At 69.6% G+C, this 54,879-nt stretch carries 56 protein-coding genes (2 of these 56 cut by a window edge); 29 read left to right on the top strand and 27 right to left on the bottom strand.

The features are described from left to right. Both HLB44_RS10365 and HLB44_RS10360 read right to left on the bottom strand, forming a co-directional pair. On the bottom strand, positions 1 to 532 hold the 5' portion of the coding sequence (locus HLB44_RS10365; protein ID WP_173122503.1) for an HpcH/HpaI aldolase/citrate lyase family protein. The gene continues 473 nt to the left of window position 1, outside the view; 532 of the gene's 1,005 nt are visible here — the first part of the coding sequence; it begins with the start codon at positions 530 to 532; its stop codon lies beyond the left edge, outside the window. An 87-nt stretch (positions 533 to 619) separates the two neighbouring features. Beyond that, positions 620 to 1,606, bottom strand: coding sequence for a malate dehydrogenase (locus tag HLB44_RS10360; RefSeq protein WP_173122502.1), 987 nt, complete (start codon positions 1,604 to 1,606; stop codon positions 620 to 622). A gap of 216 nt (positions 1,607 to 1,822) precedes the next feature. On the opposite strand from HLB44_RS10360, the gene HLB44_RS10355 reads away from it, so the two are divergent. The 7 genes from HLB44_RS10355 to gltA all read left to right on the top strand — a co-directional run bounded on the left by HLB44_RS10355 (position 1,823) and on the right by gltA (position 7,645). Further along, positions 1,823 to 2,596 (top strand): GntR family transcriptional regulator, encoded by a 774-nt coding sequence (locus tag HLB44_RS10355; protein ID WP_173122501.1) that lies wholly within the window; start codon positions 1,823 to 1,825, stop codon positions 2,594 to 2,596. Between the two features lie 95 nt (positions 2,597 to 2,691). Next, positions 2,692 to 3,117 carry a succinate dehydrogenase, cytochrome b556 subunit gene (gene sdhC / locus HLB44_RS10350; protein WP_173122500.1) on the top strand — a complete coding sequence of 142 codons (426 nt, stop codon included), beginning with the start codon at positions 2,692 to 2,694 and terminating at the stop codon, positions 3,115 to 3,117. Positions 3,118 to 3,130: 13 nt separating this feature from the next. Beyond that, positions 3,131 to 3,493 carry a succinate dehydrogenase, hydrophobic membrane anchor protein gene (sdhD, locus tag HLB44_RS10345; protein WP_173122499.1) on the top strand — a complete coding sequence of 121 codons (363 nt, stop codon included), beginning with the start codon at positions 3,131 to 3,133 and terminating at the stop codon, positions 3,491 to 3,493. Positions 3,494 to 3,496: 3 nt separating this feature from the next. Beyond that, entirely contained in the window at positions 3,497 to 5,299 is a 1,803-nt protein-coding gene (sdhA, locus tag HLB44_RS10340; RefSeq protein WP_173122498.1) for a succinate dehydrogenase flavoprotein subunit, read from the top strand. A gap of 21 nt (positions 5,300 to 5,320) precedes the next feature. After that, positions 5,321 to 6,025 carry a succinate dehydrogenase iron-sulfur subunit gene (locus tag HLB44_RS10335; protein ID WP_173122497.1) on the top strand — a complete coding sequence of 235 codons (705 nt, stop codon included), beginning with the start codon at positions 5,321 to 5,323 and terminating at the stop codon, positions 6,023 to 6,025. 6 nt (positions 6,026 to 6,031) lie between these two features. Beyond that, a complete protein-coding gene (locus tag HLB44_RS10330) occupies positions 6,032 to 6,310 on the top strand; it encodes an FAD assembly factor SdhE (RefSeq protein WP_173122496.1) in 279 nt (92 codons plus the stop codon). Between the two features lie 24 nt (positions 6,311 to 6,334). Then, positions 6,335 to 7,645, top strand: coding sequence for a citrate synthase (gene gltA / locus HLB44_RS10325; RefSeq protein WP_173122495.1), 1,311 nt, complete (start codon positions 6,335 to 6,337; stop codon positions 7,643 to 7,645). 76 nt (positions 7,646 to 7,721) lie between these two features. On the opposite strand, the gene HLB44_RS10320 is transcribed toward gltA, so the two are convergent. The 3 genes from HLB44_RS10320 to HLB44_RS10310 form a co-directional block, all read right to left on the bottom strand. Then, on the bottom strand, positions 7,722 to 7,922 hold the full coding sequence (locus HLB44_RS10320; protein ID WP_173122494.1) for a hypothetical protein: 201 nt from the start codon (positions 7,920 to 7,922) through the stop codon (positions 7,722 to 7,724). A gap of 129 nt (positions 7,923 to 8,051) precedes the next feature. Then, entirely contained in the window at positions 8,052 to 8,417 is a 366-nt protein-coding gene (locus HLB44_RS10315; RefSeq protein ID WP_173122493.1) for a PilZ domain-containing protein, read from the bottom strand. Positions 8,418 to 8,445: 28 nt separating this feature from the next. Then, positions 8,446 to 9,090, bottom strand: a complete 645-nt coding sequence (locus HLB44_RS10310) for a GntR family transcriptional regulator (protein ID WP_173122492.1) — start codon at positions 9,088 to 9,090, stop codon at positions 8,446 to 8,448. A gap of 93 nt (positions 9,091 to 9,183) precedes the next feature. Here HLB44_RS10310 and scpA point away from each other — a divergent pair, with 93 nt between their 5' ends. From scpA to HLB44_RS10280, 6 genes are read left to right on the top strand one after another with little or no spacing between them, the layout of a single operon-like run. Then, the gene (gene scpA / locus HLB44_RS10305; RefSeq protein WP_173122491.1) at positions 9,184 to 11,340 is read left to right on the top strand and encodes a methylmalonyl-CoA mutase; all 2,157 of its coding nucleotides are present in this window, start codon (positions 9,184 to 9,186) and stop codon (positions 11,338 to 11,340) included. Between the two features lie 15 nt (positions 11,341 to 11,355). After that, positions 11,356 to 12,369, top strand: coding sequence for a methylmalonyl Co-A mutase-associated GTPase MeaB (meaB, locus tag HLB44_RS10300; RefSeq protein ID WP_173122490.1), 1,014 nt, complete (start codon positions 11,356 to 11,358; stop codon positions 12,367 to 12,369). Between the two features lie 23 nt (positions 12,370 to 12,392). Beyond that, entirely contained in the window at positions 12,393 to 13,925 is a 1,533-nt protein-coding gene (locus HLB44_RS10295) for an acyl-CoA carboxylase subunit beta (protein WP_173122489.1), read from the top strand. A 13-nt stretch (positions 13,926 to 13,938) separates the two neighbouring features. Beyond that, on the top strand, positions 13,939 to 15,996 hold the full coding sequence (locus HLB44_RS10290) for an acetyl-CoA carboxylase biotin carboxylase subunit (protein ID WP_173122488.1): 2,058 nt from the start codon (positions 13,939 to 13,941) through the stop codon (positions 15,994 to 15,996). A gap of 54 nt (positions 15,997 to 16,050) precedes the next feature. Next, entirely contained in the window at positions 16,051 to 17,034 is a 984-nt protein-coding gene (gene bioB, locus HLB44_RS10285) for a biotin synthase BioB (protein ID WP_343051305.1), read from the top strand. Continuing rightward, positions 17,031 to 17,495, top strand: a complete 465-nt coding sequence (locus HLB44_RS10280; RefSeq protein WP_173122486.1) for a VOC family protein — start codon at positions 17,031 to 17,033, stop codon at positions 17,493 to 17,495. The genes bioB and HLB44_RS10280 overlap by 4 nt, the downstream gene beginning before the upstream one ends. Positions 17,496 to 17,528: 33 nt before the next feature. Here the strand turns inward: HLB44_RS10280 and HLB44_RS10275 are convergent, their stop codons facing one another. Both HLB44_RS10275 and ppc read right to left on the bottom strand, forming a co-directional pair. Next, positions 17,529 to 17,846: a cytoplasmic protein gene (locus tag HLB44_RS10275; protein WP_173122485.1), complete on the bottom strand. Its 318-nt coding sequence runs from the start codon at positions 17,844 to 17,846 to the stop codon at positions 17,529 to 17,531. A gap of 107 nt (positions 17,847 to 17,953) precedes the next feature. Then, positions 17,954 to 20,800, bottom strand: a complete 2,847-nt coding sequence (gene ppc, locus HLB44_RS10270) for a phosphoenolpyruvate carboxylase (protein WP_173122484.1) — start codon at positions 20,798 to 20,800, stop codon at positions 17,954 to 17,956. An 85-nt stretch (positions 20,801 to 20,885) separates the two neighbouring features. On the opposite strand from ppc, the gene hemC reads away from it, so the two are divergent. The 5 genes from hemC to HLB44_RS10245 all read left to right on the top strand — a co-directional run bounded on the left by hemC (position 20,886) and on the right by HLB44_RS10245 (position 25,895). Then, on the top strand, positions 20,886 to 21,818 hold the full coding sequence (gene hemC / locus HLB44_RS10265) for a hydroxymethylbilane synthase (RefSeq protein WP_173122483.1): 933 nt from the start codon (positions 20,886 to 20,888) through the stop codon (positions 21,816 to 21,818). Further along, the gene (locus HLB44_RS10260) at positions 21,815 to 22,618 is read left to right on the top strand and encodes a uroporphyrinogen-III synthase (RefSeq protein ID WP_246312185.1); all 804 of its coding nucleotides are present in this window, start codon (positions 21,815 to 21,817) and stop codon (positions 22,616 to 22,618) included. Before hemC ends, HLB44_RS10260 begins: the two co-directional genes overlap by 4 nt. Then, on the top strand, positions 22,615 to 23,760 hold the full coding sequence (locus HLB44_RS10255; RefSeq protein WP_343051281.1) for a uroporphyrinogen-III C-methyltransferase: 1,146 nt from the start codon (positions 22,615 to 22,617) through the stop codon (positions 23,758 to 23,760). Before HLB44_RS10260 ends, HLB44_RS10255 begins: the two co-directional genes overlap by 4 nt. Positions 23,761 to 23,781: 21 nt before the next feature. After that, on the top strand, positions 23,782 to 25,023 hold the full coding sequence (locus tag HLB44_RS10250) for a heme biosynthesis HemY N-terminal domain-containing protein (protein ID WP_173122482.1): 1,242 nt from the start codon (positions 23,782 to 23,784) through the stop codon (positions 25,021 to 25,023). 149 nt (positions 25,024 to 25,172) lie between these two features. Beyond that, positions 25,173 to 25,895 carry a sensor histidine kinase gene (locus HLB44_RS10245; protein ID WP_173122481.1) on the top strand — a complete coding sequence of 241 codons (723 nt, stop codon included), beginning with the start codon at positions 25,173 to 25,175 and terminating at the stop codon, positions 25,893 to 25,895. A 4-nt stretch (positions 25,896 to 25,899) separates the two neighbouring features. Here HLB44_RS10245 and HLB44_RS10240 read toward each other — a convergent pair whose 3' ends face one another. From HLB44_RS10240 to HLB44_RS10205, 8 genes are all read right to left on the bottom strand, one after another. Then, on the bottom strand, positions 25,900 to 28,623 hold the full coding sequence (locus HLB44_RS10240; protein ID WP_217283609.1) for a sensor domain-containing phosphodiesterase: 2,724 nt from the start codon (positions 28,621 to 28,623) through the stop codon (positions 25,900 to 25,902). A 137-nt stretch (positions 28,624 to 28,760) separates the two neighbouring features. Next, positions 28,761 to 29,846: a 1,2-phenylacetyl-CoA epoxidase subunit PaaE gene (gene paaE, locus HLB44_RS10235; protein ID WP_173122480.1), complete on the bottom strand. Its 1,086-nt coding sequence runs from the start codon at positions 29,844 to 29,846 to the stop codon at positions 28,761 to 28,763. Further along, positions 29,843 to 30,355 carry a 1,2-phenylacetyl-CoA epoxidase subunit PaaD gene (gene paaD / locus HLB44_RS10230; RefSeq protein WP_425500798.1) on the bottom strand — a complete coding sequence of 171 codons (513 nt, stop codon included), beginning with the start codon at positions 30,353 to 30,355 and terminating at the stop codon, positions 29,843 to 29,845. Before paaD ends, paaE begins: the two co-directional genes overlap by 4 nt. Further along, the gene (gene paaC / locus HLB44_RS10225) at positions 30,352 to 31,128 is read right to left on the bottom strand and encodes a 1,2-phenylacetyl-CoA epoxidase subunit PaaC (RefSeq protein WP_173122478.1); all 777 of its coding nucleotides are present in this window, start codon (positions 31,126 to 31,128) and stop codon (positions 30,352 to 30,354) included. Before paaC ends, paaD begins: the two co-directional genes overlap by 4 nt. 8 nt (positions 31,129 to 31,136) lie before the next feature. Then, positions 31,137 to 31,436: a 1,2-phenylacetyl-CoA epoxidase subunit PaaB gene (paaB, locus tag HLB44_RS10220; RefSeq protein WP_173122477.1), complete on the bottom strand. Its 300-nt coding sequence runs from the start codon at positions 31,434 to 31,436 to the stop codon at positions 31,137 to 31,139. Beyond that, a complete protein-coding gene (gene paaA / locus HLB44_RS10215; protein ID WP_173122476.1) occupies positions 31,433 to 32,371 on the bottom strand; it encodes a 1,2-phenylacetyl-CoA epoxidase subunit PaaA in 939 nt (312 codons plus the stop codon). Before paaA ends, paaB begins: the two co-directional genes overlap by 4 nt. An 11-nt stretch (positions 32,372 to 32,382) precedes the next feature. Then, positions 32,383 to 32,820: a hydroxyphenylacetyl-CoA thioesterase PaaI gene (gene paaI / locus HLB44_RS10210; protein WP_173122475.1), complete on the bottom strand. Its 438-nt coding sequence runs from the start codon at positions 32,818 to 32,820 to the stop codon at positions 32,383 to 32,385. 294 nt (positions 32,821 to 33,114) lie between these two features. Continuing rightward, positions 33,115 to 33,657, bottom strand: a complete 543-nt coding sequence (locus HLB44_RS10205; RefSeq protein WP_173122474.1) for a hypothetical protein — start codon at positions 33,655 to 33,657, stop codon at positions 33,115 to 33,117. A 226-nt stretch (positions 33,658 to 33,883) separates the two neighbouring features. Between HLB44_RS10205 and HLB44_RS10200 the strand changes: the two genes are divergently transcribed. After that, positions 33,884 to 34,180: a hypothetical protein gene (locus HLB44_RS10200; RefSeq protein ID WP_173122473.1), complete on the top strand. Its 297-nt coding sequence runs from the start codon at positions 33,884 to 33,886 to the stop codon at positions 34,178 to 34,180. 19 nt (positions 34,181 to 34,199) lie between these two features. Here the strand turns inward: HLB44_RS10200 and HLB44_RS10195 are convergent, their stop codons facing one another. Further along, entirely contained in the window at positions 34,200 to 34,454 is a 255-nt protein-coding gene (locus HLB44_RS10195; RefSeq protein WP_173122472.1) for a hypothetical protein, read from the bottom strand. Positions 34,455 to 34,557: 103 nt separating this feature from the next. On the opposite strand from HLB44_RS10195, the gene HLB44_RS10190 reads away from it, so the two are divergent. Continuing rightward, positions 34,558 to 34,992 (top strand): HD domain-containing protein, encoded by a 435-nt coding sequence (locus HLB44_RS10190; RefSeq protein WP_173122471.1) that lies wholly within the window; start codon positions 34,558 to 34,560, stop codon positions 34,990 to 34,992. A gap of 308 nt (positions 34,993 to 35,300) precedes the next feature. Beyond that, complete coding sequence (locus tag HLB44_RS10185; RefSeq protein ID WP_173122470.1) at positions 35,301 to 36,200, top strand: alpha/beta fold hydrolase; 900 nt, start codon at positions 35,301 to 35,303, stop codon at positions 36,198 to 36,200. Positions 36,201 to 36,209: 9 nt separating this feature from the next. On the opposite strand, the gene HLB44_RS10180 is transcribed toward HLB44_RS10185, so the two are convergent. The 3 genes from HLB44_RS10180 to HLB44_RS10170 all read right to left on the bottom strand — a co-directional run bounded on the left by HLB44_RS10180 (position 36,210) and on the right by HLB44_RS10170 (position 37,847). Next, on the bottom strand, positions 36,210 to 36,587 hold the full coding sequence (locus HLB44_RS10180; protein WP_173122469.1) for a DoxX-like family protein: 378 nt from the start codon (positions 36,585 to 36,587) through the stop codon (positions 36,210 to 36,212). Between the two features lie 34 nt (positions 36,588 to 36,621). Beyond that, positions 36,622 to 37,032, bottom strand: coding sequence for an MmcQ/YjbR family DNA-binding protein (locus HLB44_RS10175; protein WP_173122468.1), 411 nt, complete (start codon positions 37,030 to 37,032; stop codon positions 36,622 to 36,624). A gap of 113 nt (positions 37,033 to 37,145) precedes the next feature. Continuing rightward, positions 37,146 to 37,847 (bottom strand): AraC family transcriptional regulator, encoded by a 702-nt coding sequence (locus tag HLB44_RS10170; protein ID WP_173122467.1) that lies wholly within the window; start codon positions 37,845 to 37,847, stop codon positions 37,146 to 37,148. Positions 37,848 to 37,929: 82 nt separating this feature from the next. On the opposite strand from HLB44_RS10170, the gene HLB44_RS37145 reads away from it, so the two are divergent. From HLB44_RS37145 to HLB44_RS10145, 5 genes are read left to right on the top strand one after another with little or no spacing between them, the layout of a single operon-like run. Beyond that, on the top strand, positions 37,930 to 38,886 hold the full coding sequence (locus HLB44_RS37145) for a proline racemase family protein (protein WP_173122466.1): 957 nt from the start codon (positions 37,930 to 37,932) through the stop codon (positions 38,884 to 38,886). Then, a complete protein-coding gene (locus HLB44_RS10160) occupies positions 38,883 to 39,998 on the top strand; it encodes an FAD-dependent oxidoreductase (RefSeq protein WP_173122465.1) in 1,116 nt (371 codons plus the stop codon). The genes HLB44_RS37145 and HLB44_RS10160 overlap by 4 nt, the downstream gene beginning before the upstream one ends. Then, positions 39,995 to 40,252 carry a (2Fe-2S)-binding protein gene (locus tag HLB44_RS10155; RefSeq protein ID WP_343051279.1) on the top strand — a complete coding sequence of 86 codons (258 nt, stop codon included), beginning with the start codon at positions 39,995 to 39,997 and terminating at the stop codon, positions 40,250 to 40,252. The genes HLB44_RS10160 and HLB44_RS10155 overlap by 4 nt, the downstream gene beginning before the upstream one ends. Continuing rightward, positions 40,249 to 41,508 (top strand): FAD-dependent oxidoreductase, encoded by a 1,260-nt coding sequence (locus tag HLB44_RS10150; protein ID WP_173122464.1) that lies wholly within the window; start codon positions 40,249 to 40,251, stop codon positions 41,506 to 41,508. The genes HLB44_RS10155 and HLB44_RS10150 overlap by 4 nt, the downstream gene beginning before the upstream one ends. After that, entirely contained in the window at positions 41,505 to 42,413 is a 909-nt protein-coding gene (locus HLB44_RS10145) for a dihydrodipicolinate synthase family protein (RefSeq protein ID WP_173122463.1), read from the top strand. The genes HLB44_RS10150 and HLB44_RS10145 overlap by 4 nt, the downstream gene beginning before the upstream one ends. 16 nt (positions 42,414 to 42,429) lie before the next feature. On the opposite strand, the gene HLB44_RS10140 is transcribed toward HLB44_RS10145, so the two are convergent. The 3 genes from HLB44_RS10140 to HLB44_RS10130 form a co-directional block, all read right to left on the bottom strand. Continuing rightward, positions 42,430 to 42,930: a hypothetical protein gene (locus HLB44_RS10140; RefSeq protein WP_173122462.1), complete on the bottom strand. Its 501-nt coding sequence runs from the start codon at positions 42,928 to 42,930 to the stop codon at positions 42,430 to 42,432. A gap of 96 nt (positions 42,931 to 43,026) precedes the next feature. Continuing rightward, positions 43,027 to 43,404 carry a response regulator gene (locus HLB44_RS10135; protein ID WP_173122461.1) on the bottom strand — a complete coding sequence of 126 codons (378 nt, stop codon included), beginning with the start codon at positions 43,402 to 43,404 and terminating at the stop codon, positions 43,027 to 43,029. A gap of 36 nt (positions 43,405 to 43,440) precedes the next feature. Next, positions 43,441 to 47,040 carry a hybrid sensor histidine kinase/response regulator gene (locus HLB44_RS10130; protein ID WP_173122460.1) on the bottom strand — a complete coding sequence of 1,200 codons (3,600 nt, stop codon included), beginning with the start codon at positions 47,038 to 47,040 and terminating at the stop codon, positions 43,441 to 43,443. Positions 47,041 to 47,164: 124 nt separating this feature from the next. Here HLB44_RS10130 and HLB44_RS10125 point away from each other — a divergent pair, with 124 nt between their 5' ends. From HLB44_RS10125 to HLB44_RS10115, 3 genes are read left to right on the top strand one after another with little or no spacing between them, the layout of a single operon-like run. Further along, on the top strand, positions 47,165 to 49,423 hold the full coding sequence (locus HLB44_RS10125; RefSeq protein WP_173122459.1) for a helicase-related protein: 2,259 nt from the start codon (positions 47,165 to 47,167) through the stop codon (positions 49,421 to 49,423). Between the two features lie 37 nt (positions 49,424 to 49,460). Then, positions 49,461 to 49,910 carry a hypothetical protein gene (locus HLB44_RS10120; protein ID WP_173122458.1) on the top strand — a complete coding sequence of 150 codons (450 nt, stop codon included), beginning with the start codon at positions 49,461 to 49,463 and terminating at the stop codon, positions 49,908 to 49,910. Positions 49,911 to 49,953: 43 nt separating this feature from the next. Next, positions 49,954 to 50,466, top strand: coding sequence for a gamma-glutamylcyclotransferase family protein (locus tag HLB44_RS10115; protein ID WP_217283607.1), 513 nt, complete (start codon positions 49,954 to 49,956; stop codon positions 50,464 to 50,466). Positions 50,467 to 50,502: 36 nt separating this feature from the next. Here HLB44_RS10115 and HLB44_RS10110 read toward each other — a convergent pair whose 3' ends face one another. The 5 genes from HLB44_RS10110 to HLB44_RS36755 form a co-directional block, all read right to left on the bottom strand. Then, on the bottom strand, positions 50,503 to 50,886 hold the full coding sequence (locus tag HLB44_RS10110; protein ID WP_173122457.1) for a hypothetical protein: 384 nt from the start codon (positions 50,884 to 50,886) through the stop codon (positions 50,503 to 50,505). A 72-nt stretch (positions 50,887 to 50,958) separates the two neighbouring features. Further along, on the bottom strand, positions 50,959 to 52,308 hold the full coding sequence (locus tag HLB44_RS10105; protein ID WP_173122456.1) for an NAD(P)H-dependent oxidoreductase: 1,350 nt from the start codon (positions 52,306 to 52,308) through the stop codon (positions 50,959 to 50,961). Further along, positions 52,305 to 53,189 carry a phytanoyl-CoA dioxygenase family protein gene (locus tag HLB44_RS10100; RefSeq protein ID WP_173122455.1) on the bottom strand — a complete coding sequence of 295 codons (885 nt, stop codon included), beginning with the start codon at positions 53,187 to 53,189 and terminating at the stop codon, positions 52,305 to 52,307. The genes HLB44_RS10105 and HLB44_RS10100 overlap by 4 nt, the downstream gene beginning before the upstream one ends. Before the next feature lie 31 nt (positions 53,190 to 53,220). Further along, positions 53,221 to 54,513, bottom strand: coding sequence for a lytic murein transglycosylase (locus tag HLB44_RS10095; protein ID WP_173122454.1), 1,293 nt, complete (start codon positions 54,511 to 54,513; stop codon positions 53,221 to 53,223). A gap of 38 nt (positions 54,514 to 54,551) precedes the next feature. Then, positions 54,552 to 54,879, bottom strand: partial view of a preprotein translocase subunit YajC gene (locus HLB44_RS36755; RefSeq protein ID WP_425500797.1) — the 3' portion only. It continues 257 nt past the right edge of the window; 328 of the gene's 585 nt are visible here — the last part of the coding sequence; its start codon lies beyond the right edge, outside the window — the gene reads right to left on this strand; its stop codon occupies positions 54,552 to 54,554.

The following is a 54,879-nucleotide window of genomic DNA, read 5'->3' as shown; positions in this document are numbered from 1 at the left end:
CCATCAATCCAAAAGACAGCGATTCGATGCGCGGCAGCGCGGCAATGGCCATCACGTCGCGCAACCCGCCGTGGGTCTCGATCAGCATGTGCAGCGGCAGGCGTGCGCCGCGGCCGCTGCGCGCGATCACCTGCTCGACGGCGGCGATCGCCCGCTGCGCGTCGGCCAGGTGGCGTGGCTTCGGGATCATCAGGTAGGCGAGCCGGTCGCCGGCGCGGCCGATCAGCGTCTCGAGATCGGCTTCGAAGGCCGGGTGCTCGACCGGATGCGCGCGTGCGCCGACACGGCCGAAGTTGTTCGCGTTCGACAGCACGATGTCGGCGACCATCTGCGCATGCTCGCGCTCGGCGCCGACCGGTGCGCCGTCCTCGCAATCGAGCGTCACGTCGAACACCGGCCCGAGCTCGGCTTGCAGCGCCAGGCTCTTGTGCATGCGCGCTTCGACGCCGCAGTAGTGGTCGCAGACGGGGAGGTCGGGGGCGACGTCGCCGTCGTCGAACAGCACGTCGCGGGGCAGCACGGATTCGGTCATGGTCGGGTCGTGGGGAAAGAAGAAGGGCCGGTGGCAGCGATGCCGACCGGCCCTTCGGAGCTTACGCCGGGCCGCGGCCCGGGAGCATCACAGCAGGTGCTTGACGCCGTCCTGCTCGCCTTGCAACTCTGCGAGGGTCTTGTTGATGCACTGCTGCGAGAACTCGTCGATGGCCAGGCCTTCGACCAGCTTGTACTCGCCGCCTTCGCAGGTGACCGGGTAGCCGAACATGATGTCCTTCGGGATGCCGTATTCGCCGTTGCTCGGCACGCCCATCGTGACCCATTCGCCGTTGGTGCCCAGCGCCCAGTCGCGCATGTGGTCGATCGCCGCGTTGGCCGCCGAGGCAGCCGACGACAGGCCGCGCGCCTCGATGATCGCCGCGCCGCGCTTGCCGACGGTGGGCAGGAACACGTCGCGGTTCCAGGCGTCGTCGTTGATCATGTCCTTGACGCTGGCGCCATCGATCGTCGCGAAGCGGTAGTCGGCGTACATCGTCGGCGAGTGGTTGCCCCAGACGGCCAGCTTCTTGATCGACGACACCGGCTTGCCGGTCTTCGCGGCGATCTGGCTCAGCGCACGGTTGTGGTCCAGGCGCAGCATGGCGGTGAAGTTCTTGCGCGGCAGATCCGGCGCCGACTTCATCGCGATGTAGGCATTGGTGTTGGCCGGGTTGCCGACGACCAGCACGCGCACGTTGCGCGAAGCCACGGCGTTCAGCGCCTTGCCCTGTGCGGTGAAGATCTGGGCATTGGCGGCTAGCAGGTCGGCGCGTTCCATGCCGGGGCCGCGCGGGCGGGCGCCGACGAGCAGCGCGTAGTCGGTGTCCTTGAAGGCGGTGTTCGCATCGCCGTGCGCTTCCATGCCGGCCAGCAGCGGGAAGGCGCAGTCGTCCAGTTCCATCATCACGCCCTTGAGCGCCTTCTGCGCCTTCTCGTCCGGGATCTCCAGCAGCTGCAGGATCACCGGCTGGTCCTTGCCCAGCATTTCTCCGGAGGCGATGCGGAACAACAGGGCATAACCGATCTGGCCGGCGGCGCCGGTGACGGCCACGCGGACGGGCTTCTTGCTCATGGGGAACTCCAGGCGGATGGTGAAGAAAAAGCGGCGACCGGACGACGTGCGGACGGGGCGCTCGGCCTCAGGTGGCGCGCGCGGACCGGAACGAGGTCGGGAGTGTAGGCCAGTCTAGGGGTTGATACCGAGGCTGTCAAAGGTCTTATGTCTTCTATAAGACAACTGTCAGCATTTGGTGGACGACCCCCGTGACGCTGTGTTGCAATCCGGGCCATGCCCGCGCCGACCGTTCCCACGCTGCCGAGCGCCGCCGATGCGGCGGCGGACGCCGCGCCGGCCTTCAGCCCGCTGTACCAGCAGATCAAGGGGCTGATCATGCGCGAGCTGCAGGCCGGGCTGTGGAAGCCGGGCGAGGCGATCCCGAGCGAGCTCGACCTCGCCGCGCGCTTCAAGGTCAGCCAGGGCACGGTGCGCAAGGCGATCGACGAGCTGGCCGCCGACAACCTGCTGGTGCGCCGGCAAGGCAAGGGCACCTTCGTCGCCACGCATGCCGAGCAGCAGGTGCAGTACCGCTTCCTGCGCCTGACCGCCGATGATGGCGTGACACCCGACATGGAGCGCCGGCTGATCGATTGCAGCCGCCTGCGCGCGCCGGCACCGGTGGCACGCGCGCTCGACTGCAAGAGCGGCGATGCGGTGGTGCTGCTGCGGCGGCTCCTGCTGGCCAATGCCAAGCCGGTGGTCTTCGACGAGATCTGGCTGCCCGGCACGCTGTTCAAGGGCCTGACCGCCGAGCGCCTGGCCGACTACAAGGGTCCGATGTACGGCATGTTCGAAACCGAGTTCGGCGTGCGCATGATCCGCGCCGAAGAAAAGATCCGCGCCGTCGCCGCCGATGCGGCGACCGCCGACGTGCTGGCGGTGGGCGAGGGCACGCCGCTGTTGAGCGTCGAGCGGCTGTCGTTCACCTACGGCGACAAGCCCGTCGAACTGCGCCGCGGCCTCTACAACACCGATCACCACTTCTATCGCAACGCGCTGAGCTGAAGCCTGTGGTTCATACGCATCCAAGCTTCCGGTAAGCCTTGTGCGTTGCAATAAACTCTAAGGGTTTCACCCGGATTACGAAAAGAGACAGCCCCATGCCAGAGATCTCGAGAACAAGGCCCGGCGCGAACATGCGCTTGATCGAAGCGCTGCAGTACCGGCTACCGATTGCCGGCGTGGTGTCGATCCTGCACCGCGGCAGCGGCATGCTGATGTTCTTCCTGCTGCCCTTCGTGATCTGGCTCTTCGACAAGAGCGTCACGTCCGAGATTTCGTACGACACCTTCGCCAGCGCCTTCGTCGCCGGCATCGGCGTGGTCCCCGGCGTCGTCATCAAGCTGATCGTGCTGGCGCTGATCTGGGCCTACCTGTTCCACGCCATCGCCGGCGTCCGCCACCTGTGGATGGATGCGACGCACAGCGTCAGCAAGCAGCAGGGCCGGTCGTCGGCCGTGGTCACGGTGGGCTTAAGCACGGTGCTCACCGTGCTGCTCGGCGCCAAGCTCTTCGGCCTGTACTGAGGAGCGCAGCGACATGGCAAGCAATTACGGTTCGAAGCGCCTCGTCGTTGGCGCGCACTACGGATTCCGCGACTGGCTGAGCCAGCGCGTCACCGCGGCGCTGATGGCGCTGTACACGCTGGTGCTGCTGGTGCAGGTGCTGCTGCCCGGGCCGCTGGGCTATGACCGCTGGTCCGGCATCTTCGCGCAGCAGTGGATGAAGTTCCTGACCTTCATCGTCATCATCTCGCTCGCGTACCACGCGTGGGTCGGCATGCGCGACGTGTGGATGGACTACATCCAGTCCGTCGGCGTCAAGCTGGTGGCGCAGGTGGCCACGATCGCCTGGCTGGTCGGCTGCACCGGCTGGGCCGTGCAGGTGCTCTGGAGACTATAAAAAATGGCTGCTGCCGTCGCAAAACGAAAATTCGATGTCGTGATCGTCGGGGCCGGTGGCTCCGGCATGCGCGCCTCGCTTCAACTGGCCCGCGCGGGCCTCAACGTCGCGGTGCTGACCAAGGTCTTCCCGACGCGCTCGCACACCGTTGCCGCGCAGGGCGGCATCGGCGCCTCGCTCGGCAACATGAGCGAGGACAACTGGCACTTCCACTTCTACGACACCGTCAAGGGCTCCGACTGGCTCGGCGACCAGGACGCGATCGAGTTCATGTGCCGCGAGGCGCCGAAGGTCGTCTACGAGCTCGAGCACTTCGGCATGCCCTTCGACCGAAACCCGGACGGCACGATCTACCAGCGTCCGTTCGGCGGCCACACCGCGAACTATGGCGAGAAGCCGGTGCAGCGCGCCTGCGCTGCCGCCGACCGCACCGGCCACGCGATGCTGCACACGCTGTACCAGCAGAACGTCAAGGCGCGCACGCAGTTCTTCGTCGAGTGGATGGCGCTGGACCTCATTCGCGACGCGTCTGGTGACGTGCTCGGCGTCACCGCGCTCGAGATGGAAACGGGCGACGTGCACATCCTCGAAGGCAAGGTCACGCTGTTCGCCACCGGTGGCGCCGGCCGCATCTATGCCGCGTCGACGAATGCCTTCATCAATACCGGTGACGGCCTCGGCATGGCCGCGCGCGCGGGCATTCCGCTCGAGGACATGGAGTTCTGGCAATTCCACCCGACAGGAGTCGCCGGTGCCGGCGTGCTGCTGACCGAAGGCTGCCGCGGCGAGGGCGCGATCCTGCGCAACATCAACGGCGAGCGCTTCATGGAGCGCTACGCGCCGACCTTGAAGGACCTGGCGCCACGCGACTTCGTCTCGCGCTGCATGGACCAGGAGATCAAGGAAGGGCGCGGTTGCGGTCCGAACAAGGACTACATCCAGCTCGACATGACCCACCTCGGCGCCGAGACGATCATGAAGCGCCTGCCCAGCGTGCTCGAGATCGGCCACAACTTCGCCAACGTCGACATCACGAAGGAACCGATCCCGGTGGTGCCGACGATCCACTACCAGATGGGCGGCATCCCGACCAACATCCACGGCCAGGTCGTCGTGCCCAAGGGCGGTGACTACAAGAGCATCGTCAACGGCTTCTATGCCGTCGGCGAGTGCTCGTGCGTCAGCGTGCACGGCGCCAACCGGCTAGGCACCAATTCGCTGCTCGACCTGCTGGTGTTCGGCAAGGCCGCCGGCGACCACATCGTCGACCACCTGGCCAAGTCGCCGAAGGCCCACAAGGACCTGCCGAAGGACGCGGCCGACTACTCGCTCGCCCGCATCGCCCGGCTCGACAACTCCAGCGGCGGCGAATATGCGCAGGACGTCGCCAACGACCTGCGCAACGCGATGCAGACGCATGCCGGCGTGTTCCGCACGCAGGCCGCGATGGACGAGGGCACCAAGATGGTCGCGGCGATCCGCGAACGCGTTGCCGGCATCACGCTGAAGGACAAGAGCAAGGTCTTCAACACCGCGCGCATCGAGGCGCTGGAAGTCGAGAACCTGATCGAGTCGGCACAGGCGACGATCGAATCGGCGGCCGCCCGCCGTGAATGCCGCGGTGCGCACACGGTCAAGGACTACGAGCGCGGCGCCGACGATGCGCAGTTCCCGCTCGGCCGCAACGACGCCGAGTGGATGAAGCACACGCTGTGGTACTCCGAAGGCAACCGTCTCGACTACAAGCCGGTGCAATTGAAGCCGCTGACGGTGGACAGCGTGCCGCCCAAGGTCCGGACGTTCTGATCACGCGATAGAGACAAGACAATGGCAAAACGCACTTTCAAGATCTATCGCTACGACCCGGACAAGGACGCCAAGCCCTACATGCAGACCATCGAGGTCGAGCTCGACGGTTCCGAGCGCATGCTGCTGGACGCGCTGATCAAGCTGAAGTCGCTGGACCCGGCGATCAGCTACCGGCGCTCGTGCCGCGAAGGCGTCTGCGGCTCCGACGCGATGAACATCAACGGCAAGAACGGCCTCGCCTGCCTGACGAACATGCGCGATCTGAAGGATCCGATCGTGCTCAAGCCGCTGCCCGGCCTGCCGGTGATCCGCGACCTGATCGTCGACATGACGCAGTTCTTCAAGCAGTACAACTCGATCAAGCCGTACCTCGTCAACGACGAAGTGCCGCCCGAGAAGGAGCGGCTGCAGTCGCCCGAAGAGCGCGACGAGCTGAACGGCCTCTACGAGTGCATCCTCTGCGCGAGCTGTTCGACCAGCTGCCCGAGTTTCTGGTGGAACCCGGACAAGTTCGTCGGCCCGGCTGGCCTGCTGCAGGCCTATCGATTCATTGCCGACAGCCGTGACCAGGGAACAGCCGAACGGCTCGACAACCTCGAGGACCCGTACCGCCTGTTCCGCTGCCACACGATCATGAACTGCGTCGACGTCTGCCCGAAGGGCCTGAATCCGACGAAGGCCATCGGCAAGATCAAAGAGCTGATGGTCCGCCGGGCGGTCTGACGGTCCATGGAACCCGCGCTGCACCCCACCGAGTTGAGCCGCCTGAAGTGGCGCTGCCGGCGCGGGCTGCTGGAGAACGACCTCTTCGTCGAGCGCTTCTTCCAGCGCCATGAAGCGACGCTGACCGTGCGCCACGCCACCGGGCTGCAGGCCCTGATGGACCTGGCCGACAACGATTTGCTGGATCTGCTGTTGGCACGCCGAGAACCGGAGGGCGAATTGAATTGCCCCGAGGTGACCGAGGTGCTCGCCATGCTGCGTGCCCGGACACCCGCGGCCGCCTAGAGTTTGCTCAGAAAGGGAATGCCCATGACTCCGTCCGACGTGAAAGCCACGCTGTCCTTCTCCGATGGCAGCCCCAGCATGGAACTGCCGCTCTACCGGGGCTCGATCGGCCCGGACGTGATCGACATCCGCAAGCTCTACGGCCAGACCGGCAAGTTCACCTACGACCCCGGTTTCCTGTCGACCGCCTCGTGCAACTCGACGATCACCTACATCGACGGCGACAAGGGCGAGCTGCTGTACCGCGGCTACCCGATCGAGCAGCTGGCGACGCAGTGCGACTTCCTCGAGACCTGCTACCTGCTGCTCAAGGGCGACCTGCCCAACCCGCAGCAGAAGGGCGACTTCGTCAAGCTGGTGACCAACCACACGATGGTCAACGAGCAGATGCAGTTCTTCCTGCGCGGTTTCCGCCGTGATGCGCACCCGATGGCGGTGATGACCGGCCTGGTCGGCGCGCTGTCGGCCTTCTATCACGACAGCACCGACATCAACAACGCACAGCATCGTGACATCGCCGCGATCCGCCTGATCGCCAAGATGCCGACGCTGGTGGCGATGGCCTACAAGTACGGCATCGGCCAGCCGTTCATCTACCCGAAGAACTCGCTGTCGTATTCGGCGAACTTCATGCGCATGATGTTCGCGACGCCGTGCGAGGAGTACGAGACCAACGACGTGCTGGTGCGCGCGATCGACCGCATCTTCATCCTGCACGCCGACCATGAGCAGAACGCCTCGACCTCGACGGTGCGGCTGTGCGGCTCGTCGGGCACCAACCCGTTCGCGGCGATCGCCGCCGGCGTGGCCTGCCTGTGGGGCCCGGCGCACGGCGGCGCCAACGAAGCGGCGCTGAGCATGCTGGTCGACATCCAGCGCAACGGCGGCGTCGAGAAGATCGGCGAGTTCATTCGCCAGGTCAAGGACAAGAACTCGCAGGTCAAGCTGATGGGCTTCGGCCACCGCGTCTACAAGAATTACGACCCGCGCGCCAAGCTGATGCGCGAGACCTGCCACGAGGTGCTCGAAGCGCTGGGCCTGGAGAACGACCCGCTGTTCAAGCTGGCGATGGCGTTGGAGAAGATCGCGCTGGAAGACGAATACTTCGTCGCCCGCAAGCTCTATCCGAACGTCGACTTCTATTCGGGCATCGTGCAGCGCGCGATCGGCATTCCGGTGTCGCTGTTCACCGCGATCTTTGCGCTCGCGCGCACGGTCGGCTGGATTGCGCAGCTCAACGAGATGATCGGCGACCCCGAGTACAAGATCGGCCGCCCGCGCCAGCTCTACGTCGGCGCCAGCCAGCGCAACGTCAAGCCGATCGGCGAACGCTGAAGCTTCACGCCGGCAGCCAAGTGCCGGCACCAGCAGCAACGGCCGCCCTCGGGCGGCCGTTTTGCTGCTGCGCGTCTCATTCCTCGTCGTTCGCGGGGGTGATGGTGTCGAGGAACGCCGGTTCGGTGTCGGCGAATGCGCGGCGCTCGGCTTCGGCGGCTTCGGCCGCGCTGCTGCGGCGCGCGGCCTCCAGGGCCAGCGCCGCGGCCTCGGCCGGGCGGGGCTGCGCCGCAGCGCCATCGAACGTGAGATGAACCGGATCGGGCTTCTTCGACATGGCAGGCTCCTGCGCACCGGGCTGGTCCCCGCCGGCAGCTCGGCAGTGCGCTTGAAGGCCTCTTCGGCCGTTCTTCACCGGCCTTGAGCGGCGTCCGCGTGACGTCGTTCACGCTTCGCCGTGGCCCCCTCATTCGCGGATGAAGTTCTCCAGCGCCCGCTGCGTTTCGCCCGGCGTGTCGAGGAACTGCATGCCGATCTTGAAGCCATCGCCGAGGTTCGACAGCACGCTGTGCACGACGCGCGCCTTCGACTGCACGCGCTTGCGGGCACCTGCCTTGTCGGGCAGCTCGAAGCCGACCATGCATTGAGTGCCGCCGGGCAGACCCTCCGGCAGCATCAGGCAGACACCGGTCTCAGACACGTCGACGGTCTTGCCGATGCGCCCCGGCTGGCCCGGCAGCAGCACGAGCGCGGGTGAGCGCAATGATCGCCGCACGGCTTCGCGTCGATCGGCGCCGCCGCCGGCTCGCTTGCTCGCATCATCCAAAGGCATGCGAGCGAGCTTAGCGGCTTTTGCCGCTTCAGCGCGGCACCGCGGCGGCCAGGCCGTTGTCGAAATGCTGCCGCATCAGGCGCTCGGCCGCAGCCGGGTCGTGGTCTTCGATCGCCTGCATCAGCTCGCGGTGCTCGGCCAGCGATTCGGCGATGCGGCCCTGGCGGAACAGCGAGTGGTGGCGATTGAGCTTCATCACCTTGCGCAGGTCCTGCACCGTCTGCTGCAGCCAGCGGTTGCCCGACAGCTCGAGCAGCGCGAGGTGGAACTGCTCGTTGGTCGTGAAGAAGGCATCGCGCTGGCGCACCTGCTTCTCGAGCTTGTCGTGCAGCGCGCGCAGGCGCTTGATCTGCTCGTCGCTGCCGCTGCGGGCGAGGGTGGCCGCGGCGTCGCTCTCCAGCAGCCCGAGCAGGTGGTAGATCTGTGTCACGTCGTCGACCGACATCTCCGTGACGTAGGCGCCCCGGCGCACCTTCATCGTCACCAGGCCTTCGGCGGCCAGCACCTTCAGCGCCTCGCGCAGCGGCGTGCGGCTGATGCCGTAGTCGGCGGCGAGCCTTTGTTCGTCGATCCAGCTGCCGGGCTCCAGCTCGCGCGCGAAAATCTGCTGGCGCAGCCGCTCGGCGACGTCCTGGTACAGCGCACGCGGGGTCAGGGGAGCATTGGCGAGCATGGCGGCGGGTTTCTATGATTCATAATTATGCATCATGTATCATGCGCGGCAACAGCGGTACCCCTTGCCGCGCATCGCCTTGCGGAGTCCGGTATGTCCAACGCCCCTGAATTCAATCCTGCGACGCTCGCCCAGTGGGACAAGGCGGCCGCCAAGTCCGCACCCGGGGGCGATGTCGGCGCGCTGAACTGGGTGACGCCCGAAGGCCTCGTCGTCAAGCCGCTGTACACCGCGGCCGACACCGCGAATCTGCAGCATGCCGACACGCTGCCCGGCTTCGAGCCCTTCGTGCGCGGCCCGCAGGCAACGATGTATGCGGTGCGGCCGTGGACCATCCGCCAATACGCCGGCTTCTCGACCGCCGAGGAGTCGAACGCCTTCTACCGCCAGGCGCTGGCCGCCGGCGCACAGGGCGTCAGCGTGGCCTTCGACCTGGCCACGCACCGCGGCTACGACAGCGACCATCCACGCGTCACCGGCGACGTCGGCAAGGCCGGCGTGGCGATCGATTCGGTCGAGGACATGAAGATCCTGTTCGACGGCATCCCGCTCGACAAGGTGTCGGTGTCGATGACGATGAACGGCGCGGTGCTGCCGGTGCTGGCCGGCTACGTCGTGGCGGCCGAGGAGCAGGGCGTGCCGCAGGCGCAGCTGTCGGGGACCATCCAGAACGACATCCTCAAGGAGTTCATGGTCCGCAACACCTACATCTTTCCGCCCGAGCCCTCGATGCGCATCATTGCCGACATCATCGAGTACACGGCGCAGAGGATGCCGAAGTTCAACTCGATCTCGATCTCCGGCTACCACATGCAGGAAGCCGGCGCGAACCAGGCGCTCGAGCTGGCCTTCACGCTGGCCGACGGCCAGGAATACGTGAAGACCGCGATGGCGAAGGGCCTCGATGTCGACGAGTTCGCCGGCCGCCTGTCGTTCTTCTGGGCGATCGGCATGAACTTCTATCTCGAGATCGCCAAGATGCGCGCCGCGCGCCTGCTGTGGTGCCGGATCATGAAGGGGTTCGGCGCGAAGAACCCGAAGAGCCTGATGCTGCGCACGCACTGCCAGACCTCGGGATGGAGCCTGACCGAGCAGGACCCGTACAACAACGTCGTGCGCACGACGATCGAAGCCATGGCCGCTGTCTTTGGCGGTACGCAGAGCCTGCACACCAACAGCTTCGACGAGGCGATCGCGCTGCCGACCGAAACCTCCTCGCGCATCGCGCGCAACACCCAGCTGATCATCCAGGAAGAGACGCACATCACCAGCGTCGTCGATCCGTGGGCGGGCAGCTACTTGATGGAGAGCCTGACGCAGCAGATGGCCGACAAGGCCTGGGAGATCATCGAAGAGGTCGAGGCGATGGGCGGCATGACCAAGGCCGTCGATTCCGGTTGGGCCAAGCTGAAGATCGAGGCCAGTGCCGCCGAGAAGCAGGCGCGCATCGACTCGGGCAAGGACGTGATCGTCGGCGTCAACAAGTACCGGCTGGCCAAGGAAGACCCGATCGACATTCTCGAGGTCGACAACGTCAAGGTGCGCGACTCGCAGATCGTGCGGCTGAAGCAGGTCAAGGCGGTGCGTGATGCCGACGCGGTGCGCGACGCGCTGCTGGCGCTGACTGAAGCCGCACAAACGGGACAGGGAAACCTTTTGGCGCTGAGCATCCAGGCGATGCGCGTGCGCGCGACGGTCGGCGAGATCAGCGATGCGCTCGAATCGGTGTTCGGCCGCCACCGCGCCGACATCCAGAAGGTCACCGGCGTCTACGCCGCGGCCTACGACTCGGCCGAAGGCTGGGAGAAGTTGAAGGGCGAGATCGCCACCTTCGCCGAAGAAGCCGGCCGCCGCCCGCGCGTGATGATCGCCAAGCTCGGCCAGGACGGCCACGATCGCGGCGCCAAGGTCGTCGCCACCGCGTTCGCCGACCTCGGCTACGACGTCGACATGGGCCCGCTGTTCCAGACCCCCGAGGAGTGCGCGCGCCAGGCGATCGAGAACGACGTGCACGCGGTCGGCATCTCGACGCTCGCCGCCGGCCACAAGACGCTGGTGCCGGCGATCATCGACGAGCTGAAGAAGCAGGGCGCCGACGACATCATCGTCTTCGTCGGTGGCGTGATCCCGCAGCAGGACTACGGCTTCCTCTACGACGCCGGCGTCAAGGGCATCTACGGGCCGGGCACGCCGATTCCGGTCAGCGCGAAGGATGTGCTCGAGCAGATCCGGGCGGCACAGGCGGCCTGAGCTTTCCAGCGCGCGATGCTCGACCCCGCCGACCAGGCCCTGCACGACGCAGTCACCGGCGCGCCCGGCCCGCGCCAGCGCCGCGCCATCGCCAAGGCGATCACGCTTCTCGAGTCGACGCGCGATGATCATCGCGCGCGCGCCGACGAGTTGCTGAATGCGCTGCTGCCGGCCACCGGCCGCTCGTTCCGGCTCGGCATCTCCGGCGTGCCGGGCGTCGGCAAGAGCACCTTCATCGAGACGCTCGGCCTCTACCTCATCGAACGCGGCCAACGTGTCGCGGTGCTGGCGGTCGACCCGTCGTCCAGCGTGTCGGGCGGCTCGATTCTCGGCGACAAGACACGCATGGAGCGGCTGTCGATGCACGAGCGCGCCTACATCCGGCCCAGTCCGGCCAGCGGCACGCTCGGCGGCGTGGCCGAGAAGACGCGCGAGTCGCTGCTGGTCTGCGAAGCGGCGGGTTACGACATCGTCATCGTCGAGACCGTCGGCGTCGGCCAGAGCGAGACCGCCGTCGCCGCGATGACCGACCTCTTCGTGCTGATGCAGCTGCCGAACGCCGGCGACGACCTGCAGGCGATCAAGAAGGGCGTGATGGAGCTGGCCGACCTGGTGGTCATCAACAAGGCCGACATCGACGAGTCGGCGGCCACAAGGGCGCGGGCGCAGATCACCTCGGCGCTGCGACTGCTCGGGCAGCATGGCCACCCCGAGCACGCCCGCCACGACATCAAGCTCTGGCACCCGCAGGTGCTGCAGCTCAGTGCGCTGAAGAGCCGCGGGCTCGACGAATTCTGGGCCGCCGTCACCCACTTCCGCGAGCTGCAGACCGCCAACGGCAAGCTCACCGAACGCCGCCACGCCCAGGACCATGCCTGGATGTGGGAGCGCATCGACGCCGGCCTGAAGTCGCGCTTTCGCCATCACCCCGCGGTGCGCGAAGCTCTGCCCGAGCTATCACGCGAAGTACGCGCCGGCCGCATCGCCGCGTCGGTTGCCGCGCGCCGCCTGCTCGACCTGTTTCACTGATCCGAGAAGAAGGACCCGCCACCATGCACGACATCCAGAAGCTGCTCGAGGACAAGCGCGCGAAGGCGCGTCTGGGCGGCGGCGAGAAGCGCATTGCCTCGCAGCACGCGAAGGGCAAGCTCACGGCGCGCGAGCGCCTCGAGCTGCTGCTCGACGAGGGCAGCTTCGAGGAATGGGACATGTTCGTCGAGCACCGCTGCAGCGACTTCGGCATGGCCGACAACAAGGTGCCGGGCGACGGCGTCGTCACCGGCTACGGGATGATCAACGGGCGCCTCGTCTTCGTCTTCAGCCAGGACTTCACCGTCTTCGGCGGCGCGCTGTCCGAAGCGCATGCCGAGAAGATCTGCAAGATCATGGACCAGGCGATGAAGGTCGGCGCGCCGGTGATCGGCCTCAACGACTCCGGCGGCGCGCGCATCCAGGAAGGTGTCGCGTCACTCGGCGGTTATGCCGAGGTGTTCCAGCGCAACGTGATGGCCTCCGGCGTGATCCCGCAGATCAGCCTGATCATGGGGCCGTGCGCCGGCGGCGCCGTCTATTCCCCGGCGATGACCGACTTCATCTTCATGGTCAAGGACAGCTCGTACATGTTCGTCACCGGGCCGGAGGTCGTGAAGACCGTGACGCACGAGGAGGTGAGCGCGGAGGAGCTCGGCGGCGCCAGCGCGCACACGACGAAGAGCGGTGTCGCCGACCTGGCCTTCGAGAACGACGTCGAGGCGATCCTGATGATCCGGCGCTTCTACAACTATCTGCCGCTGAACAACCGCGAGAAGCCGCCGGTGCGCAAGGGCGGCGACCCGGCCGACCGTCGCGACGACTCGCTGGACACGCTGGTGCCGGACCATCCGAACAAGCCCTATGACATCAAGGAACTGATCCTGAAGGTCGTCGACGATGGCGACTTCTTCGAGATCCAGCCCGAGCATGCCAAGAACATCGTCGTCGGCATGGCCCGCATGGACGGCCAGACGGTGGGCATCGTCGCCAACAACCCGCAGGTGCTGGCCGGCTGCCTGGACATCAAGAGCAGCATCAAGGCGGCGCGATTCGTGCGCTTCTGCGACGCCTTCAACATCCCGGTGATCACCTTCGTCGACGTGCCCGGCTTCATGCCCGGCACCGCGCAGGAGTACGGCGGCATCATCAAGCACGGCGCGAAGCTGCTGTATGCCTACGCCGAGTGCACGGTGCCGAAGGTGACGGTGATCACGCGCAAAGCCTACGGCGGCGCCTACGACGTGATGAGCTCCAAGCACCTGCGCGGCGACGTCAACTTCGCGTGGCCGAATGCCGAGATCGCGGTGATGGGCGCCAAGGGCGCGGTCGAGATCATCTTCCGCGAGGACAAGGGCGACCCGGCCAAGCTGGCCGCGAAGGAAGCCGAGTACAAGGCGCGCTTCGCGAACCCCTTCGTCGCCGGCGCGCGCGGCTTCATCGACGACGTGATCCAGCCGCACGAGACCCGCAAGCGCATCTGCCGATCATTGGCGATGCTGCGTGACAAGAAGATCGAGAACCCGTGGCGCAAGCACGGCAACATTCCGCTGTGAGAAGTCGATGAGCATGTTCACGAAGATACTGATCGCCAACCGCGGCGAGATCGCTTGCCGGGTCATCAAGACGGCCCGCAGGATGGGCATTGCGACGGTGGCCGTGTACTCCGAGGCCGACAAGGACGCGCGCCATGTCGAGCTGGCCGACGAGGCGGTGCTGCTCGGGCCCGCGCCGAGCCGCGAGTCCTACCTGGTCGCCGACAAGATCATCGCCGCCGCGAAATCGACCGGCGCGCAGGCCATCCACCCGGGCTACGGCTTCCTGTCCGAGAACGAGGACTTCGCGCGCCGCGTGGAGGAAGAAGGCTTGGTCTTCATCGGCCCGAAGCACTACTCGATCGCCGCGATGGGCGACAAGATCGCGTCGAAGAAGCTCGCCAACGAGGCCCGGGTCAACACCATCCCGGGCTGGAATGACGCGATCGAATCGCCGGAGCGCGCGGTCGAGATCGCGCGCGACATCGGCTACCCGGTGATGATCAAGGCCAGCGCCGGCGGCGGCGGCAAGGGCTTGCGCGTCGCCTTCAACGACAAGGAGGCGCACGAGGGCTTCACGTCGTGCCGCAACGAGGCCAAGGCGAGCTTCGGCGACGACCGGATCTTCATCGAGAAGTTCGTCGAGCAGCCGCGCCACATCGAGATCCAGGTGCTCGGCGATGCGCACGGCAACCTGGTCTACCTGCACGAGCGCGAGTGCTCGATCCAGCGCCGGCACCAGAAGGTGATCGAGGAAGCGCCGTCGCCCTTCATCAGCGATGAAACACGCCAGGCGATGGGCGAGCAGGCGGTGGCGCTGGCGAAAGCCGTGCAGTACCAGAGCGCCGGCACCGTCGAGTTCGTCGTCGGCAAGGACCAGTCGTTCTATTTCCTCGAGATGAACACGCGGCTGCAGGTCGAGCATCCGGTCACCGAGTGCATCACCGGCCTGGACCTGGTCGAGCAGATGATCCGCGTCGCCGCCGGCGAGAAGCTGGCGTTCACGCAGCAGCAGATCCCGCGCCGCGGCTGGGCGATCGAATGCCGCATCAATGCCGAGGACCCGTTCCGCAACTTCCTGCCGTCGACCGGCCGCCTGGTGCGCTACCAGCCGCCGCCGACGACGATGGAGGCCGCGCTGCCGATGCCGGTGGCGGATGACGGCGGCGCCGGCGCCGTCGTGGGCGGCGGCGTCCGGGTGGATACCGGCGTCTACGAAGGCGGCGAGATCCCGATGTTCTACGACTCGATGATCGGCAAGCTGATCGTGCACGGCAGCGATCGGGCGGACGCGATCGCGCGCATGCGCGAGGCGCTGAACGCATTCGTGATCCGCGGCATCTCGAGCAACATCCCGTTCCAGTCGGCGCTGCTCGCGCATCCGAAGTTCGCGACCGGCGACTTCAACACCGGCTTCATCGCCGAGCACTATCCGAAGGGCTTCCGCGCCGAAGACGTGCCGCACGACGATCCGGACTTCCTGATCGCGCTCGCGGCCGCTGCGAATAGGCGTTACCTCGAGCGTGCGGCCGGCATCAGCGGCCAGCTGCCGGGTCATGGCGTGCAGATCGGCGAGCAGTACGTCGTCGTGATCCGGGGCGAAGGCGGGCACTACGAGCACCGCCCGGTGCGCGTGCAGCAGAACGGCGAGCTGGTCGTCACGGTCGGCGAGCGGCGCTACGCGCTGGCCAAGGACTGGCGCTTCCGCTCGATCCGCGCCAGCGGCCGCTGCAATGGCCAGACCTTCGTCGCGCAGATCGAGCGTCACGGCCTGTGGCTGCAGGTCCTGCACAATGGCCGCCGCATCGATGCCCAGGTACTGCACCCGCGCGCGGCCGAGCTGCTCAGGGTGATGCCGTTCAAGGCGCCTGCGGACATGAGCAAGTTCCTGCTGTCGCCGATGCCCGGCCTGCTGGTCGGTCTGCTGGTGCAGCCCGGGCAGCCGGTGCAGGCCGGCGAGCGGCTGGCAGTCATCGAAGCGATGAAAATGGAGAACATCCTCACCGCGGGGCAGGACGGCACCGTGGCCGAGTTGCTGGCCAGGCAGGGCGAAAGCCTTGCGGTCGACCAGCCGATCCTGCGCTTCGCCTGAGGCGCCCCTTCCTGGAGTTTTTCGTTGAGCACCACCACCGTCGAATCCCAACCGATCCACGTTCAGCGCCGCGTCGCGCCGATCGCGCCGAGCGCCGCCTGGAGGCCCGAACGTGTCGAAGCGCTGCTCGCGCTGCCCTTCATGGAGCTCGTGCACCACGCCCACACGGTGCACCGCGCGCACTTCCCGAACGGCGACATCGAGCTCGCGTCGCTGCTGTCGGTGAAGACCGGCGGCTGCCCGGAGGATTGCGGCTACTGCCCGCAGTCGGTGCACTACGACACCGGCGTCGAGGCGACGAAGATGATGGAGCCCGACGCCGTGCTCGAAGCCGCGCGCGCCGCGCAGGCCGCCGGCGCGTCGCGCTTCTGCATGGGCGCGGCGTGGCGCAGCCCGAACGACCGCGACATCGAAAAGGTGGCCGTGCTGGTGCGTGAAGTACGCGGCCTCGGCCTCGAGACCTGCGCGACGCTCGGCATGCTGAAGCCGACGCAGGCGGCGACGCTGAAGGACGCCGGCCTCGACTTCTACAACCACAACCTCGATTCGTCGCCCGACTTCTACGACAAGGTGATCCACACGCGCGACTACCAGGACCGGCTCGACACGCTGCAGCACGTGCGCGACGCGGGCATCAAGGTCTGCTGCGGCGGCATCCTCGGCATGGGCGAGACGCGTGCGCAGCGCGCCGGGCTGATCGCGCAGCTGGCGAACCTCGACCCGGCGCCGGAATCGGTGCCGATCAACAACCTGGTGCGGGTCGGCGGCACGCCGCTGGCCGACCAGGAACCGGTCGATCCGTTCGAGGTGGTGCGCGTGATCGCCGCCGCGCGCATCACGATGCCGGCCGCACGCGTACGGCTGTCCGCCGGCCGGCGCGAATTGGGCGACGGCATCCAGGCCTTGTGCTTCATGGCCGGCGCGAACTCGATCTTCTACGGCGACAAGCTGCTGGTGACCGGCAACCCGGACGTCGTCGACGACCGCGCGCTGCTGAAGCGGCTGGACCTGCCGGTGTCGTCGGAGCTGGGCGCGTGAACGGCAAGCCATTCCGCATCCTGGGCATCCAGCAGATCGCCATCGGCGGGCCGGACAAGCAGCGCTTGAAGTCGCTGTGGGTCGACCTGCTCGGGCTGCAGGTCAAAAGCACCTTCGTCAGCGAGCGCGAGAACGTCGACGAGGACATCTGTGCGCTCGGCGAGGGCGTGCATGCGGTCGAGGTCGACCTGATGCAGCCGCTGGATCCCGACAAGAAGCCGGCGGTGCACACGACGCCGCTGAACCACGTTGGCCTGTGGGTCGACGATCTGCCGCGTGCGGTCGACTGGATGACGGCCAACGGCGTGCGTTTCGCCCCCGGCGGCATCCGCAAGGGCGCCGCCGGCCACGACATCTGCTTCATCCACCCGAAGGGCAACGATCAGTTCCCGATCGGCGGCGAAGGCGTGCTGATCGAGCTGGTGCAGGCGCCGCCGGAGGTGGTGGCGGCGCTGGGCTGACGAGCCGGGCGGCCGCGGCCGCCATTGCAAGGGCTACGCCTTCGTCTCCGGCCTGCGAATCAGCCGCGTCTTCTGGAACCACGCCTGGTTCATGCGGGTCAGGAAGTCCGGGTTGATGCTGTAGCCCGACCCGTCGCCGATCAGTGCTTCGCTGCCGCAGCGGGGGCAGAGGGCGGTCTCGGCGCTGGCCGTGTCGGGATTGTCGAAGTTGCTCATGTCCAGGCCGGTCCAGGCGACGATGTCGCGCGGCGGGAAGATCTGGATGCAGCTGCAGCAGCCGCACAGCTTGCTGGCTTCCAGTTCGAGCCGGTTGTTCGATGTGTGGCCGTGCGCTTCGAGCAGGGGGTTCATGTCCGGTCGTCCCAACAGAGCGGTCTTTGTGCGCTGAAGCTTAGCCCGCGCGCAGGGCACCGTCCACCCGCTGTTTCGGTGGAATCTTGCACTGATCTGCCGATGGTTCAGCCCGTGTTGCGCAGCCCCGCCGCAATGCCGTTGATCGAGATGTGGATGCCGCGCTGCACGCGCTCGTTGGCCGGGTCGTCGTCCTTGCGCTGGCGGTAGCGCCGCATCAGCTCGACCTGCAGGTGGTTCAGCGGGTCGAGGTAGGGGAAGCGGTGCTCGATCGAGCGCGCGAGCGCCGGGTTGCTCTGCAGGCGCTCGGTGTCGCCGGTGATCAGCGACAGCGCGGCCTGCGTGCTCTCCCACTCGGCGCGCACGGCGTTGAAGATGCGCTTGGCGGCACGCTGGTCCTCGACCAGCTCGACATACCGCGCGGCGATGCGCAGGTCGCTCTTGGCCAGCACCATGTCGAGGTTCGACAGCAGCGTGCGGAAGAACGGCCACTGCTTGTACATGCGCTGCAGCAGCTCCAGCTTGGCCTTGCGCTGCTTGGCGTCGCCGAGGAAGGCCTCGATCGCCGAGCCGAAGCCGCACCAGCCCGGCAGCGCGACGCGGCATTGGCCCCACGAGAAGCCCCAGGGAATCGCGCGCAGGTCTTCGATCGCCCGCGTGGCCTTGCGCGACGCAGGCCGCGAGCCGATGTTCAGCTCGGCGATCTCGCGGATCGGCGTCGCGTCGAAGAAGTAGTCGGTGAAGCCGGGGGTTTCGTAGACCAGCTTGCGGTAGGCCGCGAAGCTGGCGTCGCTGATCTGCGCCGCGGCATCGAGAAAGGCCTTCGGTGCGCCGCTCTTGCTCGACGACGAACCGGGGCGGTGCAGCAGCGTGGCCTCCAGCGTCGCCGCGACCAGCGTCTCGAGGTTGCGGCGGCCGATCTCCGGATGCGCGTACTTCGAGCCGATCACCTCGCCCTGCTCGGTGAGCCGGATCTGGCCCTTCACGGTGCCCGGCGGCTGCGCCAGGATCGCCTGGTAACTCGGGCCGCCACCGCGGCCGACCGTGCCGCCGCGGCCGTGGAAGAGGCGCAAGGTGATGCCGTTCTCGCCCGACAAGGGCTCGAACAAGCCGACCAGCGCCAGCTCCGCCCGGTACAGCTCCCAGTTGCTGGTGAAGAAGCCGCCGTCCTTGTTGCTGTCGCTGTAGCCGAGCATGATGTCCTGCTCGCCGCCGGAGCGGCGGATCAGGTCGGTGATGCCGGGCAGCGCGTAGAACGCGCGCATGATGGGTTCCGCCTGGCGCAGGTCGCCAATGGTCTCGAACAGCGGCACGACGATCAGCGCATTGGTCGCGCCGTCGTCCAGCGTGCCGGTCAGGAGGCCGCTCTCTTTCTGCAATAGCAGCACTTCGAGCAGGTCGCTGACGGTCTCGGTGTGCGAGATGATGTAGTGGCGCAGCGCATCGCGCCCGAAGCGCGCCTGCATCTCGACGGCCGCCTCGAAGATCGCCAGCTCGCTCAGCGCCAGCTCCGAATACGCCGCACCCCGCACGCGCAGCGGCCGCGCGTCGTTCAGCAGGCGCACCAGCAACTGCTGCCGTGCGTCCTCATCCAGCCCCGAGTAGTCGGCCTCGATGCGCGCCAGCTTCAGCAGCTCGGCAATCACCGCTTCGTGCTTGTCCGAGCTCTGCCGCAGGTCGACCGTGGCGAGGTGGAAGCCGAACACCTGCACCGCGCGCATCAGCGGCGCGAGCCGCGGGCCGATCAGCGCCTGCGCATGGTGCGAGCGCAGCGAGTCCTCGATCACCAGCAGGTCGGCGAGGAACTCGTCGGGCCGCGCATACGCGTCCTGCGGCGCCACCGCATGGCGCAGCGCCTCGGTGCCGGTCAGCGCGTGCAGCGTCGCGGCCAGGCGCGAATACATGCCGATCAGCGCGCGCCGGTAGGGCTCGTCCATGCGGTGCGCGTTGCGGTCGGGCGAACGTTCGGCCAGCGCGTGCATCGCTTCGGTCACCGGCGCCAGCATGTTGCTGATCGACAGCTCGGCGCCGAGCTCGTGCACCTCCGTCAGGTAGAAGCGCAGCGCGACCTCGGCCTGGCGCGCCAGCGCCTGGCGCAGCGTCGCGTCGCTGACGTTCGGGTTGCCGTCTCGGTCGCCGCCGATCCAGTGGCCCATGCGCAGGAACGAGGGCACCGGGTGGCCGTGCAGCGCCTGCTCGAGCTCGCGGTACAGGCGCGGGATCTGGCGCAGGAAGGTGCTCGGGTAGTAGCTCAGCGCGTTCTCGATCTCGTCGGCCACCGTCAGCTTGGTGTAGCGCAGCATGCGCGTCTGCCACAGCTGCGTCACGCGGGCGCGGATCGCGTCCTCGTTGTCGCGCAGCTCGCGCTCGGTGTGCAGCTCGTCGCGCTGGCCGACCAGCTCGGCGATCGCCCGCTCGGCATCGAGGATGCTCTTGCGCTGCACCTCGGTGGGGTGCGCCGTCAGCACCGGCGAGATGTACGAATGCTGCAGCGTCTGCGCGACATCGGCTGCGCGAATGTCGGCCTTGTGCAGGCGCTCGAAGGTCAGCGCCAGCGAGCCTTCCTGCAGGTGGCCCTGGCGCTCGTGGTGCAGCCGGCGCCGCACGTGGTGGCGGTCCTCGGCGATGTTGGCCAGGTGCGAGAAGTAGCTGAAGGCGCGGATCACGCTGACGGTCTGGTCGCCCGACAGGTTCTTCAGCAGCCGGTCGAGCACGCGGCCGGCGGAGGCGTCCTTCTTCAGCCGGTAGCCCACCGACAGCTGGCGCACCCGCTCGATCAGCTCGAAGGCCTCCTTGCCTTCCTGCTCGCGGATCACGTCGCCGAGGATCCGGCCGAGTAACCGGATATCGTCGACCAGCGGCTTGTTCTTCGCGGCGGCGTCCTGTGCGTCGAGCTTGGGAGCGCTCAACTTCGGCAGACTCGGACGGCGGGCAGGGCGGGCGGGGCGAGGCATTGGAGGGCTCCTGGCGGTGTAACCGGGTTACCAAACGGCAACGGTGCCGATGGTACCAGCGGCCGCGGCCGATAATCCGCACCACATGGCTGCACCCATCCTGATCGCCACCCGCGAAAGCCGCCTCGCGCTGTGGCAGGCCGAACACGTGCGCGCGCTGCTCAGCGAACGCTTCGGCCTGGCCGTCGAGCTGCTGGGCATGACCACGCGCGGCGACCAGATCCTCGACCGCACGCTGTCGAAGGTCGGCGGCAAGGGCTTGTTCGTCAAGGAGCTCGAGACCGCGCTCGAAGCGGGCCACGCGCAGCTGGCGGTGCATTCGCTGAAGGACGTGCCGATGGAGCTGCCGGCCGGCTTCGTGCTGGCCGCGGTGCTCGAGCGCGAGGACCCGCGCGACGCCTTCGTGTCGAATCGCTTCGAGCACCTGCTGGCGCTGCCGCCGGGCGCGGTGGTCGGCACCTCGAGCCTGCGCCGCGTCGTGCAGCTGATGAACCTGCGGCCGGACCTGCGCATCGAGCCCTTGCGGGGCAACCTGGACACGCGCCTGCGCAAGCTCGACGAGGGCGGCTACGACGCGATCGTGCTGGCCGCCGCCGGGTTGAAGCGCCTGGGCCTGGCGCCGCGCATCCGCGGCTGCTTCGAGGTCGCTCAGATGATCCCCTCGGCCGGCCAGGGGGCGCTCGGCATCGAGATGGCGGCGTCGGCGCCGCCCGAGCTGCTGGCCCAGATGTCGGCGCTGATCCACCGGCCGACCTGGCTCGCGGCGCATGCCGAGCGGGCGGTGTCGCGCGCGCTCGGCGGCAGCTGCAGCATGCCGCTGGCCGCCCATGCGGTGTGGCAGGACGGGCGGCTGACGCTGGTCGCCGCGCTCGGCCACCCGGATCAGCCCGAGCGGCCGCTGCTGCGCACCGAGGTCGAAGGGCCGGCCGAGGACGCCGGCCAGGCAGCGATGCTCGGTGAAACCGCGGCGGCGCAGCTTCAGAACGCCGGCGCGGCGGATTACCTGGCCGCGCCTTGACGCACGCATCGCCGATGCGGGTGCTGGTGACGCGGCCGCAGCCGCAGGCCGACGAGTGGGTGGCGAGGCTCGAAGCGCTGGGTGTCGAGGCCGCCGCGCTGCCGCTGCTGCACATCGGCGACGCGCCGGACGCGGCGACCTTGCAACAGGCGCGCGAGGCCGCGCGACGGCAGGCGCTGGTGATGTTCGTCAGCCCGAGCGCGGTCGATCGATTCTTCGCCGGCGCCGATGCGGCCCTGGGCGCCGCGTTCGGCGGCAGCGGCCCGCTGGCCGGCAGCACCGGCCCCGGCACGCAGGCCGCGCTCTTGCGGGCCGGCGTGCCCGCCGCGGCGATCGTCAGTCCACCCGCCCACCGCCAGCGCTTCGACTCCGAGGCGCTGTGGCGCGCGCTGCTCGCGCTGCAGCTCGACTGGCGCGGCCGCTCGGTGCTGATCGTGCGCGGCGAAGGCGGGCGCGACTGGCTGGCCGAGACGCTGCGGCAGCAGGGAGCGGAGGTCCATTTCGTCGAAGCCTACCGCCGCGCCGCGCCGCGGCTCGATCCGGCGCAGCAGGCGCTGCTGGCGGACGCGCTGGCGCGGCCATCGGCGTTCTGCTGGCTCTTCAGCAGCAGCGAAGCGGTGCGCCAGCTGCCCCTGCTGGCGCCGCAGGCCGACTGGCCGGCGATGCGCGCACTGGCGACCCACGAACGCATCGTCGACACCGCGCGCAGCATCGGCTTCGGGCAGGTCGATGAGGTCGGCGTGGCGCCGGCGGCGGTGGCCAAGCGCCTGGGGTCGCTCTATACAATCCCGCGACCGTGAATCACACCGCCCCGACCCTCGACCGTGGCACCGAGCCCGCCGCCGCGGCAGCGCCTGCGGTGACCTCGGCACCGGCCGCTCCCACCGCCCCCGCGACCACTGGCCTGTCGCGGCGCGGCTGGTTCGCCGCCGCCGCGCTGGTCGGCGCGCTGGCGGTCGCCAGCCTGACGCTGGCGATCTACAGCCAGCAGCGGCTGAAGTCGCTGGAGCAGGAGCTGGTGCGGCGCCAGCACGACAGCCAGAGCCAGGCGGTCGAGGCACGCGCCGCGGCCAAGCAAGCGCAGGAAACCGCCCGCGCCGCCGAGGCCAAGGTCGCGCTGCTCGAAGCCCGCGTCGCCGAGACCGCGCTGCAGCGCAGCCAGCTCGAAGAATTGATCCAGCAGCTGTCGCGCTCGCGCGACGAGAACGTGCTGGCCGACGTCGACGCGGCGATCCGCGTCGCCGTGCAGCAAAGCGCGATCACCGGCAGCGCCGAGCCGCTGATCGGTGCGCTGCGCCAGGCCGAGGAGCGGCTCGCGCGCATCAACCAGCCGCGCACCGAGCGCGTGCGCCGCGCCTTGTCGCGCGACATCGACCGCGCGAAGGCCGTCGCCTTGACCGACATCGCGACGCTGGCGATCAAGCTCGACGAGGCCGCGCGCCTGGCCGATGAGCTGCCGCTGCTCTCGCAGCCCGAGCGGCGCGCCGCGGCGGCCGGCGCTTCGGCCCCGGCGGGCCGCGTCGGCAAGAACGGCGAGCCGCTCGGTCCCGGCGTGCGGGACTGGTGGGAACTGGTCAGCGGCACCTGGGACAAGGTCTCCGGGCGCGTCTGGTCCGAGGTGCGCTCGCTGGTGCGCGTGACGCGCATCGACAACCCCGAGGCGATGCTGGTGGCGCCCGAGCAGGCCTGGTTCCTGCGCGAGAACCTGAAGCTGCGCCTGCTGAACGCGCGGTTGGCGCTGATGTCGCGCCAGTTCGACACCGCGCAGAGCGACCTGCGCGACGTGCAGTCGGCGCTCGACCGTTATTTCGACCGCAGCTCGCGTCGCGTCACCACCGCCACCGAGCTGGTGCGCCAGGTCACCTCGCAGGCGCGGCAGATGAGCCTGCCGCGGCCCGACGAGACGCTGGCCGCGATCGCGGCCGCGCAGGCCGGGCGTTAGGAACGCCCGGTTTTTCGAGCCATGCGCAGCGTCATCTGGCTGGTCCTGCTGTTCGTCGTCGCCGTCGTCGCGGCGCTGACGCTGGGCGACAACGACGGCGTCGCGTCGTTCTACTGGGGCGCCTGGCGCCTCGACATGTCGCTGAACTTCTTCATGCTGGCGGCGCTGGCCACCGGCTTCATCATCTTCTCTGTGGCGCAGGCGATCAATTCGCTGATCGGCCTGCCCGAGCGCGCGCGCGAATGGCGCGCACTGCGCGTCGAGCGGGCCGCGCAGGCGGCACTGCGCGAGGCGATGGCCGAGTACTACGGCGGCCGCTACACGCGCGCCTACAAGGCCGCGCAGCGCGCGCTGGGCGCCCGCGACGACGCCGCGGGCCTGAGCGAGGAGCGTGAGTTCCGCGTGCTGGCGCACCTGCTGGCCTCGGGCAGCCTGCACCGCCTGCAGGACCGCGGCCGGCGCGACGAGATGCTGGCGCGCGTGCTGCGCCCGGGCCAGCGCGTCAACGCGTTGATCGACGAGGGTGCGCGGCTGCTGGCGGCCGAGTGGGCGCTCGACGACCGCGATGCGGCGACGGCCGAGGCCTGGCTGGCCGAGCTGCCGCCGGGCGTGGCGCGGCGAACGCAGGCGCTGCGGCTGAAGCTGCAGGCCGCGCGCCTGGCGCGCCGGCCGCTGGAAGCGCTGCACACCGCGCGCCTGCTTGCCAATCACCAGGCCTTCTCCAGCATCGCGGCGCAGGGCCTGCTGCGCTCGCTGGCCTTCGAGGTGCTCGACGAGGCGCACGACATCGACCAGCTGCGCCGTGCCTGGCATCAGTTCGACATCGCCGACCAGCGCGACCCCTTCGTCGCCGCGCGCGCCGCACGCCGCGCCGCGGTGCTCGGGCATCCGGAGGACGGCTGCCTGTGGCTCAAGCCGCTGTGGGAGCGGCTCGACGAGCTCGGCACCGACGGCCGCGCGCAGGTCGCGCTGGCGCTGGTCGAGGTGGTCGCCGGCGTCGGGGCCGACTGGCTGCCGCGCGTCGAAGCGGCGCAGCGCGACCATCCGACCGAATCGGCGGTGCAGGGCGCTGTCGGCGCGGTGCTGTTCCAGCGCCAGCTCTGGGGCAAGGCGCGCAAGCCGCTGGAGCAGGCGGCGAAGGAGCCGGCGCTCGAGTCGCGCGCGCGCCGCCGCGCCTGGCGCACGCTGGCCGCGCTGGCGCGCGAGGAAGCCGACGAGGATCGCGCCGCCGCCTGCGATCGCGCCGCCGCTGAGATCGACTGAGCCTTCGGTTCAGCGGCGCGCCGATCGCGCGCCCGCCCTTGCCGTATGCGAACTGGCGCGCCGCGTATCGACGCAGCGCCCGCCGTGCCGCTATGTTTGCAATAAATGGAATCTGGAGGGCGGTATCGGTCTTCAGAATCGGGGGCACCATGTCAGCAGTTCTCGACGGCACGGGTTCGGCCAGCCTGCTGGATCGAATAGACGATCTGGCGAGCTTCAATCGCCACGTCGCGCATGACTTGCGCGGGCCCTTGGGTGCAGTCGCGGGCTGCGCGCGCCTGGCCGAGCAGGCGCTCGAGCGCGGCGACCAGGCGCTGGCGGCCCGGCTGTTGAACGCCTTGGCCGGCCGTGTCGAGGAGCTGACCCAGCTCGTCGTCGAGTTGCTGGCGCTGGCCGAAGCGAGTGATGCGCCGCTGGCGCCGGCGCCGGTGGACCTGACGGTCATTGCGCAGAACGCGATCGAGCAGGTCCGGCTGGCCTTCGACGTGCCGGCGGAACAGTTCCGGCTGCACGCGCTGCCGACGGTCGACGGTGTTCCCGGGCTGCTGCAGCAGGTCTTCGTCAACCTGCTGGGCAACGCGGTGAAGTTCACGCGGCACGTGCCGGCGCCGCTGATCGAGGTCGGCTTCGCGGCGGCCGGCGGACATCGTGCGCTCTACGTGCGCGACAACGGCGTCGGCTTCGACGACCAGCGCGCGGCCGGGCTGTTCCAGCCGTTCTCGCGCCTGCACGGCAAGGAATACGCCGGGCATGGCATCGGCCTGAGCCTGGTCAAGCGCGTGGTCGAGCGCCATGGCGGCGGGGTGTGGGCTGCGGCGCATCCGTCGTCGCCGGGTGCGACGTTCCACTTCACGCTCGCCGGCCTGGCCTGAGCATTCAACGAGGTCGAGCAACCAGGTATCTCGCTTCGTACTCCTCGCCCGGCAACGGCTTGCTGAACAGATAGCCCTGCATCTCGTCGCAGCTCAGCACCTGCAGCAGACGCGACTGCTCATCGGTCTCTACCCCTTCTGCGACCACCTTGAGCTTGAGCGAATGGGCCAGGTGGATGATGGTGGATACGAGCGCCAGGCCTTGCGGCCCGCTCGTCATGTCGACCACGAACGAGCGGTCGATCTTCAGCGTATCCACGGGGAGCTTGGCCAGGTAGCTCAGCGATGAGTAGCCGGTGCCGAAGTCGTCGATGGCGATGCGCACGCCCATGGCGCGGATCGCCTGCAGGGTGGCAATGCTGTGCTTGACGTCTTCCATGATCAGGCTCTCGGTGATCTCGAGCTCGAGGCCGGCCGCCGCCTGCGCATCGATGCCGATGGCCTGCTCGATTTCGGCGATGAAGCCGCGATGGCGCAGCTGCAGCGGAGACACGTTGACCGCGATGCGCACTGCGGCCAAGCCGGCTGCGCGCCAGCGCAGATAGTCCTGGACAGCCTTGCGCAAGGCCCAGCGCCCGACATCGTGGATCAGCCCGGTTTCCTCCAGGACCGGGATGAACTGGCCCGGCGGCACCAGGCCGGTTCGCGGATCGTTCCAGCGGATCAGCGCCTCCGCGCTGGTGAGCTGACCGCTGCCGAGGCTCACCTTGGGCTGGTAGTGAAGAACGAACTCTTCCTTGTCGAGCGCCTGGCGCAGCTGGTTCTCCAGCGTGAGCTTGGCGGCCACCGATGCGGTCATCGCCTGCGTGTAGAACCGGTATCGATCGCCACTGGCCTTGGCCTTCTTCAGCGCCGCCTCGGCGTGCTTGAACAGCGTGTCTGCGTCGACGCCATCCTCCGGAAACAGCGCGACGCCGACCTTGGCGGCGATCCGGAACAAACCTTCGTTCAGGCGGAACGGGTGCTCGAGAAAAGCCTCCATCGTCTTCTCGAGCAGCCGCGTCACATTGCCGTCAGGCTTCACCTGCGGCAGCACCAGGGCGAACTGGTCGGGACCCACGCGCGCCGACAGGTCGGTGTCGCCCAGATTGCGCGTCATCCACTGCGCCACCTGCTTCAACAGCTCGTCGCCGGCAGGCCGGCCCAGGCTGTCGTTGATGTTCTTGAACCGCTCCAGATCGATCAGGTAGAGGCCGAGCCTGTGCCCGCCGCCGTCGGCAATGCGCATGTATTGCGCCAGCCGCTCGAGAAACAGGCTCCGGTTGGCGAGACCGGTCAGCGCATCGTAGTAGGCGAGGTAGTTGAGCTTCTTTTCCTTTTCGATGTGATCCAGCGCGAAGGAAATGTTCCCGGCCAGTTCCAGCAGCAGCCGCGTCTCTTGATCATCGAAGATGTCGGGCTCGCCTGCGAAGAGCGCGATCACCGCCTCGGGCCGGCCTGCCGGCATCAGCGGGAAATAGGCGGCAGACCGGTGTCCGCTGCTCAGCAGCTCATCGCGCAGCGGGACCTGCGTGTCGGTCGTCGCCAGGTCGTTGCAGATCACCGGCAAACACCGCCGCAATGCGCGGCTGGCAGGCCAGTCGCTGCAGGGCGTGCCATCGCGCGCCGTCAGCCGGATCTGGTCGATGAAGCCCTGTTCGACGCCATGCCAGGCGACGACCTCGCCGTCCAGCGTCTGCGGGTCGATCACGCCGACCCATGCCATCCGGAATGCACCCGCCTCGACCGCAATGCGGCAGGCCTCGCGGTAGAGCTCATCGGGGTCTCGCACCCTGACGATGAGGCCGTTGATCTGGCTGAGCACCGCATACACGCGATTCAGGCGCTTGATCCCGATCTCGGCCCGCTTGCGCTCGGTGATGTCCTGAAAGGCGCCTTGAATCCGCGTGATCGCGCCAGCCGCATTGCGTTGAGCTTCGCCGATGGCGCGCGCCCAGATGCGGCTTCGGTTGAGGGTGATCAGCTCCAGTTCGAGATCGAAGGGCGTGCCCCGTCGGGCGCAGGCCTCGAAGGCGTTGCCAATGGCCTCGCGCGATGGCGGGGTGTAGAAGCCGAGCGCCTGCTCGAGGCTCGGCAGCGTGCCGGTGGGCATCTCGTGAATGGCGCATACCTCATCCGACCAGGTGATGCGATCCGGCAGGTCCAGGGCCCAGCCGCCGAGCCGGGCGGTGCGGCCGGCGATGCGCAGCAGCGCTTCGCTCTTGCGCAGCTTTTCTTCGGCGTTCCTGCGTTCGATCGTGGCCCAGCACCGCTCGACGACTTCCTGCACGATCGCGACCTCGCCCGGCGTCCAGAAGCGCGGTGTCGTCTGGTGAACCGCCATCATCGCGCGAAGTGAACCGTTCTTGACCAGCGGGCAGACGGTGATCGCCTTGATGCCGATGGCGTTGAACATGTCCGCGCCATCGCCGGGCGGCAGCTCCACGTCCACGTTGCTGACGATCAGCGTCTGCCCGCTGTTGAGCGTGTCGACGGCGCGCGTGCCGAACAGGGAGAGCAGGTAGCGGCCCGCGGTGCTGGCGCAGCCGTCGGTGTAGTCGTCGATGATGGTGAACTGCTCGCCATTGCTCTCGACATCCGCATAGGCGCAGCGCGAGGCGCGCAGGTGCTGGCCCAGCATCCGGGACATCACGGTCATGATCTGCTCGGGATCGGCCAGCGTGCGCGTCGCCTTGGCCAGATCGTTCAGAAAGCGAAAGTGCTCTTCGCTCTCGGGCAGGGATTTCATGTCGATGGCGTGAGGCGGTCGCAAGCCGCCTCGGGTTGAAGGCAGGCGAGAGCAATAACACCCCGGGCCGGTTGCCGGTAGTCGGGCAACTTTGACAGTCGCGCTGCCGAAACTCCTACAAGGTCGAGCGCAGCGCGCTAACGTTCATCGAACGACAGCACCACCCGCTCCGTCAGCGGATGCGCCTGGCAGGTCAGCACGAAGCCGGCGGCGACCTCCTGCTTGTCGAGCGCGAAGTTGCGTTCCATGCGCACGCGGCCTTCGAGCAGCTTTGCGCGGCAGGTGCCGCAGACGCCCGAGGTGCAGGAGTAGGGCACTTCGAGCCCGGCGGCCGACGCGCAATCGAGGATGCTCGGCTGGTCGCGGCGGAACACCACCTCGCGCTGCAGCCCGTCGCGGATGATCACGACGCGCGCCTCGTCGGCATCACCCGGCGCCGCGGCATGCACCACGGCATCGACGCTGCCCATCTGCGGCGCGATGCCGAAGCGCTCGATGTGGATGCGCTCTTCGGCGACGCCGGCGGCCAGCAGCGCGGCCTCGGCCTCGTCGTTCATCGCGAACGGGCCGCAGATGTAGGCTTCGTCGATGCTCGGCGCGCGGATCAGCGTGGCCAGCAGCGCCGCCAGCTTGTCGCGGTCGAGCACGCCGTGCAGCAGCGGCGCCGCGTCGGAGTGTTCATCCGAGAAGACGTGGTGGATCGCGAATCGCGCCATGTGGCGGTTCTTCAGGTCCTCGAGCTCCTCCTTGAACATCGTCGACGCGAGGCGCCGGTTGCCGTAGACCAGCGTGAAACGGCTGCCCGGCTCGCGCGCCAGCACGGTCTTGGCGATCGACAGGATCGGCGTGATGCCGCTGCCGCCGGCGATGCCGACGTGATGCCGCCGCGACAGCGGATCCAGCGGCACGAAGAAGCGGCCCTGCGGCGCCATCACGTCGATCACGTCGCCGGCGCGCAGCGAGGCGTTGATCCAGTTCGAGAACACGCCGCCGGCGACCTTGCGCACGCCGACCCGCAATTCACCATCGTCGATGCCGGCGCAGATGGAGTACGAGCGGCGCAGTTCCTGGCCGTCGATCTGCGTGCGCAAGGTCAGGTATTGGCCCTGCGTGAAGCCGAAGACCTCGCGCAGCGCGGGCGGCACGTCGAAGGCGACCACCACCGCCTCGCTCGTGTCGGGGCGGATCGAGCGCACGCGCAGGGGGTGGAATAGCGCGGTCACAGCGGCTTGAAGTGCTCGAAGGGTTCGCGGCACGCGAGGCAGCGGTACAGCGCCTTGCAGGCGGTCGAGCCGAAGGCCGACAGGCGCTCGGTGCGTGCACTGCCGCAGCGCGGGCAGGCGAGCGCCGGGGCGCGACGGTTGGCGGCGAAGTGGATCGGCTGCTCCCCGCCCACCGGGCCCGGCGGCACGATGCCGTAGTCGCGCAGCTTGCGGCGGCCGTCTTCGCTGATCCAGTCGCTGGTCCAGGCCGGCGCGCGGCGCAGCGTCGTGCGGGCAGGCCCGAGGCCGGCTGCGCCCAGCGCCTGCAGCACGTCGGCGGCGATCGCCTCGGTGGCCGGGCAGCCGGAATAGGTCGGCGTCAGCACGACTTCGAGCGTCTCGCCGTCGTCATTGACTTCCCGCACGATGCCCAGGTCGCAGACCGACAGCGCCGGAACCTCCGGATCGGGCACGCCGGCCAGCACGCGCCAGGCGGCGTCGATGCGGGAAGCCGTCGCGGTGAGGCTCACCACGTGCCTCCGGGATACGCGCGCTGCAGATGCTGCATCTCGGCCAGCAGAAAGCCCATGTGCTCGCTGTGCCGACCGTGCTTGCCGGTGCTGCGGAAGGCGCTCGCCGCGGGCCGGCTCAAGGCCGCGGCTTGGAACAGCGGCGTGATGTCGGCGAGCCACGGTTCGCGCAGCTCGCCCCAGCTCGGGCCCAGGCCGGTCGTGCGGGCCGCCTCGTCGATGGCGTCGGCCTCGAACAGCTCGGCGGTGTAGGGCCAGAGCGCACCTAACGCCGATTCGGTGCGGCAGCGCGATTCGGGCGTCCCGTCGGCCAGGCGCAGCAGCCAGTCGGCGGCGTGCTGCTGGTGGTAGCGCGCTTCCTTCAGCGCCTTGGCGGCGATCGCAGCCAGCTCGGCATCGGTCGATTCGGTGGCCAGGCGCGCCCACATCGCCTTCAGGAAGCTCGCGACCAAGACGTTGCGCACGACAGTGAAGGCGAAGTCGCCGCGCGGCAGCTCGACCAGCGTGATGTTGCGGTAGTCGCGCTCATCGCGCAGGAAGGCGAGCTGGTCCTCGTCGTAGCGGGTCTCGCCCAGCGTGCCCGCATGCGCAAGCAGCGCGCGGGCCTGGCCGATCAGGTCGAGCGCCATGTTGGCGAGCGCGATGTCCTCCTCGAGGATCGGCCCGTGGCCGCACCATTCGCTGGTGCGCTGCGCGAGGACCAGGCAGGTGTCGGCGATGCGCAGCAGGTATTGCTGTGTCGCGTCGGGCGAAAGCGCGATCGAGGCTTGCATCACGGCCATCACAGGTGATCGACGGCCTGCGGCAGCTTGTAGAAGGTCGGGTGCCGGTAGACCTTGTCTTCCATCGGGTCGAACAGCATCTCGCGGTCGCCCGGGTCGCTGGCGATGATCTGGTCCGAGCGCACCACCCACAGGCTGACGCCTTCCTGGCGCCGTGCGTAGACGTCGCGCGCCATCTGCAGCGCCATCTTCGGGTCCGCCGCATGCAGGCTGCCGCAGTGTTTGTGGTCGAGGCCGGCCTTGCTGCGGACAAATACTTCCCACAGCGGCCATTCAGTGGTCGACGGAGCGGTGCTCATGGCGATGCTCCCGTGTGTTTCGAGGCATGCGCCATCGCCGCTTCGCGCACCCACGCGCCGTCGTCCCAGGCCTGCACGCGCGCGGCCAGGCGTTCGCGGTTGCAGGGGCCGTCGCCGGACAGCACGCGCTTGAACTCGCCCCAGTCGATGGCGCCGAAATCGTGGTGCCCGCGCGCCTCGTTCCACTTCAGCTCGGGGTCCGGCAGCGTGACGCCGAGCACCTTGGCCTGCTCGACGGTGGCGTCGATGAACTTCTGCCGCAGCTCGTCGTTGCTGATGCGCTTGATGCCCCAGCGCATCGATTGCGCCGAGTTCGGCGACTGGTCGTCGGGCGGGCCGAACATCATGATCGACGGCCACCACCAGCGGTTCACCGCGTCCTGCACCATCGCGCGCTGCGCGTCGGTGCCGTGCGTCATCATCGTCAGCAGGCTCTCGAAGCCCTGGCGCTGGTGGAAGCTCTCTTCGCGGCAGATGCGGATCATCGCCCGCGCATACGGCGCATACGAGCAGCGGCACAGCGGCACCTGGTTCATGATCGCCGCGCCGTCGACCAGCCAGCCGATCGTGCCGACATCGGCCCAGCTCAGCGTCGGGTAGTTGAAGATCGAGCTGTACTTGGCGCGGCCGGTGTGCAGCGCATCGAGCATCTCATCGCGCGAGGTGCCCAGCGTCTCGGCCGCCGCATACAGGTAAAGGCCGTGGCCGGCTTCGTCCTGCACCTTGGCCAGCAGGATCGCCTTGCGCTTGAGCGTCGGCGCGCGGCTGATCCAGTTGCCCTCGGGCAGCATGCCGACGATCTCGGAATGCGCGTGCTGGCTGATCTGCCGCACCAGCGTCTTGCGGTAGTGCTCGGGCATCCAGTCCTTGGCCTCGATGAAGTCGCCGGCGTCGATGCGGGCGTCGAAGGACTGCTGCAGCTGTGCGGTCTCCATGGCGTTCAACCTCAGGCAGTCACCGCGGGCTGGCCGCGCTGCGTGTACGAGCGGCCGCGGAACATCGCGATGCGCTCGCCGCGCTGGTTGTGGACCTCGACGTCGTAGACGCCGAGGCGGCCGGTCTTGCTCACTTCGGCGCAGCGGGCCGTCAGCACGTCGCCGAGCCGGCCCGGGGCGAGGATGTCGATCGCGAAGCCCGACGCGACGGTGCGCTCGTTGTACGAATTGCAGGCGAACGCGAAGGCCGAATCGGCCAGCGTGGCGATCAGCCCGCCGTGGCACAGCGCGTGGCCGTTGAGCATGTCCTCGCGCACCGTCATCGTCAGCGTGGCGCGGCCGGGTGCGATCTCGGTGACCTCGAAACCGAGGTGTCGGGAGGCGCGATCGCCGGCGAACATCCGGTCACGGACGAGCTCGGCGGTCTGCTGCGGGCTGCGGTCGGGCATGCGGGCTCCGGGCTGCGATACGGGGAAACGGGCGGGCGGATGAGTTCGACCGACCGTTCGGTCGATGATAGGGTGCCACCCGGACCGCTGCAAGTCGGCAATTCCGCCAAGTCGACGTGCCCAAAGAAAATCGCCACGCAGGGAAGCTGCGTGGCGAGAAGACCGGCTGCGGGATTGGGAGGGAGGGAGGTTGCAACCGGCGGACCGCAGTCTAGGGCGGGTGGGGCGTTCCCGGAGGTTTCATTTGTTGGTCACGGTGTGCGCCGTACGTCACCCGCCCGCCGGCCCGCACGATCAGTAGACGATCTCGCCGTCGGCGTCCATGGTGCCGTGCGTGGTGACGATCTGCGATGTGTCCAGGTCGCCGCTCAGCGTGCCGCCGCCCGTGGCACCGAAGAACTGGCCGGTGCCGCCGGTGATCACGAAGTGCCCGCGCAAATGGCCGCGGCGGTTCAGGGTGCCGCTGTAGGTGGCGTGCACGCGATCACCGTTGGCGGCGGTGAAGATCAGCGTGGTCGGCAGGCTCGAAAAGTTGAAAGCATTGCGCCCGGCCGGGTCGAAGGCGCCTTGCGGGTTGATGCAATCCTGTGCATTCATCGTGAAGCGGCCCAGCACGTTCGAGCGGCCGCTGCCCTGCACGGTGGAAATCGCGAAGCACGGCGGCGCGCCGGTGAAGATCACGGTCTCGGTCACGCGCGCACGCAGCGACAACGAGCGCTTCGTCGGGCCGGAGGCGGCGGTCGTGCTCTCGGCCTCCGTGGCGCTGGCGCCTGAAAGCAGCGTGGCCGCGAGGGCACCGAGGGTGAAGCGGCGCAACGCCGTGAGGGTTCGGTTCATCCGGAAAGCTCCCGTGTTTGGATTTGGGTTGGGGTGACAACAAGCGAACCGGCGACCTCTCGGGTCGCCGGTGGGCGCGGATTGAATCGTCCCGGACCCGCGCTGCCCATCCCTAGGCCCATCCCTAGGCTGTATGGCGCGCGATGTGGCTTTCGTCTCTCGACGTGCGAACGCCGCGCGGCCTAAGCTGCGCGGCGTTCGAATCCAAATCACTACGGAGCATCAGATGACGCTGACGATCAAGATGGTACGGGAATGGGTCACCTCGAATGACCTCTACAGCAGCTACTTCGATGTCGCGACCTACGTCGCTCAGGGCAAGGACATCTTCGTGCCGTCGCAGAATAAGTACCCGCACGTGCACGTCGGCAAGGACTTCATCGTCTGGTCCAAGTCGCCGACGAACCACACCGACCTGATCCGAGGCAGCATGGTCTACAAGCAGAACATCGGCAGTGCGATGGGCATGACGACCGACTTCGGCATGAACCAGATGCTGCGCTACATGAACTCGCAGGCCTGAGCGCCGGGCGCCCAGCGCCTCAGGCCAGCTTCTGCGCTTCGCGCATCCGCTCGAGCACGACCCCGCTCGGCAGCCGCAGGCTGCCGTCGCCGCGCGCATCGACACGCCCCCCGTCGGCCAGCCGGTACTCGGCCGTGCCGGTCGGCTCCCAGCGCTCCATGCCGTCGGGGATCGACTCGTCGCGCGCAAGGTGTTCGTAGCCGCGTACCTTGTAAGTCTGTCCGTCGGAGCCGCGGGCTTCGAAGGACTCCAGCCAGTGCAGGCGCTTTTCCATGTCGGTTCTCCAGTTGAGAACGGCCGCGGGCAAACTGCGTGCCGCACCCTGAAGACTGCACGGTCGCGCCGGGCATACTGGCTGCCGCACCGAGGAGCCGCCGATGTCGACCCTGGAACGAGCGATTCAGATTGCCGCCCGCGCGCACGCCGGCCAGGTCGACAAGGCGGGCCAGCCCTACATCCTTCATCCGCTGCGCGTGATGCTGGCGGTGAAGCGGCCGCCCGAACGCATCGCCGCGGTGCTGCACGACGTGGTCGAGGACACCAGCGTCACGCTCGACGAGCTGCGCAGCGAAGGCTTCCCCGAGGAGGTGCTTCAGGCCGTGCGCGCGCTGACCAAGACGAAGGGCGAGGACCGGCTCGCGGCAGCGGCGCGCGCCGCGGCGAACCCGATCGCGCGGGCCGTCAAGCTCGCCGACGTCACCGACAACATGGACTTGAGCCGCATCGCGCAGCCCACCGAAGCCGACCACGCCCGGCTGAAGATCTACGCGCAGGTGCGCGCGCTGCTGCTGGCCGAGCAGAACGGGGTGTGACCCAGTACCCACGCGGCATCCCTCTCGCGGGGGCCCCCTTCAGGGCGATGGCGCCGGCCCGCCGTGCGCGGCACAGTGCCGTCCGGGGGCCGAGGCGATGCCGGGCAACGAAGGAGGAGGAAGCGGGAGTTCTTGCCCGCCGCGCTTCGGCCACCCACCCACCGGCAGGGCTTTCCGGCCGCTCACGCCTTCTCACAGTGGGGCCGGCGCGATCGACGTAAAAGCCCGCGTATGGTCAGCCCCCAGCTCACTTCGTTCGCGGCCCCCGAGGGGCGCTCAGTGTCCTTCGGGCGGCCGGGCGGACACTGATGGAGCACGTCGACACCGACCAGCTGCACATCGGCTTCGAGCGTTATGGCGAGCCAGGCCGGGAGCCGCCGCTGATCCTGCTGCATGGCTTTCCGGACGACGCCAGCGCCTGGCGCGGCGTCGGCCCGATCCTGGCCACCGCCGGCCGCCACGCGCTGGCGCCGCACGTGCGCGGCTGCGGATCCACGCGCTTCCATTCGGCCGACACGCCGCGCAGCGGCCAGCCCGCGGCGAGGGCACGCGACCTGCTCGCGCTGCTCGATGCGCTGCGCCTCGACCGCGTCGTGCTGGTCGGGCAGGACTGGGGCGCCGCGACCGCGCAGGCACTGGCGATCCTGCACCCCGAGCGGGTCGAGCGCATGGTGCTGCTGAACGGGCACGGGCTGCTGAACGCTGCCGTGTTCGCGCAGGGCAAGCGGCCCTCGTGGGCGACGCTGCATGCCGGCTGGACCCAGTGGTTGTTCCAGACGCCGCTGGCGCAGGCGCTGATCGATGCCGACCGCGCGTGCTTTGCGCGTTATCTGTGGGAGCAGTGGTCGCCGGGCTGGCGCTTCGCCGAGGCGGAGTTTGCGTCGCTGGCGCTGTCGCTCGGCAATTCGGACTGGACCGCGGTCGTGCTGTCGGCCTATCGATCCTTCGATCAGGACCCGTCCGCCGATCCGCGCGACGCCGCGGCGAGCCACCGGCTGGCACAGGACCCCCGCATCACATCGCCGACCTTGAACCTGCAGGGCGCGCGCGACGCGGTCGACCTGTTCGTCGACACGCAGCTCGGGCAGGAGGCGTTCTACACCGGCGGCTTCCGCCGCGTCGTGCTCGACGAATGCGGGCACTTCCTGCAGCGCGAGCGGCCGGACGCGGTGGCCAAGCAGGTGCTGGCGTTCCTGGCGGAGCGCTGAACACCGAGGTCACGCGCGCTGCTGCCGCGTGGCGAGCCAGGCGATGGCCGACAGCGCGCCGAGGCCGATGTTCCCGGCGACCGGGTTGAATGCGGCCACCAGGTAAGCGGGCGCGAAGACCACGACGAAGGCCAGCAGGCCGGCCAGGGCCAGCATGCTCAGCAGGTGCGGCCAGGCCTGGCGGGGCAGCGCAAGGATGCACAGGCCGAGCAGGATTTCCAGCAGGCCGGCGGTCGATGTGGCGATGGCCTGCAGCGACGCCGGTATGCCCGCTGCATTCATCATCGCGACTTCGTCGGCATGCGGGCCGAGGATCTTCGGCACCAGGCCCTGGTAGATCCAGATCGCTGCGGAGCTGGTGCGGGCGATGCCGAGTGCGGTGTTCATGCGTGCGAACCATTGTGCGTCGCTCCAGGCGGCATCACCGATCGACCATCGCCGCCAGTTTCTTCGGTGCCAGCACGCCGTAGCTGTCGATCAGCAATTGCTCGACCTCGTCCCAGTCGATCCGCTCGTCGACCACCCGTCCGGCGATGTTAGGGAACCACACGGGGCGGAAGTACGGGTCATGATGAAAGCCTGCTGCATCGAGCTTGCCGCGTGGCAGCCGGAAGGTCAGCACGCAGGCCGGACCGGCGCGGCCGGCGGCGCGGGCGTAGGCGGCCGGCTCGCCGCCGTCGATCATCAGCACGTGGGCGAAGTTCTTCTTGCGCACCGACCAGCGGATGCCGGTCCACGCCGACTCTTCGACCACCTCCGGCAGCGCCAGGCAGATCGCGCGCAGCTTGGCCAGCACCTCGTGCGGGACCGCGGGCAGCGTGTGGGTGGTCATCTGAAAGACGCGTGGATGCGAGGGAGAGTCTGTTCGGGAACCATGGCGCCGACGATAGCCGCGTGCTGGCCGCGCCGTCTTGGAAGAACCCGAAACAGAGCGGCGCGAGACGCCTATCGCCGCGTCGCCTGCTGGTACTGCGTCGGTGTCAGCCCGACATGCTTGCGGAAGCTGCGCGTGAACGCGCTGTGGTCCGCAAAGCCCGAGGCCTGCGCGATCGCCGCGACCGATTCGCCGCCGGCTTCGAGCGCACGCATCGCCGCTTCCAGCCGCACCGAGATCAGCCAGCGCTTCGGCGTGATCTGCATCACCCGCGCGAACTGGCGCTCGAACTGCGCCACCGACAGGTGAGCCATCGCCGCCAAGTCGCCGATGCGGATCTCGCTCGCGAACGTGGCCTGCACATGCTCGATCACGCGCTGCAGGCGGCCGATCACGTGCGCGCTCTGCGCCGACAGCGGCAGGTCGCGCGAGATGCCGATCACGCCGACGGTGCGGCCGGCGCGCTGCAGCGGCAGCTTGCGCGTCAGGCACCATCCGTGCGCATGGTTCGGGAACAGGTGGCGCTCCAGCTCGTCGAGCAGCGGCCGGCCCGAGGCGATGACGGCCAGGTCCTGCGCGTGGTAACTCGCGCCCAGCGGCTCGGGAAACAGCTCGCGCGGCGTGCGGCCGAGCAGCGCCGACTCGTCGGCCAGCCCCAGCCGCTGCAGCAGCGTGCGGTTGGCACCGGTGTAGCGGCCGAGGCGATCCTTGGCGAAGAACACGACGTCCGGGCAGGCGTCGAACAGGGTGCGGGCTTCGTCCAGGCTCAGCATCGGCTCATTGTGCAGATTTCGGCATCCCCTTCGCGGCTTCGGTGCAAGACGCGGGGACGCTCTGCGCTCGAAGATGCGGCGCATGCATCGCATCTCGTTCATCGATTCGCACACCGGCGGCGAGCCCACGCGCGTGGTGCTCGACGGCCTGCCGCCGCTGGACCCGACGACCCGCCTGGCCGAGCGGCGCGACCGGCTGGTGCGCGAGCACGATGCCTGGCGCCGCGCGGTGGTCTGCGAGCCGCGCGGCTCGGACGTGCTGGTCGGCGCGCTGCTCGCGCCGCCCGTCGAGCCGGGCTCGGCGGCCTCGGTGATCTTCTTCAACAACGTCGGCGTGCTCGGCATGTGCGGGCACGGCGCGATCGGCGTGATCACGACTTTGCAGCACCTCGGCCGCATTCAGCCCGGCCTGCACGTGCTCGACACGCCGGTCGGCAGCGTGCGCTGCCAGCTGCACGATGACGGCCGCGTGACTGTGCAGAACGTGCCCTCGTACCGCTGGCGCGCGAAGCTGATCGTCGCGGTGCCCGGCATCGGCGAGGTGACGGGCGACGTCGCCTGGGGCGGCAACTGGTTCTTCCTCGCCGACTGGCGCGCGACGCCGATCGGCGTGCCGCAGATCGAGCTGCTGACCGACGCCGCATGGCGCATCCGCTGCGCACTCGCGGCGCAGCGCATCAGCGGCCGCGACGGTGCCGAGATCGACCACATCGAGCTGTTCGCGCCGAGCGAGCAGGCCGACAGCCGCAGCTTCGTGCTGTGCCCCGGCAAGGCCTACGACCGTTCGCCCTGCGGCACCGGCACCAGTGCCAAGCTGGCCTGCCTGGCGGCCGACGGGAAGCTCGCGCCGGGCGCGCTGTGGCGACAGCAGAGCGTGGTCGGCAGCGTTTTCGAGGCGCGTTATCGCTGGGCCGACGCGGATGCCGATCCGCAGGCCGATCGGGCCGTGCTGCCCGAGATCACCGGCCGCGCCCATGTCAACGCCGAGGGCCAGCTGCTGCTCGACGACGCCGATCCGTTCTGCTGGGGCATCCAGTGACGGCGGACGTGCTGGTGATCGGCGCCGGCATCGTCGGCGCGTTCATCGCCGCGGCGCTGGCCCAGCAGGGGCAGCGCGTGCACGTGCTGAGCGCGCTGTCGCCCGGCGACGGCGCGACCGCCGCCGGCATGGGCCACCTGGTGGTGCTGGACGACGATCCGGCCGAGCTCGCGCTGAGCCGCTGGTCGCTCGCGCTGTGGCGGCAGAGCGGGCACTTGGCAAGCGGCGAGTACCGGGATTGCGGCACGCTGTGGCTGGCAACCGAGGACCACGAGTTGCCCGCGCTGCGCGCCAAGCAGCAGCGGCTGCAGCAGGCCGGCATCGGCTGCGAATGGCTCGACGAGCGCACGCTCGCCATCGCCGAGCCGGTGCTGCGGCGCGGCCTGGCCGCCGGCCTGCGGGTGGCCGGCGATGGCGTGATCTATGCACCGCGCGTGGCGAGGTCTCTTCTAGGCGACGAAGGACGCGGCCGCATCGCCTGGGCCGCCGGCGCCACGGTGCAGCGCGTGCTGCCGTGTGGCGTGCAACTCGCCGACGGCCGCCGCATCGGTGCCGACGCGATCGTGATCGCCGCCGGGCTCGACAGCGCACGCCTGCTGCCGGAGCTGCGCTTCGTGCCGCGCAAGGGGCATCTGGCGATCACCGACCGCTGCGCGCTGCCGTTGCGGCACCAGGTGGTGGAGGTCGGCTACGGTGCCAGCGCGCACGGCAGCGCCGACTCGATCGCCTTCAACCTGCAGCCGCGGCCGACCGGGCAGCTGTTGATCGGCTCGTGCCGGCAGGTCGGGCGCGATGACCGGGCGATCGACGCTGCGGTGTTCGGACGCATGGTGGGGCGCTCGATTCACTTCGTGCCGGGCCTGGCCGACGTGCCGGTGCTGCGCGCGTGGACCGGCGTGCGCCCGGGCAGCGCCGACGGGCGGCCGTGCATCGGGCGCTGGCCGCTTCTGCCGGGCGTCTGGGTCGCCGCCGGGCACGAGGGCCTGGGCATCACGACGGCGCCGGCGACGGCGCAGTTGCTCGTCGCGCAGATGCTCGGCCGCGACTGCCCGATCGACGCCGCGCCCTTCGATCCGGCGCGCATGCTGCTGGCGGTCGAGGAGGGCGTGTGAGCGCATCGCTAACGCTGATGATCGATGGCCAGGCTTGCGAGGCGCCGCCGGGGTCGAACGTCGCTGCGCTGCTGTGGTCGCTCGGCCGGCCGGCGCGGCGCAGCCTGCGCGGCGAGGTGCGGCTGCCGTGGTGCGGCATGGGCGTCTGCGGTGAATGTCGCGTGACCATCGACGGCCGCGACGGCGTGCTCGCGTGCCTGACGCCGTGCCGTGCCGGGCTGCGCGTGCAGACGCAGCGGGGTGGTCGGCGATGAAGGTGCTGGTGATCGGCGCCGGACCGGCCGGCCTGAACGCCGCCTGCGCGGCCGCCGCGTCGGGCGCGCACGTCACGCTGCTCGACCAGATGCCCGCGTCCGGTGGCCGGCTGTGGGCCGGCAGCACGCCGCTGGCGGTGCGCGACGCACTGCTCGCACGGGCCGACCGGCTGGGCGTGCAGCGGCTGCATGCGGCGCGTGTGATCGCCGCCGACGGGCCGGCGCTGCTGGTCGAGCCCGCGGGCGCGCCGGCGCGCTGGCTCGCGGCGCAGCGCCTGGTGCTGGCCACCGGCGCGCGCGAGCGCCAGCTGCCGTTTCCCGGGTGGACGCTGCCCGGCGTGGTCGCCGCCGGCGGGCTGCAGCTGATGCTGAAGGCCGGGCTGTCGCTGCGTGGGCGCCGCGTCGTGATCGCCGGCACCGGACCGCTGCTGCTGGCCGCGGCCGACAGCGCCCGCGCCGCCGGCGCGCAGGTGATGCTGATCGCCGAACAGGCGCCGCGGAAGCGCGTGCTGCGCTTCGCGGCCGGGCTGCATCGCCACCCCGATCGGCTGCTGCAGGCGCTGCGGCTTCGCCTCGCGCTGCGGCGCACGCCCTACCGCTGCGGCTGGCGCCTCGTCGCCGCCGATGCCGCCGGCGGCGTGCTGGGTGGCGTTCGCCTGGCCGATGCCCGCGGCACGCAGCACACGATCGCCTGCGACCTGCTCGCGATCAGCCACGGCCTGCTGCCCGAGCTGCCGCTGCCCACGCTGCTCGGCTGCGCGCGCGGCCCCCGGGGCGTGCTGACCGACACGCTGTGCGCGACCTCGCAGCCCGGCATCTTCGCCGCCGGCGAAAGCACTGGCATCGGCGGTGTCGCCAAGGCCTGCCTCGAAGGCCGCATCGCCGGCTTCGCGGCCGCCGGCCGTGAATCCGAAGCCCGCGCGCTCGGCCCGGCGCTGCAGCGCGAGCGGGCTTTCGCCGAGGCCTTGCACCAGGCTTTCGAGCCGCGCCGCGAGGAGTCGCCGCGTCCCGATGACCGGACGCTGCTCTGCCGCTGCGAAGACGTGCGCTGGGCCGACGTCGCGCGCTGCGCCGACTGGCGCGAAGCCCGGCTGCAGACGCGCTGCGGCATGGGCCACTGCCAGGGCCGGCTGTGCGCTGCCGCCGCGGCGCTGCTGAAGGGCTGGTCGGTCGACGACGTGCGGCCGCCGTTCATGCCGGCGCGCGCTGCGACGCTGGCGCTTTTGCCTGTTATCAACCCCCAGGAGACCCCATGACCGAATTGGCCTTCATGGACGGCGTGATGCCGGCCATCACGACGCCGTTCACCGCGCAGGACACGATCGACCGCGACTTCCTCGACCACCACGCGCGCACGTTGACGGCCGCCGGCTGCAGCGCGATCGTCGCGCTCGGCTCGCTCGGCGAAGTGGCGACCCTGAGCGCCGACGAGCGCCGCAGCGTGCTGCAGACGCTGCTGCACGCCACGCCGGGCCCGCGCCGCGTCATTGCCGGCATCGCGGCGCTCGGCACCGCCGACGCCGTCGCGCAGGCCCGCCAGGCCGAGCAGCTGGGTTGCGCGGGGCTGATGGTGCTGCCGCCCTACGTCTACTCGACCGATGCGCGCGAGATGCAGGCGCATGTCGAGGCGGTGATCGCAGCGACGGCGCTGCCCTGCATCCTCTACAACAACCCGATCGCCTACCGCACCGACTTCACGCCCGAGCAGGTGGCCGCGTTGTGCGAACGGCAAACGAACCTGGTGGCGATCAAGGAGTCGAGTGCCGACGTGCGCCGGGTCAGCGCGATCCGCGCCTTGCTCGGCGAGCGGCTGAAGCTGCTGATGGGCGTGGACGACCTGATCGTCGAGGGCATCGGCGTCGGCGTCAGCGGCTGGATCGCCGGTCTCGTCAACGCGCTGCCGCACGAATCGGTGCGCCTGTTCGAGCTGGCGCGCGCCGGCCGCGTCGACGAGGCGCGGCGCCTCTACGAGTGGTTCCTGCCGCTGCTGCGGCTGGACACCGTGCCGAAGTTCGTGCAGCTGATCAAGCTGACGCAGCAGATGGTCGGGCTGGGCAGTGCGCGGGTGCGGGCGCCCCGGCTGGCGCTCGAGGGTGACGAGTTGCGGCGGGCCGAAGCGGTGATCCGGCGCGCGCTCGAGACGCGGCCGGCGCTCGACTGATCAGCGCCCAGGCTGCTTAAGCGAGCGCCAGCGGGTTGACGCGCCGATGCGGCGCTTCGGCCAGGTCGCGGCGGTGCCAGCCTTCGCCGCGGCGGATCGGGTACTCGGCGGCATACCAGCCGTCGGCCGAGACAATCTCGAGGTACAGCACCGGGGCACCTTCGCCCTCGTGGCGCTCGCAGACGTAGGCGAACAGCGCTTCGGGCCGCTGTTCGGCGAACAGCTGGTCGAAGAGGGCGCGGCGGCGCGCGGGATTGCGGATCGACGCCGGATCCTTGATGCCGCGCGAGGGCAGCGGGATCCAGTCAGTGGCCAGCAGCTCACCCGGGATGCAGACGTCCATCTCGACCGAATAGACCTGGCCGTCGGTCTGCATGCCGCGCCGGATGTAGCTGCGCAGCGGCGTGAAGAACTCGCGGAACGCTGCATTGATGTCCGACGCTTCCATGTACCGGTGCTTGCGCCCGCCGCGGTGATCGTCCGGCGGCAGGCCGCTGGAAAGTTGCCGTAAGTCCATGGCTCACGAGCATGCCCCAGCCGACCCCGCCGGAAATTGTGACGACCGTGATTGATTTCGCCGGATTTGCGCGTTCGACGGTGGAAACGGTCGGATTCAACGGGTCGCGATCACCTCGAGGATGCGCTTGGCGATCTCGGGCACCGGCGCGCCCTTGGAGACGCCGGGCCGGCCGCCGAGCGTGCCATCGAGCGCCTTGACCTCGGCGGCCGAGACCATCGCCGTCAGGTACAGCACCGGGATGTGGCTCGTCAGCGGGTCCTGGCTCAGGCGGAAGCAGACTTCGCCGCCATCGAGCCCGGGCATGTCGATGTCGCAGACCACCGCGTCGGGCTGGTGCAGGCGCACCAGGGCCTGTACCTCTCGCGGGTCGTTGGTCACGCGGACCTCGAACAGCTCGTCGAGCTTCAGCTCGAGCAGCTCGGTGACGGCGGGGTCGTCGTCGACGATCAGGATGCGGGGCTTGTCGGACATCGGCGGTTACCTCTTGATGCGCGATTGTGGTCGGCGCTAGGAGGGCGGCTGGGTCGTCGTCGCGGCCGGCTGCGTGCGTGATTGCACGCCGTCCAGGTGTGCGCGCAGTGCGGCGAGCGCCGCCTGCAGCGCGGCAGCGCTGCCGGTGCCCCGTTCGAGCGCGCGGCACTGCCCGGCGGCCCAGTGCAGTCCGTAGAGCGCGAAGCTGCCGGCCAGCCGGTGGGCGAGGCGCCGCGCGGCGTCGGCATCGCCGGCGCCGGCCGCCGCCTCCAGCTCGGCCAGCAGCGCGCGCCGCGATTCCAGGAAGGCCGGCATGCGGTCGACCAGGTCGGGGTCGATGACGACGGCGGCAGCGTCGGTGTCCGGCGCGCCCGCCAGCGGCGGCTGCGGCGAGCGGCCGGCGGCCCACAGCACGGTCTGCAGCAGCAGCTCCTTGGACACCGGCTTGCACAGGTAGTGGTCGCAGCCGGCGTCGAGCGCGCGCCGGCGCGTCGCGTCGTCGTCGTGCGACGACAGCATCACGATCGGACACGGCGGCAGCGCGCCCTCGCGCTGCAGCTCGCGCAGCCGGCGCGTCGCGTCGAGCCCGTTCAGCACCGGCATGTCGAGGTCGATCAGCACCAGGTCGGGCCGGCACTGCAGCGCCTGCTCGATCGCGGCGCGGCCGTTGACCGCGGTGAAGACCGCCAGCGGCGGGTTCGGCAGGTAGCGCCGCATCACCAGCAGGTTGAATTCGTCGTCGTCGACGGCCAGCACGCGCCGCGCCGGCAACGGCTCGGCCGGCACCTCGGCCGGCCGCAGCTCGCCGGCGCGGCGTTGCTGCAGCGCCTGCGCTTGGCGCGCGCTGGCCTTCTTCAGCGTCAGCTCGAGCGTCGTGCCGTCGGCCTCCGAGCTGCGCATCACCAGCGCGCCGCCCTGGATGCGCGCCATCAGCCAGGCCGAGTAGGTGCCCAGGCCCGTGCCGTCGGACTTGCCGGCGGTCGAGTACTTGTCGAAGAAGGATTCGCGCACGGCCGCCGGCACGGCGCCGCGGTTGTGCAGCGTCAGCCGCAACGGGTCGCTGCGGTGCAGGTCGATGCTGATCGCGCTGGCCTCAGGCGCCGCCTCGATCGCGTTCTTCGTCAGGTTGGCGAGGATCGAATAACACAGCAGATCCTCGGCCCAGGCGTGCACCGCATCGGCTTCGCGCGCCGCCACGCCGTCGATGCGCACGACCAGCTGCAGCCGCTTGGTCTCGGCGTGCGCACGCACGTCGGCCAGCACGCTGCGCAGCACCTCGAGCAGGTCGATCGGCTGCGGGCGGAACGCGTAGCTGCCCTGCTCCATGCGGAACAGGTCGAGCGACAGGTTCACCAGGCTCAGGATGCGCAGGCCCGCACGCTCGACGATGCCCAGCAGCTCCTCGTCGTCGGCGCTGAAGGCCCCGCGCTCGCGCAGCAGCCGCGGCACCGCGATGATCGTATTCAGCGGCGTCTTCAGGTCGTGGCGGCCGATGCGCTCCATGTCCTCGCGCGCTTCGTCCTGCCGGCGCCGCTCGGTGATGTCGATGATCGCGGCGATCCAGCGCAGCACGAAGCCGCGCGCATCGCGCACCGCCATGCCGCTGACCTGCACCCACACGTGGCTGCCGTCGGCGCGCAGCAGCCGGTACTCCTCCGGCGCGTAGTACTCGCCGTGCGGGCCCTCCGGCCCCTGGCCGCGGATGAAGGCGACCCAGCGCCGCGTCACGCGCTCGCGGTCGTCGGGATGGATCAGCACCTTGAAGTAGTCGGGCCAGTCGCGCGTATCGGCGTCGGGCGCGCAGCCACGGATCTCGCGCAGCCGCGGCGAGTAGTAGGTCTCGTGCGTGCGGCCGTCCCAGTCGACGATGCCCACGCGTGCGCCGCGCACGACGAGGTCGAGCCGGCGCTGCTCCGTGCGCGTCAGCTCGATCTGCGCGCGCAGCGCTTCCTCCTGCTCGCGAAAGCGCGTGACGTCGAGGTAGGAGGTGATGAAGCGCAGCGTGCGGCCGCTGTCGTCGACCTGCGAGATGCCCTCGGCATGGATCCACACCGGGCTGCCGTCGCGGCGCAGCAGCCGGTACGACATCGGCTCGCCCGGCTCCTGCTCGCCGCCGCTCGGCTTGCGCCTGATCATCTGGCGGAACTGCTCGCGCGCCCGCTCGCGATCGTCGGGATGCATCATCTCGAAGATGCTCGGCCACTGCGTGGTGTCGTGGTCGGCCGGGTAGCCGAGCATCTCCTTGAAGCGATCGGTGTAGGTGACGACATCGGTCACCGCGTCCCAGTCGCCGAAGCCGGCCTTGGTCGAGCGCACCAGCAGGCGCAGCCGGTCGCGCTCGAACGCCAGGTCGTGTTCGGCGGCACGGCTGGCGTGCTCCAGCAGGTTGCCGCGGTGGCGCTGCTCGAGCGCGCGTTGTTCCTCCGCGGTCAGGGCTCGCGCCAGCCGCTGCAGCATCGCCGCCGCCGCCGCGAGCACGAAAGCCAGCAGCCCGAACGGCGCGCGCTGCCACTCGAAGCGCTCGGCGAACTGCAGGCTGTCGGGCAGCAGCAGCGCGACATGCGTCAGCAGGCCCGCCAGGAACACCGCGGCACCGGGGCGGCGCTGCTCGACCGCCAGCGTCAGCCGCGCGAGCAGCCAGCCGATGCTGGCCAGCGTCAGCAGCTGCAGCCCGGCCATCGATGCCGTGACCACGGGCATCGGCAGCAGCAGCACGATGGCCAGCGGCAGCGCGCCGGCCGCGAGCAGCCAGCGCGTCGGGCGGATGCCAAGCTCCTGCGGGAACAGTGCGCGCAGGAACAGCAGCAGCAGCGGCGTCGCCAGGTGCCAGGCCGCGTACTCCAGCCGCAGGTGCGCCTGCATCGACAGCTGCAGTCCCAGGCGCTCGAGCAGCCGCTCGTTGGCCAGGCCGGTGTAGACGGCGGCGCAGCCGCAGAACAGCGCAAACCACAGACCGCTCGATTCGCGGCGACGCACACCGTAGAACGCCAGCGCCAGCACGCCCAGCAGGCCCAAGCAGCCCATCAGCGCGAAATCGATCGCCAGGTGGCGCCCGCGCTGCAGCGCCAGCACGCTCTCCTCGCCGAGCAGCGGTGCATGCACCATGCCGCCTTGCGCGTGCTCGAAGTTCGACACGTGCGCGACGATGTGCAGCGGGCAGCTGGCCGAGCTCAGCGGCACCAGGCGGGTGCCGAGCTGCGCACGCTCCTGCGCGGCGCTGTCGGCGGGCAGCCCTTGTTGATGCAGTGTGCTGCCGTTGACGAGCCAGCGCGACGCGCTGTGCTGCGCCGGCACCAGCAGCGCGAGGCCGGTGGTCCGCAGGCACTGCACCGTCAGCGCGTAGCTGCCCCACAGCGCGGCGGCGCCGGCCTGCTGATTCCACGGCCGCGGCACGTCGATCGTCGCAGCGCCGGTGCCCGGGTCCGCCGCGGTCGCGAAGTGCCGCGGCTGCCAGCGCCACTGGCCGCCGAGCATCAGCGCCTCCTGGGCGGCAAAGTCGCGGTGGCTCACATCGATCTGCCCGTCGCGCGCCGCGACGGTCGGCGGGAACCGCTCCACGCTGTAGACGAGCACAGCCACGGCCGCGATGGCCGACAGCATCAGCAACACCAAAAAGCGCAGGAGGAGGGGACGCATGGACGAGGGTCGCCGCATTGTGGCGGCTTGCATTCGGCTGCCGGCGAACGGCCCGGACACGGGCGCAACGCGGCGGGCGGTTAGAGTCGGCCGCCTCTTCGCCCCAGCATCCACCGACCCTGCCATGCGTGACTCGACCGAGGCACCGCGCCGTGCCGCGCCGCCCCACCTGCCGGACCCGCGCCATGCCAGCCGCGTGCCGGCGCACATCACGCCCGAGCAGCTGGAGCGGGTGCGCCAGGCCGGCTACGTGCTGCCGCAGGTCGTCAAGCCGGCCGACTACCTGCCCGAGCACCACGCCGGCTTCGAGGTGCACCTCGACCAGCTCGGCTTCGTGCTGCTGCAGAAGGCCGCCGGCACGCGGGCCAGCCGCTGGATCGAGCCGCGGCTGATCGACGCGGCGCTGGCGCACCTCGACGCCGTGGGCACCGGCCCGCCGGCGCGGCACCTGATGGTGGAGCGCCAATCGGCGCTGGAGCACCTGGGCATCACCCGCCACGCCGGCGAATTCACGCGCGCCGTGCAGCACACGCTGGCGCTGCCGGTGCCGGAGGCCGCGCCGTGGCCCGTCCTGCTGCCGTGGCGCCTGCCGGTGCCGGCCGATCCGATCTGGGACTTCTACCGCCGCGGCGACAAGGCCGCATTGCTGGCCGCGCTGGGCCCGGTGCCGCCGCATCCGCACGCAGCCGAGATCGCGGAGCACCTGGCGGGCCTGGTCGCACGCAGCCATGCCTGGGCGCCGCAGCACCTCGATTCGCTTCTGCCGCGGCTGCAGGCCGAGTGCGCCACGCCGCAGGGCCTGGCGGAGCTGAAGGCCGCCTGCATCCGCGCGCAGGACCGCTGGGAGCACCGCGTCAACGAGCTCGACGCGCTGGCCGGGCTGAACGACGAGCTGGCGTTCGAGGGCTACCCGGACAGCTTCGAGAAGGCGCGCGCGCTGCAGCGCAGCGTCACGCTCTACGTCGGCCCGCCCAACAGCGGAAAGACGCATGCGGCGTTCGAGCGGCTGGCGCAGGCCCATGACGGCGCCTACCTCGCGCCGCTGCGCCTGCTGGCGCTGGAAGGGCGCGACCGGCTGGTCGCCCGCGGCGTGCCGTGCTCGCTGCTGACCGGCGAGGAGAACGTGCCGGCGCCCGGCGCGCGCGCCGTGTCGAGCACGATCGAGATGGTCAATACGAGCCGGCCGATCGACGTCGCGGTGATCGACGAGGCGCAGATGATCTTCGACGCCTCGCGCGGCTGGGCTTGGACCCAGGCCATCGTCGCGGTGCCGGCCAACGAGCTGATCATCATCTGCTCCGACTATGCGGTGGCGGCGCTGCGCAACCTGCTCGGCCTGTGCGGCGAGAGCTGCCAGGTGCGCGTGTTCGAGCGCAAGCAGCACGTCGAGCTGCTGCCGCGGCCGCTGGCGCTGAAGGCCCTGCGCCACGGCGACGCGGTGGTCGCGTTCAGCCGGCGCGACGTGCTGACGCTGCGCGACCGCATCTCCGAGGGCGGCCACCCGGTCTCGGTGATCTACGGCGCGCTGCCGCCCGAAGTGCGCCGGCGCGAGGCCGAGCGTTTTGCCAGCGGCGAGTCGCACATCCTGGTCGCCACCGATGCGATCGGCATGGGGCTGAACCTGCCGATCCGCCGCGTGGTGTTCAGTACGCTCACCAAGTTCGACGGCATCGACGACCGGTTGCTGACGGAGACCGAGGTGCACCAGATCGCCGGCCGCGCCGGCCGCTTCGGCATCCACGAGGAAGGTTTCGCCGGCGTGCTGGAGTCCGCCGAGCCGAACGCGATGCGCTCGCTGAAGGAGCTGAACCACCGCACGCCGAAGGCCCCGCGTCACTTCAAGGCGCCGGTGGCGCCGAACGGCTGGCATGTCGAGACAATCGCCTCACGCATGCACCTGACGCGCCTGCGCGAGGTGCTCGGCGTGTTCGTCGAGCGCCTGAAGCTCGATGACGCGCACTTCGCCGTCGCCGACCTCGACGACATGCTCGCGCTGGCCGAGGCACTCGACCGCAGCGCGCCGTCGCTGTCGCTGCGCGACCGCTTCACCTACGCGCAAGCGCCGGTCGATGCGCGCAGCGACACGCAGCTGCAGGAGTTCCTCGACTGGAGCGGCAGCCATGCGCTGACCGGCCGTGCCGGCCGGCCGTGGTTCCTCGACGAGGTCGACGGCCACAGCCGGCTCGACCGCATGGAGCAGGCGCTGCGCGCCTGCTCGCTGTGGCTGTGGCTGGACCTGCGCTTTCCGGGCGTCTACGGCCACGTCGACGCGGTGCATGGCTTGCGCGACGAGCTCAACGACGGCATCGAGCGCCAGCTGAAGGGCGCGCGGCCGCTGGCGCAGACGCGGCAGCGGCGCGTCGGCATGCGCCAGCGCTGGTGATCAGTGCAAGCCGGCCGGGGCGGTAAGCTCTGCGCCCGTGAACCCCACCCCCCTTCACCTCCTGGCCGACCCGCGCTGGTTCGTGCCGCTGTTCATCGCGCTGTGGATCGGCGGCGCGGTCATCATGGCGCGCATCGCCGGCTGGCCCTCGCTGGCGAAGCTCTATCCGGCGTCCAAGATGCCGGCGGGCTCGAGCTTCGGCTTCTGCACCGGATCGCTCGGCTCGGCGAACTTTCCGATCCGCTATCGCCGCTGCCTGCGCATCGTGCTGAACGAGCAGGGCCTGTATGCCTCGCTGATGTTTCCGTTCAAGATCGGCAGCCCGGCAATCTTCATCCCCTGGGAGCAGGTGTCCCTGTGCCAGGAGAAGCAGCTGATGCGCACGCGAACGGTCACGCTGCAATTCCGCGATCACTGGTCCAGCCTGACGCTGATCGGCCCGATCGGACAGGTGGTGCGCGCGGAGTACGAGGCGCGGGCCCAGTAGCGCGCAGGACGCTGCTATCAGAAGTTATCAATCGCACGCGATCATGAAGCGAACCGCCTTGCTCGTCATCGACATTCAGCGCAGCGCCTTCGACGGCCAGCGCTGCCCGGTCATCGGCCAGGCGCCGATGGTCACGCCCGTCTTCGTCTTCGGCACCCTGAAGGAAGGTTTTCCGAACTTCGGCACGAACGCCGGAACACGCATGGCCGGTTCCTTTGTCACGGTCCAGTCCTATCCGCTCTACCTGGTCGGTGAACGCCACTCGCCGTGGATGATCGATGCGCCGGGCCAGGGCCACAACGTCGTCGGGCAGGTGTTCGAGGTCGACCGCGCAGCGCTCGCGCGCATGGACGCGCTGGAACGTGTGAACGAGCCGGACGGCTATCGGCGCGTGCCGATTGCCGTTCGCTCACGATCCAGCAGCGCAGATGCCGGAATCACGGTGCATGCGTACCTCAAGCAGCGGCAGCACCTGGCCGACGCCGCCATCATGGCCGGCCCCTTGCCCGAGTACCTGCTCGAACATGCCGCGCTGTATCGCCGAAGGGCGCCGTAGCGCCTCGACGGCGTGGCAGTTCGCGAAGCGCCGCCCTCAGCTCTTGGCCGCGGGCTTCTTCGGCGACCTTCTCGCGGCGTCGATGGCCGCGGCCTTGGCGGCATGCTTCTCCGCGCGCGACCGGTGGGCCTTGCCCGCCTTCGCGTCCTTGGCTTCCTTGGTTTCCTTCTTGGCCTTCGGCTTGTCCTTGGGCTGCGCGTGGTGCGTGCGCACCAGCTTGTCGGCCGCGTGCTTGGGTTCGCGCGCCTGCGCCAGCCGCCGCTCGCGCTCTTCCTTGAGCAGCCGGCGTTCCTCGATCAGCGCCTGCTCGGCTTCGGATGGACCGTCGGCCCCGCCTTGCAGGCGGCTCGCCATCGCGGCATGAAGCGCCTGGCCGTTATCCCCGATCCGGCGGGTCAACGATGCAATGCGAATCGGCATGTTGCAGTCCTCGTGATGGGTGGACGGCCACTGTAGTCCAGCCCGGCGCGTCACGCCAGCCGGGCGCACGTTTCAAGCGCCAGCGAACAGCGCCTCCATCTCTCGCCGCACCGCATAGGCGCGCGTCGTGGTGTCCATCGCCACGTCGTCCCAGCACAGGCTCTGCCCCTGCTGCACCGGCCGCACGAGCCTGACCTGGTGTGCCAGGCCCAGCGGCAGGCCGCCGATGGCGCGTGAGCGCTCGGCCGGCAGCAGCTTGCCCCACACCGTGCAGCCGCCTTCGCCGTCGAGCATCTCGCCGGGCGCCAGGTCGCGCTTGGCGGTGGCCACGACATCGGCGTTCCAGCAGCTTGCGGCGCCCGTGGCTTCGCCGCGCAGCGCGACGCTGGCCACCGAGTAGCCGACCTCGAGGCCGATCAGGTGCCAGCGCTTGTACAGCGTGAAGTAACGGCCGGACGGATCGGTGTGGGCGTTGTACTCCTCGAAGCAATGGCGGATGTAGTCGGTTTCGCCTTCGACCGTGACCCACACGCCCATGCGGATGTCGTACGGGATCTTGCGGCCGTCGGCTTCGAGCGACGAGATCACCTCGACCATGCCCTTGCGCTCGAGCACGCCGCCCTCGGCGATCGGCCGCGTGACGAAGGGAATGTCCTCGATGCTCGCCGGCGGGTATTGCAGGCCGTTGCTCGGCACTGTCAGGCCGGTCGCGTTGGCCACGGCGGTGCATTCGATGCTCGGCTTGCTGCCGTCGAGGAAACTGTTGAACATCTTCGGGTTCAAGCCGCCGCGCGCGGCCTGCTCGGGCGTCAGGCCGTAATAGCCCCAGACGGTGTCGGGTGTGCTCTGGGCGAAGTGCGGCAGCCACTTGTGGCCGCGCCCGGCCGCCACCACCGGGAAGCCGCAGGTGCGCGCCCAGTCGACCAGGTCGCAGATCAGCGCCGGCTGGTCGCCGAAGGCCAGCGAATACACCACGCCGGCTTCGTCGGCCCGGCGCGCCAGCAGCGGCCCGCAGAACGCATCGGCCTCGACCGTGACGTTGACGACGTGCTTGCGCTGCGCAAAGGCTTCGAGGCAATGCTCGACCGCCGCCACCGGGGAGCCGGTGCATTCGACGATGACATCGATGGCCGGGTGCCGCACCAGCGCGCGCCAATCTTCGCCGACATGCGTGTTGCCGTCGCGCAGCGCCGCGTCCAGGCTCGCCGCCTGCACGCGCTCGGCGGGCCAGCCGATCCGCGCCAGGTCGCGGCAGGCGGCCTCGGGATTCAGGTCGGCGATGCCGAGCAGCTGCACGCCGGGCGTGCGCGGCAGCTGCGCCAGGTACATCGCGCCGAACTTGCCGGCGCCGATCAGGCCGACGCGCACCGGATTGCCCGCGGCGGCACGTTCCTGCAGTTGGCGGTGCAGGCCGGTCTTCATGGCGTGGTCTCCCCGATCGCCCCGATCGGATCCAGCGAGGTCTCGAGCGCACGCGCCGGCATGCCCTGGCCCCACGGCAGCTCGACCGGCGGACGCGCCAGCAGGCAGTCGTCGGCCAGGCAGCGGATCGGCGTGAAGTCGCGGTGCGCGATGTACTCGGGCCGCTTGAAGCGGCGGATGTGGTTGCTGACCGCGCACAGGCTGAGGTAGACGCTGATCCGATTCCACGGGCTCAGGTTGCTGCTCGACGCGTGCACCAGGCACGAGTGGAACAGGATCATCGAACCGGCCGGGCCCTTCGGCGAGACGATGCCGCCGTGCTTGCCGCCGGCGCGTTCGACCAGTTGCGCGATCAGCGTCTTGTCGATGGTCCACAGCGGGTAGCTGGTGGTCGTGCGGTCGTGCTGCGCGTCGACCACGCCCAGGCGATGGCTGCCCGGGATGAACATCAGCGGGCCGTTGTACTCGTTGACGTCGTCGAGAAAGATCGCGACGTTCATCGCGCGCTCGGTCGGCATCAGGTCGTCGTTCTTCCAGGTGCCGTAGTCCTGGTGCCATTGCCAGACGTCGCCTTCGAAGGCCATCTTGCCGTTGATCTTGAACTGGTGCATGTAGAGCGGCTCGCCCAGCAGATCCTGCACCGGCCCGACCATGCGCGGGTGCCGTGCCAACCGCGCGAACGGCTCGCTGCACAGGTGGGCGGCGAAGTTCGTGCGCACCGCGTCGGAGTCCTTCTCGCGCACGTTGCAGGCCTCGCGCCGCGCGTACAGCGCCGGTACCGCGGCCTGCAGCTCGGCCACTTCCGCGGGCGTGAACAGCCCGGGAAAGAAGAGGTAGCCGTCGCTGTCGAAGCGCTCGATCTGCTGCGGGGTGAGCTTCATGCGCTTGGGTCTCCTCGATCAGTCGTTCCGGCTACGGCTCCTGCAACCGCTGCAGCAGGTCCGGCGTCGGATAGCCGTCGGCGGGCACGCCGATGCTGCGTTGATACCACCGAATGCCGGACCGTGTCGCCGGCCCCATCAAGCCATCGACCGGGCCGCTGTCGAAGCCGCGCCGATTCAAGGCCGTCTGCAAGGCCATCATCTGGCTGCGCGTCAGCGCGGTCAACTCGCGCGGCCACGGCGCCTGCACGCCGGGCCCGTCGGCGAGGCGCTGCGCCAGCAGGCCGACCGCCAGCGCATAACTCGTCGCGTTGTTGTAGCGCAGGATCGCGCGGAAATTCGGGCCGACCAGGAAGGCGGGGCCGCGGGCGCCGGCCGGCTGCAGGATCGCGCCATCGGCAAACGCCGGCAGCGGCGTGCCGTCCATCGTCCGCACGCCTTCGTCGGCCCAGCGCTCGCTCGCCTGGCGCAGCGCGTCGTCGGCGCGCGCCGGGTCGAAGCCGGCCGGCAGCCGGACCTCGACGCCCCAGGGTACGCCCGCCTGCCAGCCCGAGCGCGCGAGGAAGTTCGCTGTCGAGGCCATGACGTCGGCCACGCTGCCCCAGAGGTCGCGCCGTCCGTCGCCATCGGCATCGACGGCGTAGGTCAGGAAGGCCGAGGGCAGGAACTGCGTCTGCCCCATCGCGCCGGCCCAGGAACCGATCAGCTGCGCGCGCGGGATGTCGCCGCTCTGCAGGATCTTCAGGGCCGCGAGCAATTGGCCGCGCGCCCAGTCCTCGCGCCGGCCTTCGAAGCCCAGCGTCGCCAGTGCGTCGACGATCGGCAGGCTGCCGACGTTGCCGCCGTAGTTGCTTTCGATGCCCCAGATCGCGGTGACGACGGGGGCCGGCACGCCGAAGCGTGCTTCAGCGGCCGCGGCTTCGGCGCGCACCTGCTGCAGCTTCTGGCGACCGAGCGCGATGCGCTGTGGCGACACCGCGATGTCGAGGTAGTCCCAGACCGTGCGCGTGAACTCCGGTTGCGCACGGTCGAGCTCGACCACGCGCGGGAGGTAGCGCACCTCGCCGAACGCGGCGTGCAGCGTTGCCTCGTCGATGCCGGCGGCACGCGCGCTGGCGCTGAAGTCGGTGATCCAGCGGTTGAAGCGCAGCTGCAGCGCTGCGTCGCCGGTGGCGGGCTCCGCCGCCGGATGGCTAACGTCTGAAGGAGGTGGTGCCGGTGGGGCTTGCGGTGGTGTCGACGCGCAGGCCGCCAGCGTCGCGGCGGTCAGCGCCGCGCTCGCCAGCCATCGGCCGCGCGGCGGCGGGGTGGGGGTTCGATGCATCGCGCCGATTTTCGCCTTCGGGCGCGGGGGGTGCTGTTCTACGGAGGAGGAGCCTGGTCCATGGCATCGGCGGCGATCATCCCGGCGCCCAGCCCACCGGCGCCGGCCGCACCGCCGCCGAGTCCACCGCCACCGCCACCTGCTCCCGTGCGGCCGGCGCCGCCGCCTTCGCCGCGGCCGGCGCGGGGAGGACTGCCCGGTCCGGAGGCGGGCAGGGCCAGGCTCTGCGGAATGGGTTCCAGGCCGAGTTGGATGCGCAGGTCCGAGCGCAGCGCTTCGATCAATGGCTGGTAGGCAACGGTTTCGCCGCGAGTCAGCGATTGCGCGCAGCCGGCGGCAAGCTCGACCTGGCGAATCGATCCGAAG

The organism is Pseudaquabacterium terrae (genome assembly GCF_013266755.1).
Taxonomy (GTDB): domain Bacteria; phylum Pseudomonadota; class Gammaproteobacteria; order Burkholderiales; family Burkholderiaceae_C; genus Pseudaquabacterium; species Pseudaquabacterium terrae.
The sequence above is the reverse complement of the archived record's forward strand: the minus strand, read 5'-3'. Positions and strand labels throughout refer to the sequence as shown.

Coding starts and splice junctions, on each gene's coding strand:
- sdhD (WP_173122499.1), top strand. CDS start 3,131: ATGGCAAGCAATTACGGTTCGAAGCGCCTCGTCGTTGGCGCGCACTAC.
- HLB44_RS10295 (WP_173122489.1), top strand. CDS start 12,393: ATGCACGACATCCAGAAGCTGCTCGAGGACAAGCGCGCGAAGGCGCGT.
- HLB44_RS10110 (WP_173122457.1), bottom strand. CDS start 50,886: ATGCCGATTCGCATTGCATCGTTGACCCGCCGGATCGGGGATAACGGC.
- HLB44_RS10130 (WP_173122460.1), bottom strand. CDS start 47,040: ATGCGTCCCCTCCTCCTGCGCTTTTTGGTGTTGCTGATGCTGTCGGCC.
- HLB44_RS10290 (WP_173122488.1), top strand. CDS start 13,939: ATGTTCACGAAGATACTGATCGCCAACCGCGGCGAGATCGCTTGCCGG.
- scpA (WP_173122491.1), top strand. CDS start 9,184: ATGTCCAACGCCCCTGAATTCAATCCTGCGACGCTCGCCCAGTGGGAC.
- HLB44_RS10175 (WP_173122468.1), bottom strand. CDS start 37,032: ATGACCACCCACACGCTGCCCGCGGTCCCGCACGAGGTGCTGGCCAAG.
- HLB44_RS10105 (WP_173122456.1), bottom strand. CDS start 52,308: ATGAAGACCGGCCTGCACCGCCAACTGCAGGAACGTGCCGCCGCGGGC.
- HLB44_RS10310 (WP_173122492.1), bottom strand. CDS start 9,090: ATGCTCGCCAATGCTCCCCTGACCCCGCGTGCGCTGTACCAGGACGTC.
- HLB44_RS10190 (WP_173122471.1), top strand. CDS start 34,558: ATGTCGACCCTGGAACGAGCGATTCAGATTGCCGCCCGCGCGCACGCC.
- HLB44_RS10335 (WP_173122497.1), top strand. CDS start 5,321: ATGGCAAAACGCACTTTCAAGATCTATCGCTACGACCCGGACAAGGAC.
- HLB44_RS10095 (WP_173122454.1), bottom strand. CDS start 54,513: ATGCATCGAACCCCCACCCCGCCGCCGCGCGGCCGATGGCTGGCGAGC.
- HLB44_RS10180 (WP_173122469.1), bottom strand. CDS start 36,587: ATGAACACCGCACTCGGCATCGCCCGCACCAGCTCCGCAGCGATCTGG.
- HLB44_RS10360 (WP_173122502.1), bottom strand. CDS start 1,606: ATGAGCAAGAAGCCCGTCCGCGTGGCCGTCACCGGCGCCGCCGGCCAG.
- sdhA (WP_173122498.1), top strand. CDS start 3,497: ATGGCTGCTGCCGTCGCAAAACGAAAATTCGATGTCGTGATCGTCGGG.
- HLB44_RS10250 (WP_173122482.1), top strand. CDS start 23,782: ATGCGCAGCGTCATCTGGCTGGTCCTGCTGTTCGTCGTCGCCGTCGTC.
- paaC (WP_173122478.1), bottom strand. CDS start 31,128: ATGCAAGCCTCGATCGCGCTTTCGCCCGACGCGACACAGCAATACCTG.
- HLB44_RS10320 (WP_173122494.1), bottom strand. CDS start 7,922: ATGTCGAAGAAGCCCGATCCGGTTCATCTCACGTTCGATGGCGCTGCG.
- HLB44_RS10240 (WP_217283609.1), bottom strand. CDS start 28,623: ATGAAATCCCTGCCCGAGAGCGAAGAGCACTTTCGCTTTCTGAACGAT.
- sdhC (WP_173122500.1), top strand. CDS start 2,692: ATGCCAGAGATCTCGAGAACAAGGCCCGGCGCGAACATGCGCTTGATC.
- HLB44_RS10185 (WP_173122470.1), top strand. CDS start 35,301: ATGGAGCACGTCGACACCGACCAGCTGCACATCGGCTTCGAGCGTTAT.
- HLB44_RS10330 (WP_173122496.1), top strand. CDS start 6,032: ATGGAACCCGCGCTGCACCCCACCGAGTTGAGCCGCCTGAAGTGGCGC.
- HLB44_RS10150 (WP_173122464.1), top strand. CDS start 40,249: ATGAAGGTGCTGGTGATCGGCGCCGGACCGGCCGGCCTGAACGCCGCC.
- HLB44_RS10135 (WP_173122461.1), bottom strand. CDS start 43,404: ATGTCCGACAAGCCCCGCATCCTGATCGTCGACGACGACCCCGCCGTC.
- paaB (WP_173122477.1), bottom strand. CDS start 31,436: ATGAGCACCGCTCCGTCGACCACTGAATGGCCGCTGTGGGAAGTATTT.
- meaB (WP_173122490.1), top strand. CDS start 11,356: ATGCTCGACCCCGCCGACCAGGCCCTGCACGACGCAGTCACCGGCGCG.
- HLB44_RS37145 (WP_173122466.1), top strand. CDS start 37,930: ATGCATCGCATCTCGTTCATCGATTCGCACACCGGCGGCGAGCCCACG.
- paaA (WP_173122476.1), bottom strand. CDS start 32,371: ATGGAGACCGCACAGCTGCAGCAGTCCTTCGACGCCCGCATCGACGCC.
- HLB44_RS10275 (WP_173122485.1), bottom strand. CDS start 17,846: ATGAACCCCCTGCTCGAAGCGCACGGCCACACATCGAACAACCGGCTC.
- HLB44_RS10170 (WP_173122467.1), bottom strand. CDS start 37,847: ATGCTGAGCCTGGACGAAGCCCGCACCCTGTTCGACGCCTGCCCGGAC.
- gltA (WP_173122495.1), top strand. CDS start 6,335: ATGACTCCGTCCGACGTGAAAGCCACGCTGTCCTTCTCCGATGGCAGC.
- hemC (WP_173122483.1), top strand. CDS start 20,886: ATGGCTGCACCCATCCTGATCGCCACCCGCGAAAGCCGCCTCGCGCTG.
- HLB44_RS10245 (WP_173122481.1), top strand. CDS start 25,173: ATGTCAGCAGTTCTCGACGGCACGGGTTCGGCCAGCCTGCTGGATCGA.
- ppc (WP_173122484.1), bottom strand. CDS start 20,800: ATGCCTCGCCCCGCCCGCCCTGCCCGCCGTCCGAGTCTGCCGAAGTTG.
- HLB44_RS10125 (WP_173122459.1), top strand. CDS start 47,165: ATGCGTGACTCGACCGAGGCACCGCGCCGTGCCGCGCCGCCCCACCTG.
- HLB44_RS10115 (WP_217283607.1), top strand. CDS start 49,954: ATGAAGCGAACCGCCTTGCTCGTCATCGACATTCAGCGCAGCGCCTTC.
- HLB44_RS10145 (WP_173122463.1), top strand. CDS start 41,505: ATGACCGAATTGGCCTTCATGGACGGCGTGATGCCGGCCATCACGACG.
- HLB44_RS10140 (WP_173122462.1), bottom strand. CDS start 42,930: ATGGACTTACGGCAACTTTCCAGCGGCCTGCCGCCGGACGATCACCGC.
- HLB44_RS10315 (WP_173122493.1), bottom strand. CDS start 8,417: ATGCCTTTGGATGATGCGAGCAAGCGAGCCGGCGGCGGCGCCGATCGA.
- HLB44_RS10100 (WP_173122455.1), bottom strand. CDS start 53,189: ATGAAGCTCACCCCGCAGCAGATCGAGCGCTTCGACAGCGACGGCTAC.
- HLB44_RS10205 (WP_173122474.1), bottom strand. CDS start 33,657: ATGAACCGAACCCTCACGGCGTTGCGCCGCTTCACCCTCGGTGCCCTC.
- HLB44_RS10355 (WP_173122501.1), top strand. CDS start 1,823: ATGCCCGCGCCGACCGTTCCCACGCTGCCGAGCGCCGCCGATGCGGCG.
- paaI (WP_173122475.1), bottom strand. CDS start 32,820: ATGCCCGACCGCAGCCCGCAGCAGACCGCCGAGCTCGTCCGTGACCGG.
- HLB44_RS10200 (WP_173122473.1), top strand. CDS start 33,884: ATGACGCTGACGATCAAGATGGTACGGGAATGGGTCACCTCGAATGAC.
- HLB44_RS10195 (WP_173122472.1), bottom strand. CDS start 34,454: ATGGAAAAGCGCCTGCACTGGCTGGAGTCCTTCGAAGCCCGCGGCTCC.